52 protein-coding genes (2 of these 52 cut by a window edge) are annotated in these 57,671 nt (G+C 47.2%); 5 read left to right on the top strand and 47 right to left on the bottom strand.

What is annotated here, in order from left to right; all coding sequences use genetic code 11:
* Both AC0YNV_RS20625 and AC0YNV_RS20620 read right to left on the bottom strand, forming a co-directional pair.
* Positions 1-734, bottom strand: the 5' portion of a protein-coding gene (locus AC0YNV_RS20625; protein WP_475769688.1) for an S-layer homology domain-containing protein. Its footprint begins 1,120 nt before the window's first position; 734 of the gene's 1,854 nt are visible here — the first part of the coding sequence; it begins with the start codon at positions 732-734; its stop codon lies beyond the left edge, outside the window.
* Positions 735-978: 244 nt separating this feature from the next.
* Positions 979-1,902, bottom strand: coding sequence for a hypothetical protein (locus tag AC0YNV_RS20620; RefSeq protein WP_210038960.1), 924 nt, complete (start codon positions 1,900-1,902; stop codon positions 979-981).
* 201 nt (positions 1,903-2,103) lie between these two features.
* On the opposite strand from AC0YNV_RS20620, the gene AC0YNV_RS20615 reads away from it, so the two are divergent.
* Together AC0YNV_RS20615 and AC0YNV_RS20610 are read left to right on the top strand one after the other, a co-directional pair.
* Entirely contained in the window at positions 2,104-2,805 is a 702-nt protein-coding gene (locus AC0YNV_RS20615; RefSeq protein ID WP_475769687.1) for a response regulator, read from the top strand.
* Between the two features lie 103 nt (positions 2,806-2,908).
* Positions 2,909-3,052: a hypothetical protein gene (locus tag AC0YNV_RS20610; protein ID WP_210038961.1), complete on the top strand. Its 144-nt coding sequence runs from the start codon at positions 2,909-2,911 to the stop codon at positions 3,050-3,052.
* A gap of 305 nt (positions 3,053-3,357) precedes the next feature.
* On the opposite strand, the gene AC0YNV_RS20605 is transcribed toward AC0YNV_RS20610, so the two are convergent.
* The 3 genes from AC0YNV_RS20605 to uvrB all read right to left on the bottom strand — a co-directional run bounded on the left by AC0YNV_RS20605 (position 3,358) and on the right by uvrB (position 8,915).
* Entirely contained in the window at positions 3,358-3,585 is a 228-nt protein-coding gene (locus AC0YNV_RS20605; RefSeq protein ID WP_210038962.1) for a hypothetical protein, read from the bottom strand.
* 385 nt (positions 3,586-3,970) lie between these two features.
* Positions 3,971-6,856: an excinuclease ABC subunit UvrA gene (gene uvrA, locus AC0YNV_RS20600; RefSeq protein ID WP_475769686.1), complete on the bottom strand. Its 2,886-nt coding sequence runs from the start codon at positions 6,854-6,856 to the stop codon at positions 3,971-3,973.
* 58 nt (positions 6,857-6,914) lie between these two features.
* A complete protein-coding gene (uvrB, locus tag AC0YNV_RS20595; protein WP_210038964.1) occupies positions 6,915-8,915 on the bottom strand; it encodes an excinuclease ABC subunit UvrB in 2,001 nt (666 codons plus the stop codon).
* Positions 8,916-9,198: 283 nt separating this feature from the next.
* Here uvrB and AC0YNV_RS20590 point away from each other — a divergent pair, with 283 nt between their 5' ends.
* Together AC0YNV_RS20590 and AC0YNV_RS20585 are read left to right on the top strand one after the other, a co-directional pair.
* The gene (locus AC0YNV_RS20590) at positions 9,199-9,993 is read left to right on the top strand and encodes a flagellar motor protein (protein ID WP_475769685.1); all 795 of its coding nucleotides are present in this window, start codon (positions 9,199-9,201) and stop codon (positions 9,991-9,993) included.
* A complete protein-coding gene (locus AC0YNV_RS20585; RefSeq protein WP_475769684.1) occupies positions 9,977-10,759 on the top strand; it encodes a flagellar motor protein MotB in 783 nt (260 codons plus the stop codon). Before AC0YNV_RS20590 ends, AC0YNV_RS20585 begins: the two co-directional genes overlap by 17 nt.
* 274 nt (positions 10,760-11,033) lie before the next feature.
* Here the strand turns inward: AC0YNV_RS20585 and AC0YNV_RS20580 are convergent, their stop codons facing one another.
* From AC0YNV_RS20580 to ftsE, 5 genes are all read right to left on the bottom strand, one after another.
* Positions 11,034-12,329, bottom strand: coding sequence for a PDZ domain-containing protein (locus AC0YNV_RS20580; protein ID WP_475769683.1), 1,296 nt, complete (start codon positions 12,327-12,329; stop codon positions 11,034-11,036).
* Between the two features lie 138 nt (positions 12,330-12,467).
* A complete protein-coding gene (locus AC0YNV_RS20575) occupies positions 12,468-13,934 on the bottom strand; it encodes a S41 family peptidase (RefSeq protein ID WP_475769682.1) in 1,467 nt (488 codons plus the stop codon).
* A gap of 161 nt (positions 13,935-14,095) precedes the next feature.
* A complete protein-coding gene (locus tag AC0YNV_RS20570) occupies positions 14,096-15,268 on the bottom strand; it encodes a murein hydrolase activator EnvC family protein (RefSeq protein WP_475769681.1) in 1,173 nt (390 codons plus the stop codon).
* A gap of 12 nt (positions 15,269-15,280) precedes the next feature.
* A complete protein-coding gene (ftsX, locus tag AC0YNV_RS20565) occupies positions 15,281-16,198 on the bottom strand; it encodes a permease-like cell division protein FtsX (RefSeq protein WP_475769680.1) in 918 nt (305 codons plus the stop codon).
* Positions 16,188-16,874, bottom strand: a complete 687-nt coding sequence (gene ftsE / locus AC0YNV_RS20560; protein ID WP_210038971.1) for a cell division ATP-binding protein FtsE — start codon at positions 16,872-16,874, stop codon at positions 16,188-16,190. Before ftsE ends, ftsX begins: the two co-directional genes overlap by 11 nt.
* Before the next feature lie 296 nt (positions 16,875-17,170).
* On the opposite strand from ftsE, the gene AC0YNV_RS20555 reads away from it, so the two are divergent.
* Positions 17,171-18,727, top strand: coding sequence for a VanW family protein (locus tag AC0YNV_RS20555; protein ID WP_475769679.1), 1,557 nt, complete (start codon positions 17,171-17,173; stop codon positions 18,725-18,727).
* A 166-nt stretch (positions 18,728-18,893) separates the two neighbouring features.
* Here the strand turns inward: AC0YNV_RS20555 and argH are convergent, their stop codons facing one another.
* The 37 genes from argH to csrA form a co-directional block, all read right to left on the bottom strand.
* Positions 18,894-20,309 (bottom strand): argininosuccinate lyase, encoded by a 1,416-nt coding sequence (gene argH / locus AC0YNV_RS20550; protein WP_475769678.1) that lies wholly within the window; start codon positions 20,307-20,309, stop codon positions 18,894-18,896.
* A 116-nt stretch (positions 20,310-20,425) separates the two neighbouring features.
* Entirely contained in the window at positions 20,426-21,664 is a 1,239-nt protein-coding gene (locus tag AC0YNV_RS20545; RefSeq protein ID WP_475769677.1) for an argininosuccinate synthase, read from the bottom strand.
* A 126-nt stretch (positions 21,665-21,790) separates the two neighbouring features.
* Positions 21,791-22,747: an ornithine carbamoyltransferase gene (gene argF, locus AC0YNV_RS20540; protein WP_475769676.1), complete on the bottom strand. Its 957-nt coding sequence runs from the start codon at positions 22,745-22,747 to the stop codon at positions 21,791-21,793.
* 30 nt (positions 22,748-22,777) lie between these two features.
* Entirely contained in the window at positions 22,778-24,073 is a 1,296-nt protein-coding gene (locus AC0YNV_RS20535; RefSeq protein WP_475769675.1) for an acetylornithine transaminase, read from the bottom strand.
* A 63-nt stretch (positions 24,074-24,136) separates the two neighbouring features.
* On the bottom strand, positions 24,137-24,925 hold the full coding sequence (gene argB, locus AC0YNV_RS20530) for an acetylglutamate kinase (protein WP_475769674.1): 789 nt from the start codon (positions 24,923-24,925) through the stop codon (positions 24,137-24,139).
* A gap of 20 nt (positions 24,926-24,945) precedes the next feature.
* On the bottom strand, positions 24,946-26,187 hold the full coding sequence (argJ, locus tag AC0YNV_RS20525) for a bifunctional glutamate N-acetyltransferase/amino-acid acetyltransferase ArgJ (RefSeq protein WP_475769673.1): 1,242 nt from the start codon (positions 26,185-26,187) through the stop codon (positions 24,946-24,948).
* Positions 26,188-26,232: 45 nt separating this feature from the next.
* On the bottom strand, positions 26,233-27,282 hold the full coding sequence (gene argC, locus AC0YNV_RS20520; RefSeq protein ID WP_475769672.1) for an N-acetyl-gamma-glutamyl-phosphate reductase: 1,050 nt from the start codon (positions 27,280-27,282) through the stop codon (positions 26,233-26,235).
* A gap of 142 nt (positions 27,283-27,424) precedes the next feature.
* Positions 27,425-28,345, bottom strand: coding sequence for a YitT family protein (locus AC0YNV_RS20515; RefSeq protein ID WP_475769671.1), 921 nt, complete (start codon positions 28,343-28,345; stop codon positions 27,425-27,427).
* A gap of 394 nt (positions 28,346-28,739) precedes the next feature.
* Positions 28,740-29,853 (bottom strand): peptide chain release factor 2 gene (prfB, locus tag AC0YNV_RS20510; RefSeq protein WP_475769670.1). Its coding sequence is split into 2 segments (ribosomal slippage): positions 28,740-29,780 and positions 29,782-29,853, totalling 1,113 coding nucleotides; the frame shifts between segments, so codons are not numbered across the junction.
* 49 nt (positions 29,854-29,902) lie between these two features.
* A complete protein-coding gene (gene secA, locus AC0YNV_RS20505) occupies positions 29,903-32,419 on the bottom strand; it encodes a preprotein translocase subunit SecA (RefSeq protein ID WP_475769669.1) in 2,517 nt (838 codons plus the stop codon).
* Between the two features lie 177 nt (positions 32,420-32,596).
* Positions 32,597-33,136 (bottom strand): ribosome hibernation-promoting factor, HPF/YfiA family, encoded by a 540-nt coding sequence (gene hpf / locus AC0YNV_RS20500; RefSeq protein ID WP_210038982.1) that lies wholly within the window; start codon positions 33,134-33,136, stop codon positions 32,597-32,599.
* Positions 33,137-33,221: 85 nt separating this feature from the next.
* Complete coding sequence (locus AC0YNV_RS20495) at positions 33,222-33,902, bottom strand: class I SAM-dependent methyltransferase (RefSeq protein ID WP_475769668.1); 681 nt, start codon at positions 33,900-33,902, stop codon at positions 33,222-33,224.
* Positions 33,903-33,922: 20 nt separating this feature from the next.
* Positions 33,923-35,962 carry a sulfatase-like hydrolase/transferase gene (locus AC0YNV_RS20490; RefSeq protein WP_475769667.1) on the bottom strand — a complete coding sequence of 680 codons (2,040 nt, stop codon included), beginning with the start codon at positions 35,960-35,962 and terminating at the stop codon, positions 33,923-33,925.
* 197 nt (positions 35,963-36,159) lie between these two features.
* Entirely contained in the window at positions 36,160-36,357 is a 198-nt protein-coding gene (locus tag AC0YNV_RS20485; RefSeq protein WP_125666700.1) for a cold shock domain-containing protein, read from the bottom strand.
* Between the two features lie 189 nt (positions 36,358-36,546).
* Positions 36,547-37,371 carry an SDR family oxidoreductase gene (locus AC0YNV_RS20480; RefSeq protein ID WP_475769666.1) on the bottom strand — a complete coding sequence of 275 codons (825 nt, stop codon included), beginning with the start codon at positions 37,369-37,371 and terminating at the stop codon, positions 36,547-36,549.
* A 4-nt stretch (positions 37,372-37,375) separates the two neighbouring features.
* Positions 37,376-38,077, bottom strand: a complete 702-nt coding sequence (locus tag AC0YNV_RS20475; protein WP_475769665.1) for an acylneuraminate cytidylyltransferase family protein — start codon at positions 38,075-38,077, stop codon at positions 37,376-37,378.
* Complete coding sequence (locus tag AC0YNV_RS20470; RefSeq protein WP_475769664.1) at positions 38,049-38,984, bottom strand: Gfo/Idh/MocA family protein; 936 nt, start codon at positions 38,982-38,984, stop codon at positions 38,049-38,051. The genes AC0YNV_RS20475 and AC0YNV_RS20470 overlap by 29 nt, the downstream gene beginning before the upstream one ends.
* On the bottom strand, positions 38,981-40,030 hold the full coding sequence (locus AC0YNV_RS20465) for a nucleotidyltransferase family protein (protein ID WP_210038988.1): 1,050 nt from the start codon (positions 40,028-40,030) through the stop codon (positions 38,981-38,983). The genes AC0YNV_RS20470 and AC0YNV_RS20465 overlap by 4 nt, the downstream gene beginning before the upstream one ends.
* Positions 40,027-40,665, bottom strand: coding sequence for an acetyltransferase (locus tag AC0YNV_RS20460; RefSeq protein WP_475769663.1), 639 nt, complete (start codon positions 40,663-40,665; stop codon positions 40,027-40,029). The genes AC0YNV_RS20465 and AC0YNV_RS20460 overlap by 4 nt, the downstream gene beginning before the upstream one ends.
* Positions 40,662-41,738, bottom strand: coding sequence for an N-acetylneuraminate synthase (gene neuB / locus AC0YNV_RS20455; RefSeq protein WP_475769662.1), 1,077 nt, complete (start codon positions 41,736-41,738; stop codon positions 40,662-40,664). Before neuB ends, AC0YNV_RS20460 begins: the two co-directional genes overlap by 4 nt.
* On the bottom strand, positions 41,738-42,409 hold the full coding sequence (locus tag AC0YNV_RS20450; protein WP_210038990.1) for a PIG-L deacetylase family protein: 672 nt from the start codon (positions 42,407-42,409) through the stop codon (positions 41,738-41,740). Before AC0YNV_RS20450 ends, neuB begins: the two co-directional genes overlap by 1 nt.
* Positions 42,410-42,432: 23 nt before the next feature.
* A complete protein-coding gene (neuC, locus tag AC0YNV_RS20445; protein ID WP_475769661.1) occupies positions 42,433-43,626 on the bottom strand; it encodes a UDP-N-acetylglucosamine 2-epimerase in 1,194 nt (397 codons plus the stop codon).
* Between the two features lie 16 nt (positions 43,627-43,642).
* Positions 43,643-44,323, bottom strand: coding sequence for a WbqC family protein (locus AC0YNV_RS20440; protein ID WP_475769660.1), 681 nt, complete (start codon positions 44,321-44,323; stop codon positions 43,643-43,645).
* A 13-nt stretch (positions 44,324-44,336) separates the two neighbouring features.
* A complete protein-coding gene (locus AC0YNV_RS20435; protein ID WP_475769659.1) occupies positions 44,337-44,993 on the bottom strand; it encodes a class I SAM-dependent methyltransferase in 657 nt (218 codons plus the stop codon).
* A 12-nt stretch (positions 44,994-45,005) separates the two neighbouring features.
* Positions 45,006-45,671, bottom strand: a complete 666-nt coding sequence (locus AC0YNV_RS20430; RefSeq protein ID WP_475769658.1) for a class I SAM-dependent methyltransferase — start codon at positions 45,669-45,671, stop codon at positions 45,006-45,008.
* Positions 45,672-45,689: 18 nt separating this feature from the next.
* On the bottom strand, positions 45,690-47,036 hold the full coding sequence (locus AC0YNV_RS20425) for an NAD(P)-binding protein (RefSeq protein WP_475769657.1): 1,347 nt from the start codon (positions 47,034-47,036) through the stop codon (positions 45,690-45,692).
* Between the two features lie 30 nt (positions 47,037-47,066).
* Positions 47,067-48,236 (bottom strand): LegC family aminotransferase, encoded by a 1,170-nt coding sequence (locus AC0YNV_RS20420; RefSeq protein ID WP_475769656.1) that lies wholly within the window; start codon positions 48,234-48,236, stop codon positions 47,067-47,069.
* 7 nt (positions 48,237-48,243) lie between these two features.
* Complete coding sequence (locus AC0YNV_RS20415) at positions 48,244-49,251, bottom strand: NAD-dependent 4,6-dehydratase LegB (RefSeq protein ID WP_475769655.1); 1,008 nt, start codon at positions 49,249-49,251, stop codon at positions 48,244-48,246.
* 22 nt (positions 49,252-49,273) lie between these two features.
* Positions 49,274-51,541: a motility associated factor glycosyltransferase family protein gene (locus AC0YNV_RS20410; protein ID WP_475769654.1), complete on the bottom strand. Its 2,268-nt coding sequence runs from the start codon at positions 51,539-51,541 to the stop codon at positions 49,274-49,276.
* A gap of 96 nt (positions 51,542-51,637) precedes the next feature.
* Entirely contained in the window at positions 51,638-51,961 is a 324-nt protein-coding gene (locus tag AC0YNV_RS20405) for a hypothetical protein (protein WP_475769653.1), read from the bottom strand.
* A complete protein-coding gene (fliS, locus tag AC0YNV_RS20400) occupies positions 51,954-52,346 on the bottom strand; it encodes a flagellar export chaperone FliS (protein ID WP_475769652.1) in 393 nt (130 codons plus the stop codon). The genes AC0YNV_RS20405 and fliS overlap by 8 nt, the downstream gene beginning before the upstream one ends.
* A gap of 13 nt (positions 52,347-52,359) precedes the next feature.
* Entirely contained in the window at positions 52,360-53,862 is a 1,503-nt protein-coding gene (fliD, locus tag AC0YNV_RS20395; RefSeq protein ID WP_475769651.1) for a flagellar filament capping protein FliD, read from the bottom strand.
* 11 nt (positions 53,863-53,873) lie between these two features.
* Positions 53,874-54,263: a flagellar protein FlaG gene (locus AC0YNV_RS20390; RefSeq protein WP_475769650.1), complete on the bottom strand. Its 390-nt coding sequence runs from the start codon at positions 54,261-54,263 to the stop codon at positions 53,874-53,876.
* 125 nt (positions 54,264-54,388) lie between these two features.
* The gene (locus AC0YNV_RS20385; protein WP_210039003.1) at positions 54,389-55,156 is read right to left on the bottom strand and encodes a flagellin N-terminal helical domain-containing protein; all 768 of its coding nucleotides are present in this window, start codon (positions 55,154-55,156) and stop codon (positions 54,389-54,391) included.
* 470 nt (positions 55,157-55,626) lie between these two features.
* Positions 55,627-56,394 carry a flagellin N-terminal helical domain-containing protein gene (locus tag AC0YNV_RS20380; RefSeq protein ID WP_475769701.1) on the bottom strand — a complete coding sequence of 256 codons (768 nt, stop codon included), beginning with the start codon at positions 56,392-56,394 and terminating at the stop codon, positions 55,627-55,629.
* 286 nt (positions 56,395-56,680) lie between these two features.
* Positions 56,681-57,448, bottom strand: a complete 768-nt coding sequence (locus tag AC0YNV_RS20375) for a flagellin N-terminal helical domain-containing protein (protein WP_210039005.1) — start codon at positions 57,446-57,448, stop codon at positions 56,681-56,683.
* 131 nt (positions 57,449-57,579) lie between these two features.
* Positions 57,580-57,671, bottom strand: the final stretch of a protein-coding gene (gene csrA, locus AC0YNV_RS20370; RefSeq protein WP_475769649.1) for a carbon storage regulator CsrA. It continues 136 nt past the right edge of the window; the window shows 92 of its 228 coding nt (coding positions 137-228); the start codon falls outside the window, past its right edge; it ends in the stop codon at positions 57,580-57,582.

Raw genomic sequence — 57,671 nt, 5'->3', positions numbered from 1 at the left:
GCAAATATTTCACGCGGAAAATATCCGGAGGAGGGCCAGCTTACATAATCATAGCTCACTTCCGCCTTCGGGCGATCATGATTAAACGCATACATGGACGCGTAGGGGTATAAATGCTCGCTGTTTAACGGTACGAATCCAAACATCGTTTTCTTCATGGCCGGATTCAAAATCCAGCGGCGATGTCCGATTCTGTCAATATTGCTCGTATCGCTGTCGGACATATAACCCAGAACATTGCTGTACAATGTCGGATCCCCGGCGTATAAATTACTGGAGCCTGCACCTTTGTAGCCGAGATTGAACATCTCCTCCTCCATATCCGGAGGTCTTGTCGGCGTATGTGTCAGCTTATCGTTGACGGCATTGACCAGCGCCGTTGTCTGCTGCTGCAGCTGCAGGCTCCAGTCCGGTTGAATGTCATCCGGGAGGCCGGCCAAATATCTCACAAAATTAACGGCTTTGATTCCATCCAATATGTAACCGGATTCAAGTTTGCCTGCCGCATAAGGCGATGTCAGTTTAGGCTGCATTTCATAAATTTCGGGTGTGTTCATATAATCGAAACCGATGGCCATTGGCTTGTATTGGTTCCATTTTTGCATAATATCCTGTTTGGTGCGCTGCTGAGAGCTCTCCTGCACATTATTGCCGTTCACGGCTGCTGCTCCAGCAGCACTAATAATAACGGTCATTAACAGTCCAAGGAAAAATATTTTGGATTTCCACGTCATCGCGTACTCAACTCTCCTTAAGTAAACGGCTATTTATAGAGAACGTTCACAAGTGCACACATCCACATTTTCCTATTATATCGTATATGCGATGCTGTCCACCATATTGGGCTTGCCATCTGCCGGAAATATACGCGGTGATGATAAATAGAAAAAACACCTGATGCATGGGGCATCAGGCGTGCGTGATTGTTTATTTTGAGCTGCGATCCGATCCTTCTCTGCTGCGAGCTTGGTTCGAATATTAACTGAACAGTTTGCGGGAAATACCAACGAAAAGATCCGGTATGATCGCGCGGGTTTTTATCGTGAAAAGACCGCCGATGGTTTTGGTTTCCACCACAGGATAGCGCAGCTTCTCGAAGGTCATTGTTACTTTGCTGTTTGTGCTCGTTTCAAGCTGGCTGATCAGCATGCCCATTTCCTTTTGAATTCTGTCGATAATTTGTTTGTTCAGCGAAGGCATCATATTATGAATTCCCTGCTTGAATTGTTTCGCTATTTCATCCTTGCTTACGAAAAGCCCGACGATGAAATCCGGCCCGGGAAGATCAATATCGATATTATCCACCTTTTCGCTGATAAAAGTGTTCAGATCCGGTCCTGTAAATGGACTTAAGTAAAGGTCAGCTTTGAGTGTCGCCCCTTGATCTTTACCCACGATGCCGATAGAACCGTCGTTGATGAATGCCGAAAGGCTATCCAGGCCCATTTTTTGCTGGACTCCCGTGGTCATGGCGCTAATCTGCGCTTGCGTAAAGCTCTGCTGCGTTGTGCCGTCCACCCGCATTACATAAATATCCTGGACTTTGGAATTGATCTGATTGAATTGGAAGGTCTGTGAGCGGTACACGGGAGCGTAGATCGGAATGTTGAATGGCGGGATCTTCATGATCGTATGTGTTGCCAACAGGTAACCCTTAATGGTTTTGGGATAGGCATCGGGTACAGCAATATTGAATGAGCCGGCTGCATCCGTTTTGGTTTGAAAGGAAAAGCCCGGTATGAAACTATTTGCAAATCCTGCGGGAAAGTCGGTTCCCAAAAATATCTGAGCATCCGCCATAGGTTTGTACGATGCCGGGTTCGGGTGCGCAGGATTCGTTGAGTAGCTGGAGATAAACAACGTCACATTTGTAACCTCGTGCAGTTTTCCAATCACATTCATTATTCATTCCTCCCCAAATTGGCTGATCCGATCCTTATCATAATCCAATGGCCCGGGTGGAAATATACTCAGAATAGTGATGATTGACAGATGAAACAAGAATCTTGTAAGGGTGAAAAACTTAAGCTATAGTGAATGGGATACTGGGATAAAACAACAGAATCACTAAGGATTTACGGTGTAATCAGGTTGGATGGGGGGATGATGATGACCCGGATTAGAACGTTCATATGCGAGGATGATGAGTTATTTTGCCAGATGCTGACGGACTACATTAATCGAGAGTCCGATATGGAAGTGATTGGAACCGCATCCCATAAGCAGCAGCTGCTTAATGAGGTTCGCAATGCGAGTATGGACGTGCTTTTACTGGATTTGAATTTGACGGAAAAGAATTTTGACGGCATAGAAGCCGCCATAGAAATTAAAGCGATGCAACCCGGACTGCAGATTATCGTATTATCCTCCTTCGACAGTGAGGAAGTGATGACTCATGCTCTCGCTTATGCCCGCGTCAACAATTACATCACCAAAGAGCATTTTCGGGATATTCCCGATGCAATTCGGGCCGCTTACACGGGCAGACCAAATCTGCATTATTCTTCGGCAGGGAAATTATTGAACAGATTCATTGTCTCCCGGCATGACGAGCTTAAACAAATGCTGACTCCTGTTCAAATCGATATTTTAAGGAAGCTTGACCAGGGATATTCCCGAAATGAGGTAGCGGAAGCTCTATTTTATACACGGCAATCCATCAATAACGAGCTGTACAAGGCGCAGAAGATTATAAAAGGCAAATTTCCTTATCTGGAATGGCTGCGGCTGAAAAAACATAACACCCGGCATCTGATCGAGCTTTCCAAACAGCTGGGCCTCCTGGAACGGGACAAACGAAATTAGCATACTCAAAAACTTGAGTATATCGGCATTGTTCAATTCTGTTGTAAGCTAACTTTCGAAGTGCCGCTCCACGGCAAAACAAAGCCTCATGAAAGGATGACGTATGATGAAACGGAAACTGCTTGTTTTTCTGATCATTCCTCTAGCCGCACTCGCATTCATGTTTACCTTCAACCCGCAGCCGGATCCCCCTGGGCTGACTTATACTTCCTTCAATCCGCAGCCGGACCCGCCAGGATTTATCTGAAGGGAATGGATTACTGACCTGTAGAGACCAACACCGCAATAAGGGGTTGGTCTCTTTTTCTGTAACGAGGCCATTCCCAGAGCCGGGCCGATGCATAGCTTCAAACAGAGCGGCAGGAAGCCGCCCCTACAGCATTATTGCAGGCATCGCATGAAAAAGCGGCTTCGCCGTCCTCTTGCGGAAAAAATTTTGTGGATGTGACATCGTATACAATACTCAGTTAAAAAAGCCGCTGGAGTCTTGTCATGCAAGACTTCAACGGCTTGTTATGTGGGCATGCGGTTCTTATTGTCAGCGTCGATGACCTAAGCTAACCATACTTTGAATATCATGACATAATCAGCAAAAAGGAACACTAGCGTCGAGAGCGCTGTAAATCCGATAGCAAAAATGTTTTTCTTCGAACGGGCTTTCCACAGACGAACCAGCCCAATCAGCAAAACAATCGTGAACACCAGCATCATAATATCGAAGGGATCGAACTTTTTGATGGTGCTTGCAGTTGCGGCAGCCTCGGCAGCAAGATGAAACATGGGTGAACCTCCTTCATTTTCGCACATAGCCTATATTAGTTTATGTTAGCCTGAGCGGGCCTTTGTTGCAAGTCCGAAATGCGAATCGTAACAAGTTTGTCACCATTTGCATAAAAAATCAGAAAGCATACGTTCATAGCTGCCATTTTCCAACCGGTGAAGGAAAAACAATCTTTGCAGTTGTCACTTGTTGAACTGTTATTTCCACTATTGGCCCCGTACCTATAAAATGTCCATCTCTGCCAGCATCTATAACAAGACGCAAGCAAAATATCCATGATCCGGGCATCCAACATGTAACTATAACCGGGCTTTCATTGAAAAGCCCCCAAACGATCAGGCTCGTTTGGAGGTTTTGATTACATGCAGATGGCTGTTCAGGCGGTTAATCTGCCATGCCGGCCGCCACGCTGCCTTCGGAGCTTTGCTGTTCAATCGTACGCTGGCGATCCCTCTCAAGGATGGGTTTCAGGTAGTGGCCGGTGTAAGAGCCTTTCACCTTGACTACAGCCTCCGGCGAACCGGTTGCTACGATCGTCCCGCCGCCGCTGCCACCTTCCGGACCAAGATCAATCAGATAATCCGCCGTCTTAATGACATCCAGATTGTGTTCAATTACAAGCACGGATTCGCCGGAGTCCACTAGCCTGTGCAATACAATGAGCAGCCGGTCAATATCATCCACGTGAAGGCCGGTAGTAGGCTCATCGAGAATATACAGCGTCTTCCCTGTACTGCGGCGGTATAGCTCCGCTGCCAGCTTCACACGCTGCGCTTCGCCTCCGGACAATGTCGTGGCAGGTTGTCCAAGGTCCATATAGCCGAGGCCGACATCCAGCAGCGTCTGGAGCTTGCGGTGGATTTTCGGAATGTTTTTGAAAAACTCGCAGGAATCTTCGATCGTTAATTTCAGCACTTCCGCAATGCTTTTCCCTTTGTATTTCACTTCCAGCGTTTCGCGGTTGTAGCGTTTGCCCTTGCAAATCTCACAAGGAACATAGACATCCGGCAGGAAATGCATCTCGATCTTGATAATGCCGTCTCCGCGGCAGGCTTCGCAGCGCCCGCCCTTAACGTTGAAGCTGAAACGCCCCTTCTTATAGCCGCGCACCTTCGATTCGGTCGTCGAGGCATAAACATCGCGAATGTCATCGAATACGCCGGTATAGGTCGCCGGATTGGATCTTGGCGTACGCCCGATCGGAGATTGGTCGATATCGATAACCTTCTCGATATGCTCGAGACCCCGAATTTCCTTGTGCTGGCCAGGACGTGTCTTGGCTTTGTTCAGATCACGGGCAAGTGTTTTATAGAGAATTTCGTTAATCAGCGTCGATTTGCCCGATCCCGATACCCCGGTTACGGCGGAGAAGACACCCAGAGGAATTTTGACATTGACCCCTCTCAGGTTATTTTCTTTGGCGCCGCGGATTTCCAGCCACTTGTCACTGGTCTCGCGTCTCGACATGGGGACAGGGATAAATTTGCGACCGCTGAGATAGGCGCCGGTAAGTGAATTCTCGTCGTCCATGACCTCCTGAGGCGTGCCCATGGACACAACCTTGCCGCCGTGGATGCCCGCGCCAGGCCCGATATCGATAATATAATCGGAGGCGAGCATAGTATCCTCGTCATGCTCGACCACAATAAGCGTATTGCCAAGATTACGCATATGCTCCAGCGTTTTGATCAGCTTGTCGTTATCCCGCTGATGCAATCCGATACTCGGCTCATCCAGGATGTATAGCACACCCATCAGGCTAGAGCCAATCTGCGTCGCCAGCCGGATTCGCTGGGCTTCTCCGCCTGAGAGGGAGCCTGCCGCCCGGCTGAGCGTCAGGTATTCCAGTCCCACATTAACCAGAAAGCCCAGCCGGCTGTTGATTTCTCTTAATATGAGATGGGCGATCGTCCTGTCCTTCTCATTGAGGTTGAGCGAATCGAAGAAGCGCTGCGCCTCGCCGATGGATAAAGAGGTGACGTGGGCGATGTTCTCACTGTCGATAGTGACAGCCAGACTCTCTTTGCGAAGCCGCTTGCCTTTGCAGCTGCCGCAGGGCTTCGCGCTCATATATTGCTCGATATGCTCCCGGATGCCGTCGGAACCGGTCTCCCGGTACCGGCGCTCCAGATTATTGACAATCCCTTCAAAAGGGACAAAAGCTTCCTTGGCATGGCCGAAGTCATTTTGATAACGGAAGCGGACTTTCTCGCCGCCTGTTCCATATAACAGCTTCTTCATCTGCTCAGCCGTCAGCTCGCTTACCGGAATATCCCGCTTAATTCCATAGTGCTGACAGACCGAATCAAGAAACTGGGGATAATAATTGGAGGTGCTTCCCGCCCATGCCTCGAATGCGCCATCGGCAATCGATTTGTGCGGATGCGGGACAAGCAGATCCGGATCCACGATCATCTTGGCGCCGAGTCCGTCACATTCCGGGCAGGCGCCATAAGGACTGTTGAAGGAAAACATGCGCGGCGCCAATTCATCAATGCTGAACCCGCAAATCGGGCAAGCGAGGTTGGAGCTGAAGAGCAGCTCTTCCTTCTCCATCACATCCACTATCACCTGGCCGTCCGAAAGTTTGAGGGCCGTCTCCAGTGAATCGGCAAGACGGGTATGAACGTCTTCCTTCACCACAATCCGGTCCACGACAACCTCGATGCTGTGCTTCTTGTTCTTCTCGAGTTCGATCTTCTCGCTGAGCTCGCGCAGCTCGCCATTGACCCGAACCCGTACGAAGCCCTGCTTCTGAACATCGGCGAGCAGCTTGGTATGCTCCCCTTTACGGCCGGAAATAAGCGGTGCCAGGATCTGGAGCCTCGTCCGTTCCGGATATTCCATTATTCGGTCCACCATCTGCTCGACAGTCTGCGAAGTAATTTGGATTCCGTGATCCGGGCAATGAGGCTTGCCTACTCGCGCGAACAAAAGCCGCAGGTAGTCATAGATCTCGGTAACGGTACCAACCGTTGAGCGGGGATTGCGGCTCGTCGTCTTCTGGTCGATTGAAATAGCCGGGGATAACCCCTCGATGGAATCGACATCCGGCTTTTCCATTTGACCAAGGAATTGGCGGGCATAAGCGGACAGCGATTCAACATAGCGGCGCTGTCCCTCGGCGTAGATCGTATCAAAGGCGAGCGATGATTTGCCGGAGCCGCTCAATCCGGTAAGAACGACGAATTTATCGCGGGGAATGGTAACATTGATATTTTTGAGATTATGGGCTCTCGCCCCTTTAATGACGATGGAATCGCTGGCCACTTTATTGCTCCTTCCAAATTGTATGAATATATTTCTTTTATCCAGTTTGCTTATATGCTTATCCCGCTTCCGCTTTAAGCTCCAGCAGGGCATCACGAAGCTCGGCGGCACGCTCGAACTGCAAGCTCTTCGCCGCATCCTTCATCTCTGCCTCCAGACGCTGGATAAGCGACTGGCGGTCCTTCTTGGACATTTTGTTCGCACCGATGCCTGTCAAATAATCGCTCTTCTCCTCGGCAACCTTCGTTGCCTCGATGACAGCGCGAATCTTCTTTTGAATGGTCAGTGGAGTCACGCCATGTTTCTCGTTATATGCAATCTGGATGGTGCGTCGGCGCTCAGTCTCGCGTATGGCAAGCTCCATGGAATTGGTGATCTTGTCGCCATACAGGATAACCCGACCGTCGGAATTACGCGCCGCCCGTCCGATTGTCTGGATCAGCGAACGCTCCGACCGCAGGAAGCCTTCTTTGTCCGCATCCAATATCGCAACCAGAGATACTTCCGGCAGATCCAGACCTTCCCGAAGAAGGTTGATTCCCACCAGAACATGGAAGGTCCCCATCCGCAAATCCCGCAGTATGGCCATCCGCTCCAAAGTCTTGATGTCGGAATGAAGATAACGCACCTTTATGCCTACTTCCTTCAGATAATCAGTCAAATCCTCCGACATCTTCTTGGTCAGAGTCGTCACCAGAACACGCTCATCCTTGGCGATCCGGTCCCGTATCTCTGTCAGCAGATCATCGATCTGTCCTTTGGTCGGACGCACTTCTATAACAGGGTCCAGCAGGCCGGTAGGTCTTATAATCTGCTGCACCATCTCCGGACAAAGCTCCAATTCATAAGGTCCCGGCGTCGCCGAGACAAAGATGGTCTGCCTGCTCTTCTCCTCGAATTCCTCAAACCGCAGCGGCCGGTTGTCCATTGCCGACGGCAGACGGAAGCCATGGTTGACCAGCACCTCTTTACGAGCCCTGTCTCCATTATACATCGCCCGGATTTGCGGAATTGTTGCATGCGACTCATCGATGACTATGAGCATATCGTCCGGGAAATAATCCATCAAGGTGTACGGGGTGGCCCCGCGTTCGCGGAATGTCAGCGGACCTGAATAGTTCTCGATGCCTGAGCAGAAGCCCATCTCCTGCATCATTTCCAGATCGTAGCGTGTCCGCTGCTCCAGCCGCTGCGCCTCCAGCAGCTTATCCTGACTGCGAAGCTCGGCCAGCCGCTCTTCCAATTCGGCTTCGATATGAATGAGCGCGATTTTCATTTTCTCCTCGTGGGTAACGAAGTGAGAGGCCGGAAAAATTGCAACATGATCGCGTTCTCCGACAATCTCGCCGGTCAGTACATCGATCTCGGTTATCCGCTCGATCTCGTCTCCGAACAGCTCGACGCGCATTGCCCGCTCATTATTGGCCACCGGGAAAATCTCCACGATATCGCCGCGCACACGGAATGTTCCCCGCACAAAGTTGATATCATTGCGCTGGTATTGAATATCGACAAGCTTATGCAGGATTTGATCCCGCGACTTCTCCATTCCCTTGCGCAGGCTGAGAACCAGACTGCCGTATTCCGTCGGAGAACCCAGACCGTAAATGCACGAAACGCTCGCTACGACAATGACGTCCCGACGCTCAAACAGCGAGCTCGTCGCCGAGTGGCGCAGCTTATCGATCTCATCGTTAATGCTGGAATCCTTCTCGATATACGTATCGGATGACGGGATATACGCTTCCGGCTGGAAATAATCGTAGTAGCTGACGAAATAAGAAACCGCATTATTCGGGAAAAATTCCTGAAACTCGCTGCACAGCTGGGCTGCGAGAGTCTTGTTGTGCGCAATAACAAGCGTCGGCCGGTTAAGCTGCGCAATCGTGTTCGCAATGGTATAGGTTTTCCCGGTGCCCGTTGCTCCCAGCAAGGTCTGGTGCATCTTGCCTTCCTTGATTCCCTCCAAAAGCTGGCGGATTGCCTCCGGCTGATCGCCCTGGGGCGTGTATTCCGACTGCAAATCAAACAGTTTCGGCTCCGTTATTTTCTCAACCATGTCTTTATACACCTCAATTCAATGGTATCTATGAAAAAAGACCTATTAAAATGTATGCCCATATTTCCCGATAAAATAGACAGAACTGGCTAATGTTTCATATTTGCTATTTATGAATGAACGCGTGGCGGCTTCTGACCGCTGCGGGAAAAATCATAAGAATATGTGTTCCCATTTATTATAACGACTTTGGGTGCCGGTTGCAATCGGTGGATCTTGACAAACAACCGCCGGCAAGGAAGTAAATGTTGTCAACCTTGGAGATGGAGTGTGAAGCAATCAAATGGATTTAGCTACGGTCATAGGACTCATCGCGGGATTATGCGCTTTATTTTTCGGTTTTATCTGGGAAGGCGGACATGCGGCCAGCCTTTTTGAGAAAACGGCCATCCTAATTGTGTTCGGCGGAACCTTCGCCGCTACTGCCGTCAGTTTCCCGCTTTCCAAGCTCAAACGTATACCGGGCGCCCTCAGGCACGCGTTCCGTAAAGCGGATATTGACCCGCAATCGATGATTGACCGGATCGTCGACATGGCAACGGTAGCCCGCCGCGAGGGTGTGCTGGCGCTTGAGAATGAGGCAAATGAGCTGGAAGAGCCATTTTTGCGCAACGGCCTTCTCATGGTGGTCGACGGCACGGATCCGGAGCTGACGAATCAAATTCTGGAGCTGGAGATTAATGCGGTGGAGCGCGAACGCGAGCAGCAGGCCAAAATCTTCGAAACGGCGGGAGGCTTCGCCCCGACCATGGGGATCATCGGAACAGTCATGGGCCTTATCCACGTGCTGAGCAATCTGTCCGATCCCAGCTCGCTCGGCCCCTCCATCGCCGTTGCGTTCACGGCCACTCTGTACGGCGTTGCAAGTGCCAACCTGATTTATTTACCTCTGGCTACGAAAATTAAAACGAATACCCATGAGCGAATCCAGCTGATGGAGCTTATGCTCGAAGGCGTACTGGCGCTTCAGGCGGGCGAAAACCCGCAGCTTATCCGAAAGAAGCTGAATTCCTTTATGCTGCTTGAACCGGAAAATCAGCAGGCAAAGAGGGTGGAAGACAATGCGTCGGCGGAGTAGAAGAAAAAAGGGTGAGGCACCGGAGAATCATGAGAGATGGCTTATTACCTACGCTGATTTGATCACGCTGTTGATGATTTTTTTCGTCATCCTGTACTCCATGAGCCGTATAGACATAGCAAAATATGAAGTTCTGTCCCAAGCCCTCCAGCTGGAGTTCCTCAAATCCGATACAATATTGGAAATGGGCTCAGGCATTACAGGCGGCCTGCAGACGGCGCAGCAGCCCAAACCCGCGGAAACCTCAGAAAAGGTGGATACACCCGACAAGGAGACGCTCAAGGAGCAGCAAAAGAAATTAATGGAGCAGGAGCTGCAGGAACTGCTGAAGATCGTCCAATCCTATATCAAGCAAAATCATCTGGAAACCAAGGTCTTCGTTGCGGATACGCCCGAAGGGATTAACATCCGGCTGTCCGACCAGTTTCTGTTCGACCTGGGAAAGGCGGATTTGAAAACCAGCGCTAACCCCGTGCTTGGCAAATTGGCCAGTCTGTTCGAAAAGCTTGATAATATTATCAGCATTGAAGGCCATACCGACGACTTGCCCATTCAGACAGGGGGCACGTTTCAGGATAACTGGGGGCTCTCGGCGGGAAGGTCGCTGTCGGTGCTCCGCTATTTTGTCGACACCGCCAAAATCGATCCAAAAAAATTCAAAATCGCAGGCTACGCGGACACGCGTCCCATCGTGCCGAACAACTCCAATGCGAACAGACAAAAAAACCGTCGCGTAGAAATTACGGTACTGCGGAATTTAGGCTAGCAGTCATAAAAAACGCCAATATAGGCAAGCGAGAAAAAGCGTTTATGCCCCGCTTCAGCGGCTGAGATGGTTTCTTCTTACCCGGAGACATGGGTAGAACCCAGCCATCTACCCCCGATCGGCGTGTGCCCCTTCGGTGAAGCAGGCTTCTTCCTTGTTAAATATAAGCTGTATAAAGGTTTAATATACTTAATTATCCTAATAAATCCCCGCTTTCAGCTCGATTTTGAACTGAACCGGGGATTTTTGTCATTACTGATCACTGGAAGTACACTTACAACGAGGTGGATGAGGATTCCCGCTGCCGGGCGGCCCGCCTATGGCTGATTAATTCAAATAACGATGCGGGTCCAGGCGCTGCAAATTGGTCTGCCTTGTCATCGGGAGCCAGCACGACGCCAAGCTGATGATGCTCTCCGGCATAACGCGCCCGCTGCACGAATTTGACTTGACCCTCGTGATTGAGCACCTCCAGCTTGCAAAATGCCGAGTTGATGTGCAGCGCGGCATAAAGCTCGCTCTTCGTACGGACACGAACGCCGTTGACCTTCTGCAGCACCTCGCCGGCTTCAATGCCAAGCGTGTGCGCCGGTGTTCCAGGAATAACCGCCAGCACGCGCAGTCCCTGCTCGTCATGTACGTAGAACGGGCTATTAGCCGCTTCACGCACCCTCCCGGCGATAATCAGCGCCTCATGAAGCAGCAAGGCGCATATGGCTGCTGCAAGCGTCAGCGGGGACCAGTAGACGGACACAAGCGCCGCGGCTGCGAGAATCAAACCGTACACCAGCAGACCTTGCGAGGTGCTGCGGGCTTTGGCCTCCGGCAGGAGCGTCCGCGTCAGCTCCGAGAACCCGATCATCATTGGAAAACCGATCATCGTGAAGCCTCCGCTCCACATGGAGGTATCGGCAAGCAGCGTTTGCCATGGGAGCAGGATATCACCAGAACCGCCCGAAACTGCCGGAACAAGCATCAGCATCGGAACCGGCCAGTACCCCTGAAGGGCGTATGCGCCGACGATCTTGCCGCGCTTGCCTTCCAGGAACAGGGGACTTGCGAATTTGGCTCCCTGTTTGCGGACAAGCAGCGCCTCCGCCAAATGCATCAGCGCGACAAGCAGCAGCAGGCCAGGGATGTCCAGACCGTCCAGCGAAGCCGCTGCGCGGCCCATCCAGTCACTTCGCTCTGCCATAGCAGTCCAGCCGACCGCCCATTGCAGTATGCCAAGAAGGCCAACGCTGTAGGCAAAGCACAAAAAACGGATACGGATAACCGCCAGCACCACAGCAGCGCCCCACATCCAAAGCACAGCTTCGCCTGTAATGGTGATACCCAGAAACAGACCTATGCATGACAGAAGCACCCCGATAATCAATCCCGCCAGCATCGTGCGGCCCAGCTGCCCCGGCCAGGCATGCAGACGGACATGGAACAGTTTCCGCTCAAGCCGGGTTTGCCGCATATATTGAAGCATGATCAGAATCACAGAAATATAATAAAAAGGAGACAACAACAGCTGAACTGCAGCTGACCCCGCCTGCCGGAGCATTTCCAACAATACATCCACAGCTTCAACTCCCTTATCGAGATAGTGATGCCTTTTAAATGCCATAAGGTCAAAAAAAGAAGGCTAAAGCTGCCGGCAACACTCGCAGCTTCAACCCTCTATAATTTCGACGCCCCCAAGCAAAATCCTGCCTGCTTTTTAAGGGGTTATATCCAGCTTGCTTTTCAAGACCTCTACCGCCTTCAGCAGCTGCGTATCATTGTTGTCTTCCCGAACGCGCTCAATGAGCTTTTCTTCCAGCTTCTCCGCTGTTGTTTTGTCGACTTTTCCTGTGACCGGCAATCCGGTCTGCTGCTGGAAAGTCTTGACGCTCTTCTCCGTCACTTCGCTGAAATAACCATCCTTGCGGTCTGTTTCATAACCGAGCCCGGCAAGCATGATCTGCAGGCTCTTGATATCTTCATCAATGGTATCACGGGCAAGCGTCTTGGTCTTCGATAGCCGGGCAACGGTGTAGTAATCCGGAGGCAGTACTTCCACGTCGGGTTTCAACCCCTTCTCATGCACCCAGTTGCCAAGCGGCGTCAACCATTTGGCGATTGTCATTTTGACCAGACCGCCATCATCCAGCACTTTATCATAGCTCACCTGAACGGTTCCCTTCCCGAAAGAGGTTTGCCCGACAAGCACCGCATTTCCTTCTTCCTTCAAAGCGCCCGCAAGCACCTCGGAGGCGCTTGCGCTGCCTTTATTCATCAGCACCGTGACCGGATAGGATTTGCCTCCGCCCTTGGACAAGGTCTGCTCGCGTTTGCCGCCTCGGTCTTCGACCTGCACGATAGGCTTGCCTTTGGGGACAAACGGCTGGGCAACCGATACGACGACTGGAAGGACACCGCCGGGATTATCGCGAACATCGATGACAAGTCCTTTCATCCCCAGCTTCTCCAGCCGGTCCAGCTCTTCAATGAACCGCTCGCCCGTATTAAGCGAGAACTGGCGAATTTCAATGACGCCGATGCCGTCGCTGCGCAAATTCGCAAATACCGTCTCAAAATCAACATCATCCCGGACGATCGTCAAATGAATCGGATTCGCCACCCCGGGGCGCTGGATCCCCAGCTTCACCTTCGACCCTTTGGGACCGCGGATCTTAGCCACCGCATCGCTGAGAGAAAGTCCCTCGAGCTTATCCTCATTCACGCTCAGCAGCACATCGCCCGCAAGCACACCGGCACGCTGGGCCGGAGAGTCCTTAATCGCCGATTCCACCGTGATCTTGCCGTCCTTCATCGTCACGCTGGCTCCGACGCCAGTGAACGAGCCCTCAATGGATTCGGAAAATTGATCTGCGGTATGCTTCTCCATATATACGGAATAGGGATCGTCAAGCGCCTCCATCATCCCGTTAATGGCACCGTCCAGCACTTTCGTCCGGTCGACCTCACGGAAATATTTGGTCTCGATCAGCTCCATCACCGTGTTCAGCTTGCCCAGCTCCTTCTCGCTGAGGTCATCCTGCCCCGGCGAATTTGAAGCGGAGCCTGCCGCCACTCCCCCGCTGCCAAGCGCAATCCAACGGTCGGCAAGCGTCAACGTAACGAGCACCGACGCCACCATCGTCAGCAATATGAATGCCGCCACTGTACGACCTTTGAAATGCATGTTTCCTCACCTCATTAAATGTTTGCGTTTCACACAACGAGCCGTAAGGCTGGCATATGTATCCGATTGCAACCTTCCTAGTATATGACAAGCCGCACCCAATTATTTGCATAAACGGGTACGGCATCATAAAAAGCACGGGTTCGCTGCGCTGTATGCGGTTATTTCAAGTAAGGCGCCGGGTTCACCGGCACTTCGTTCTTGCGCACTTCAAAATGCAGATGGTTGCCGGTGGAATCGCCGGTACTGCCCACTTCCGCGATTTTTTGCCCGCGCTTGACGGTTTGACCTTTCTCTACCTTGATGCCGCCATTGCGGATATGCCCGTAGACGGTCCAAAGTCCCCCTCCATGATCAATGATGACACAGTTCCCGTAGCCGCTCCACCACTGCGCAACCAGTACGACTCCGGATTCCGCCGCATATATCGGAGTGCCGCTTCCCACCGCCATATCCATTCCGGCATGAAGCTTCTTCACGCCCGTGATGGGATGGATGCGGTAGCCGAACGGGGAAGACAAGCGGTATTCCGCCCGCAGCGGCATCCCAAGCTTACCGCCGGTATAGTAGGTCTTGAGAGACTTTTTCTTTTTCTCGAGATCAGACGCTTTCTTAGCCAGATCAATCAGCAGTTTTTCCTGCTCTGCGCTGATTTCCTCAGATTCCTCGGCCTGGTCTTTATACTTGAGAATCATGACTTCCTTCTGGCTTTCCTTGTCCTTCAACAGTTCATTGTAATCGTCAAGCTTCGCATACATGACCTTGACATCCGCAAGCGATTTCTCAATTCCCTGCTTCTGCTCCGTAATCAGCTCCTTGTCTTTCTTGTGGCCCTCCAGAATTTCCTGGTCCTGGCCCAGAATTGACTTGAGCGAGTCAAAGCGGTCAATGAAGTCACTGAAATCCGTGGAGCTCATCAGCACATCCAGATAAGAAACAACACCATCCGTATACATCAGACGAATGCGGGATTGCAGCAGCTTGTCCCGGGATTTGATCCGGTCTTCCGTAGCCTGAAGCTCCTCCCCCGCCTTCAACAATTTCTCTTCCGCTGTATCGATTTGCGTTTGAACAGAGTTCATCTGGGTTCCAACATCGTTCAGCTGCGCTATGATTTCATTAACTGTTTTGGCGGTCTCTTCCTTCATTGTAAGCGCGTATTGCTTGTTCTCGTCCGCTTTTTTGCGATTATCGGCGGCGGCATTCATTTCCTTGCGAACCTTATCCAGCTCGCTGTTAATCTTGTCTACCTGTGATGCAGCTTCTCCGCCGAAGGGTTGAAAGATGTAAACTGCGAATACGACTGCGGCTAGGAGGGCAAGTCCTTTTTTCACGTCTACCTTCACCTACACTTTCAAGTATCTTCTTACCGATAACGTGCTGCCCCAGATGCCAATCAGTGTTCCAAGCCCGAGAAGCAGACCCGCAACCAGCCAACCGGCGTCCTTCAGGGTAATCAGCTTGATCATCATAAGTCCCAGCTCGACCTCGGACACTTGCACAAGCCTTGAATAACCAAACAACAGGATCGCAATCGTGATGCTCGAACCGATGACTCCGATCAATGTGCCTTCAATAAAAAACGGCCAGCGGATAAAGTTATTGGTTGCTCCGACAAGCTTCATAATTCCGATTTCACGCCTGCGTGCAAGTATAGTCATCTTGATGGTGTTGGAAATCAGGAACATCGCCGTAACAGCAAGACCGATCACGATAACCAGCCCGATGTTGCGGACGGCGTTCGTAATTCTAAACAGCGTTTCTACAGTACCTTTGCCGTAATTCACGCTGGTAAAGGGATTCGATTCATCGGCCATGCCGATCGCTTCGATTTTTTTGGACACGAACGCGATGGTCTGTGGCTCGTATACATCAACCGTAAACTTGTCGGGAAGGGGATTATTGTCCTTGTCATAGCCATCCAGTATCTGGGAAGCGTCCTCGCCGAGGTTCTTGCGCATCAGCTCAAGACCCTTCTCCTTGGATACAAACTCCACCTTGCTCACTTCCGGAATGTCCCCGATCGCTGTCTTGAGCTCATCGATCTTGGCCTGGTCCGTATCCAGCTGCAGGTATACCTGTACCTGCACCTGGCTTTCAAACTGGTCAGCCAGATTATTCACATTCAGCGCCAGCAGCAGGAAGACACCGAGGATAAACAGCGAAATAACGATCGAGCTGATGGAGGCAAACGTCATCCAGCCGTTGCGGATCACGTTCTTCAGACCTTCGCGGATATGCCGGAGAAAAGTGCTAAATTTCATAGCCGTATTCTCCTCTCGCCTGATCGCGGGCAATGGTGCCATGCTCAATGGCGATCACCCGTTTACGAAGCGTGTTGACGATTTCCTTGTTATGCGTAGCCATAACAATCGTCGTTCCGCGGAAATTGATTTCCTCCAGGAGATTCATAATGCCCCATGAAGTTTCGGGATCAAGGTTGCCGGTCGGTTCATCCGCGACAATGACCGCCGGATTGTTCACGATGGCGCGAGCGATGGCCACCCGCTGCTGCTCTCCGCCGGATAGCTGCTGCGGCAGGCTGTTCTGCTTGTTTTTGAGCCCTACGAGCTCCAGCACCTCGGATGTCCTTTTCCTGATGACGCGTCTTGGGGCTTCTATAACTTCCATTGCGAAGGCGATGTTCTCATAAGCCGACAGATTAGGGAGCAGCCGGAAGTCTTGAAAGATGACGCCTATGTTCCGGCGCACGAAAGGAATTTTACGAGGCTTCAGCTTGCCGATGTTAAAGCCATTGACCGAGATCTGCCCTTTAGTCGGTATTTCCTCACGGTAAATCAGCTTCATGAAGGTTGATTTCCCCGCTCCGGACGGCCCGACCAGGTAAACAAATTCATTGCGGTCTATGAGAACAGAAACGCCGCGCAGCGCATGAGTGCCGTCTGCGTACGTCTTCCAAATGTCTTGCAATTCAATCACATTATCACATCCTGTAGATATTCAGCTTATAGGATTTCGACACGTTTGCTTCAAATCCTCTATGATTGTCCTGTTTTTCTGCATTTTTCCTATATTTCATAATTCATTAGCCTGCGGCTTTCGACCAAATAATTACATCTCATTCGACATTAAAAAGGAAAAACCCACCTTCTCCCAGGTGGATATTGGCGTTATACAATTTGTCTGCTCCCTTTGGCTTTCGGAAAACCCGAGGAAAGAAGCGCGGGTTATTCGCATATACATGTATGAATTGCAGACCTGGGGTGATTGTGGATATGAAGAAACTGCATTTGGCCTTGATCCTTGCCTCTGCCCTGTTGCTTGTATGCTCCGCCGGGTGGGGCTACCTATGGATTTATGCTTCCAGAGATACCGTTCCTGGCGGCGTTATTCTGATTGGACATGATCCCGTACCAACGAAGACGGCAGACGGGGCAATCGTTCTGAAGAATACCGAAACCGTTGATCTCGGCGGACTAAACATCAATACGGCCCTTCAGGAGTTGGACAACAGAATGAACAACGTTATGAGCCTTCCTCTGCACATCGAAGCCAATGAATCCGGTCAGCAGCAGCGCATCTGGACTTTGGCCGACATGGGCGTGGTCGTCGATTTGGGGGAAGCCAAACAAGCCCTCATGAAGCTGCACGAGGGCAGCGTCTGGGAGAGGGCGAAGTTCAGGTGGCATTTTCCCAAGGAGCTGACCGGGCAGCTTAGCTGGAATAAAACCGTATTTATGAACAAGATCCGCGGGCAGTGGGGATGGCTGGACGCCAATGAACCGGCCAATGCCAAGCGGACCATTACAAACGATGATAAAGTTGTGTATCAGCCCCATTCCGACGCGTACCGGCTGGATACGGAGAAGCTGTTCGCACAATCGCAGAAGGCAGTAGAGGAACTCCTCGCCAAAGATTGGAAAAATCGTCTGAAGGCTGGTCCCGATTCGGACAAGGGGGGGCCGGAAGGCAGTGGAGGGGCTGATGCCAATGGACCCGCCGGAATTACGCTGCCGCTTGCCGTACGCGTGGTTTCCCCCAATGTGACGCTGGAACGCTTAAAAAATGAGGGAGTGGAACGGAAAATCATTTCCTTTACGACGGACTTCAGCGCAAGCGGAGCCGGCCGAGCATTTAATGTAAGCATGACCGCCAAGACGCTGAACGGCTGGGAGCTGGCTCCCGGCGAAGTATTCGACTACAACAAGGTCATCGCCCTGACGAGGGAGAAATACGGTTACCGGCAGGCGCCGGTCATTCTGAACGGCGAGCTGGTGCCAGGCATCGGCGGAGGGATCTGTCAGGTCTCGAGCACCCTGTACAATGCCGCCCTGCTTGCTGGCCTTGAAATGGTGGAGCGGCGGAACCACTCCCTTCCTGTTTCTTATCTTCCCAAAGGACAGGACGCCACCTTTGCCGAGGGCGCAATCAATTTCCGCTTCAAAAATACGACCGGGAAGCATCTGATTATACGGACCGTAGTCGAGAACGGCCGGCTGACCGTGAAGCTGTTCGGGACCATGCCCGCAAACGTGAAATACAGCATCGATTCCAAAACCGTGAAGGTCATAGATCCGCCCGTTCGGGAGGTTCCCTCCAAAGCCGTTCCATCCGGCGGACGGCTCCTGCTTTCATCCGGCAAGCCGGGTTACATCGTAGAGACCTACCGCACTCTGACGAAGAACGGCAAGACCGTCTCGCGGGAGCGGATATCACGGGATACATACCGGGCGCAGCCTGCCGTCTATGGCGTTTATGCAGATAAGTCGGGAAGCGGAACTGACAATGTGCGCAAGGGCAAGCAGATAATTGAAGATGGTGTTGCTGAGTAAGATGAGGCTATCGCCATCCTTTGGCGGCAAAGTTAGTTTCTTCCGCAAAAATATCAGCAAAGGATAAAACACATGTATTTAAAAAAAAGCTATCCGGGGCTTTTCTGCTTCAAGCAGAAAAATCCCGGACAACTTTTGGTTAAATCTATATGTGTTGAGGCATCACTTAACGGCTGCGTTCGATATATTCGACCGTCCATGCAGCAGTTTGCTCCTGCTCGCTTTCGGCGCGTGTGATCGCCTCTTCTACCTGCGTGCGGGCAGTGCCACCGTAAACGTTGCGCGCATTGACGACATTCTCCGGCTGCAGTACGTCGTAGATCCGCTCATCGAACAGCTGGGAGAACTGCTTGAACTCCTCAAGGGTCAGATCAAGCAAATACTTCTCCTGCTGGATGCAGTACAGCACAGTCTTGCCGATCACCTCATGCGCTTGACGGAACGGCAGTCCTTTGCCTACGAGGAAATCTGCAATATCCGTCGCATTGGAGAAATCCTGGTTCACGGCCTGGCGCATCCGGTCCTTGTTGACCTTCATCGTCGCAATCATCGGTGCGAACAACTGAAGCGCCCCCTGCAGGGTGCGAACCGTATCGAACATCCCTTCCTTGTCCTCCTGCATGTCCTTGTTGTAGGCAAGCGGCAGTGACTTGAGCACAGTCAGCAGGCCGACCAGGTTGCCGTATACACGGCCCGTTTTGCCGCGGACCAGCTCGGGAACGTCAGGGTTTTTCTTCTGCGGCATAATGCTGCTCCCCGTACAGAAAGCATCGTCAAGCTCTATGAAACGAAACTCCGTGCTGGACCACAGGATAAGCTCCTCGCTAAGGCGCGAGAGATGCATCATTATAATCGAAGCCTGAGATAAAAATTCCAGTATAAAGTCGCGGTCGCTGACCGCATCCAGACTGTTCTCATAGACACGGTCGAACTTCAGCTGGCTGGCCACAAAATGGCGGTCAATCGGAAACGTCGTCCCCGCCAGCGCCCCCGCGCCCAGCGGCAGCGTATTGATGCGTTTGTAGCTGTCCTGAAGCCGCTCGATATCCCGGCCGAACATGGAGACATATGCCATCAAATGATGCGCGAACAGGATAGGCTGCGCCCGCTGCAAATGCGTGTAGCCGGGAACAATCGTATCCAGATTGGCCTTGGCCTGTGTGGTCAACGCCGCTTGCAGCTTGCTCAGCAAATCCACGAATTCAACCACGCGCTTGCGCAGGTAAAGATGCATATCGGTAGCAACCTGATCATTCCGGCTGCGCCCGGTGTGCAGCTTGCCGCCCACTGAGCCCACATCGTCGATCAGCGTCTTCTCGATATTCATATGAATATCTTCGTCGGCAATCGAAAACTCGATATCATTGCGGCGGATGCGCTGCATAACGCGATGCAACCCGTCCTTGATCTTCTCCACATCATCCGCAGACAGAATTCCCTGCTTGCCGAGCATCGTCACATGCGCAATACTGCCTTGAATATCCTCTTCAGCCAGCTCTTTATCGAACATGATCGACGCTGTATATTCCTCTACCAATTGGTCGGTTTTCTTGGTAAACCGGCCGCCCCACAATTTACTCACTGCTGGTACACCCCTTTATCATTTCACCTCTTGCATCGCGTTCATTCCGAACACAACGCAGGCCGGACTACCGAAATGCCTAATAGTCCGACCTAAACGTGATGTTTTTTCACTTATTATTGTTTCCTGCTTTGCTCCACACCGGAGGATACTTTCAGGCGCAGCGCGTTCAGACGGATAAAACCTGTTGCATCGCCTTGATCATACGCTTTGGAAGGATCGGCTTCCATGGTGGCGATATCCGGATTATATAAGCTGACCGGACTTTTTACCCCTGCTCCGATAATATTGCCTTTATACAGCTTCAGGCGTACAACGCCACTTACATTTTTCTGGCTCTCCGTCACGAGCGCCTGCATGGCAAGACGTTCGGGAGCGAACCAGAAGCCGTTGTATACCAGCGTCGCGTATTTGGCAATGAGCGAATCACGCAGATGCATAACCTCGCGGTCCATCGTCAGCGATTCCATTTTGCGGTGTGCCGCAAACAGAATGGAGCCGCCCGGAGTCTCGTATACACCGCGGCTCTTCATGCCGACGAAACGGTTCTCCACCATGTCAACGCGCCCGATACCATGTTTACCTCCAAGCTCGTTCAGCTTCTCCATCACGGCAAGCGGACTCAATTGTTCCCCGTTGATCGCGGTGCAGCTGCCTGCATCAAATGACAGCTCAATGTACTCGCTTTGGTCCGGCGCATCCTCAGGGGCAACGCTCAAAACAAACATATCCTTATTGGAGTCGGCGCTCGGATCGAACCACGGATCTTCCAGCAAGCCGCTCTCGAAACTGATATGCAGCAGATTGCGGTCCATCGAGTACGGTTTGGCCGCCGAGGCCTGAACCGGGATGTTATGCTTCTCGGCATAAGCGATCATCTCTGCGCGTCCCGGGAACTGTTGGCGGAATTCTTCGATGCGCCATGGCGCGATCACTTCAATATCCGGCGCAAGCGCCGCAGCCGTCAATTCGAAGCGGACCTGGTCGTTGCCTTTGCCCGTAGCGCCATGTGCGATGGCCGTAGCGCCTTCCGCACGGGCGATATCGACCATTCTTTTGGCGATCAGCGGGCGGGCAATCGATGTGCCCAGCAGGTATTGGCCTTCATACAAAGCTCCAGCCTGGAACATCGGGTAAATAAAATCCTGTGCGAACTCATCGCGCAGGTCATCGATATAAACCTTGGAAGCTCCAGTAGCGAGCGCCTTGGCCTCCAGGCCGTCCAGCTCATCCTTTTGCCCGATATCTGCCGTAAAGGCAATAATTTCAGCATCATAGGTTTCTTTGAGCCATTTTAAGATAACGGACGTATCCAGACCGCCCGAGTATGCCAATACTATTTTGTCTTTTGCCATTGTGTAAGTTAACACTCCTTATAAGTGAAAAAAATGTCTGCATGCACTCCGCTGTTCTAAATGCCCGGCTGGCAAATCCGCGTCCCTCTTGGATTCGAAGCCTTTTGTGTCTTTGTCTGTAGAATGCTACATAATGGCAGCCATGATGGCTTTTTGCGCATGCAGACGGTTCTCAGCCTGATCGAAAATAATAGAATGCTTGCCATCGATAATGCCTTCGCTCACTTCCTCGCCCCGATGCGCAGGCAGGCAGTGCATGAACAAGAAATCCTTCTTCGCATACTTGGCCAGCTCTTCGTTGACCTGATAATTGGCAAAAGCGATTTCGCGGTCCTTCTGCTCCGCTTCAAAGCCCATGCTCGCCCAAACATCCGTGTATACAATGTCTGCATCGGCAACCGCTTCTTTGGGATCATAGCAAATATGAATGCGCGAGCCCGTCTCCGAAGCAATATCCTTCGTCGAGCGGATAATCTCTTCATCCGGCTCGTAGCCTTCGGGAGTCGCTACCGACATGTGCATGCCGAGCTTGGCAGCCCCCATGAGCAGGGAATGCACCATATTGTTGCCATCCCCGATGTAGGCCACTTTCAGGCCTTCCAGGCGGCCTTTATGCTCCAGCACCGTCTGGTAGTCGGCCAGCGCCTGACAAGGATGGGAAGCGTCCGTCAAGCCGTTTATAACCGGGATAGTCGCTCCACGTGCCAGTTCGATAACCGTGCGGTGTGCGAAGGTGCGGATCATAATGCCGTCAAGATAACGCGACAGCACCTGCGCCGTGTCCCAGATGGTCTCTCCCCGTCCGATCTGCAGATCATTGCCGCTCAGGAACAGCGCATGTCCCCCAAGCTGGTACATCCCGACCTCGAAGGATACCCGGGTACGGGTTGAGGATTTCTCAAATATCATTCCCAGTGTTTTGCCTTGAAGCGGATGGTAGATTTCGCCCGCTTTTTGTTTATTCTTAAGCTCTATGGCCAGGTCGATCAGGTAGCGGACTTCCTCTGGCTTGTAGTCGGCCAAAGCGAGGAAATCGCGCCCCTTGAGGTTGACCGCTAATTGTTCATTCAATGCTTGCTGCATAGCTGTTGCTCCCTTCTGTGACTCTCTTGATTAAGCCGTAGCCGTCTGATCCGCAAAGATGGCGGCCAGCAGTGACACCGCTTGATCAATCTCCTCTCGGGATACGAGCAGGTTCGGCAGCAGACGGATCACGTTAGGGCCGGCGCTCACGACGAGCAGACCGCGCTTCTGTCCTTCCGCAATTAACGCCGCGATCGGCTCCTTGCAGACGATCCCGATCATCAGCCCTTTGCCGCGGATAGTCTGAACCAGCGGATGTCCGTCAAGCTTGTCATGAAGCTGGGCGATCAGGTAATCTCCCATCTCCGCAGCACGGGCGGACAGATTATCGCCTACGATGGTTTCGACCGTTGCCTTGACCACTGCCGTTGCGAGCGGAGTGCCGCCAAACGTGGAACCGTGGCTGCCGGCGCTGAATGCTTCGACAAGATGGCCCTTCGCCAGCATAGCGCCCACTGGAAAGCCGCTTCCCAATCCTTTGGCAAGTGTGAAGATATCCGGTTCAATGCCATAATGCTCAAATGAAAACAGTTTGCCCGTACGTCCCATTCCGGTTTGAATCTCATCGATGATCAGGAGCAAGCCGCGCTCCTTGCACAGCTTCGCAACATGCAGTATAAATGCAGGCTCGACAGGTATTACGCCGCCTTCGGCCAATATTGTTTCCAGCATAATAGCTGCTGTTTTGTCTGTAATGGCTGCTTCCAGCGCTTCTATATCATGCAGCGGAATATAGCGGAACCCCTCCGGCAGCGGGCCAAAGCCCTCTTTGACCTTCTCCTGGCCCGTGGCCGTCAGCGTTGCCAACGTGCGCCCGTGAAAGGATTGTTCAAAGGTGATGATTTCATAGCGCCCGGTGCCGGCCACCTTCTGATGGTAGCGGCGGGCCAGCTTGATCGCCGCCTCGTTCGCCTCGGCGCCGGAGTTGCAGAAGAATACGGCATCCGCGCTGCTGTTGTCAGTCAGCAGCTTTGCCGCTGCCTCCTGGTTTGGAATATGGAATAAATTCGACACATGCCACAGCTCATCCAGCTGCTTGATCAACGCTTCCTTGATGCGCTGAGGGGCATGGCCCAGGTTCGTAACGGCCAGACCGCACATGAAATCGAGATATTTGTTCCCTTTATCATCCCACAGCCAGCTTCCTTCGCCTTTGACAAGCGTGATCGGATATCGGGCGTAGGTTGGAAGCAGCGAGCTGTTCACACTTCCTGCGGCTTGAGCGTTCAAGCCGGCCTGAGGGCTAGCCTCGGATTGCTCTTGTAATTTCGTTCCGATTCCGCCCGTCTTCTGACCATCCGCTGCTGTATTTTTGACATCGCTCATGATTGGCACACCTCTTTCATGAATATTATAGCGTCCTGCCGAGCCCGCCTGGTGCCTGATAATCTAGGACTGTACGATGCGCGTTCCGATTCCGCCCTCAAGCACCGCCTTGCTCAGCACGCCATGTTCATCGCCGCTGACAATAACAACCTCGCGCACGCGTCCCTGTATGCATTGAATGGCTGCGCGTACCTTCGGAATCATGCCCCCGTATATTTCGCCGCTGGCAATCATGGCTTCTATCTCTTCGATTGTGACCGAAGAAAGTACCCGTTTCTCGCCGTCCACGGTTTTCAGAATCCCCGGAACGTCGGTAACGACAATCATCCGTTCCACCCCAAGATGGGAAGCTACCGCACCGGCTGCGGTATCTGCATTGATGTTGTAGCGTTGACCGGCCTCGTCAATACCAATGGGAGCAATAACCGGTATGTAGCCCATATCCATGACACCTTCGATAATGGATGCGTTCACCTGCGTCACATCACCTACAAAACCGATTTCAGCCGCATTGGCAACCGGCTGCGCTTGAATCAGCTTGCCGTCCACGCCCGATAGGCCAAGAGACTGGGCGCCGCTTTGCTGTATTTTACGGACAATCTCCTTGTTAATGCGTCCGCTCAGCACCATCTCCACGACATCCAGCACTTCTTCGCTGGTTTTGCGCAGGCCGTTTACAAATTCACTCTCAATGCCAAGCTTCTGCAGCGTCTCGGAAATCGCCGGACCGCCCCCGTGCACGATAACCGCCTTCACGCCTTTCTCCTGAAGCCCGCGCAAATCAGCAAAAAAAGAATCAGGCAGCGCGGCAAGCGTGCTTCCGCCGCATTTCATGACAAACCGCTGTTCCATACTCCGCTCGTTCCTTTCCCTTACGTCCGATATGCCGCATTAATGCGCACATAATCATAGGTTAGATCGCAGCCCCATGCTATTGCGGAGCCTTCAGCCATATGCAGGTCGACATAAATGACAACCGTATCGCCCTTCAAATATTCCAGCGCCGCTTCCTCGTCAAAAGCGACCGGCCGCGACTCTGCAAGCGTCACAATGTCCCCCAGCCGAATATCGACCGTATCCGGATTGACCGGCTGGCCGGCTCTGCCGACTGCGGCAATAATGCGGCCCCAGTTGGCGTCCGCGCCGAAGATCGCAGACTTCACAAGGGACGAGCCGACGACGGTTTTGGCGATGGCCTGCGCCGCAGCATCCGATACCGCACCGCTCACCTGAACCTCCACCAGCTTCGTTGCCCCTTCGCCATCGCGTGCGATCGCTTTGGCCAGAACTTCACAAACATAGCGGAGCGCGGAAGAGAACGCCGCAAGATCCGGATGCGATTCATCCAGCTCCCGGTTGCCCGCCAGGCCGCTTGCCATTGCCAAAAGCATGTCGTTGGTGCTTGTATCGCCGTCCACCGTAATCATATTGAAAGTAAGATCCGTCACTTGACGCAGAAGGGTGTGCAGTGCCGCACTGCCGATCGCCGCATCCGTGGTGACGAACCCCAGCATCGTTGCCATATTGGGGTGAATCATGCCCGAGCCCTTCGACGCTCCGGCAATGTGAACGGGTCTGCCGTCCACCATGACCGAAACGCAGACCTCTTTCTTCACCAGATCCGTTGTCAGAATCGCCTGGCAGAAATCATCCCCGCCCTTGCTGCTCGCAGCCAGCCTCGCCGGAAGCTCCGCGATCCCCTGGCGGACGCGGTCCATCTTGAGCGGCTCGCCAATGACCCCCGTCGAAGCGACGGCGACTTGATCGGACGGCACTCCAACGGTTTCAGCGAAATGGCTGCGCATCTCATAAGCGTCGGCATCGCCCTGTTTGCCCGTACAGGCATTGGCGTTGCCGCTGTTGACGATGACGGCGCGCAGTATGCCGCCTGAGCCGATACTTTCGCGGGTTACCGCAATCGGAGCTGCCTGAAAGGCATTCAACGTATACACGGCAGCTGCAGCAGCCGGCACCTCGCAGACGATTGCTCCCAAGTCATTGCGCTTCGTTTTTTTCAGGCCGCAGTGAAGACCTCCCGCCGTGAAGCCCTTGGGAGTTGTAATCGAGCCCTCCGGCACAACCGTGTAGGCGGCCGCTATGTTCCCCTGTCCCATTATTTGATCGAGTCTCCTTCTTCAGGTGGATAGATGAATGATTACTTACGGATAAACGGGTACAAATTGCAGGCCAAGCGTCTCGTCCCAGCCCATCATGAGATTTAAATTCTGGATGGCTTGCCCTGCTGCGCCCTTGACCAAATTATCAATGACCGATACGATGGTTACCCGCCCCGTCCGCTCGTCAACGGCGAAGCCGATATCACAGTAATTGGATCCCCATACTTCCTTCGTGGAAGGCCAGGTTCCTTCTTGGCGAATGCGGACAAAAGGTCGTCCTTCATAAAAGCTGCGGTAAAATGCAATAAACTCATCGGTGCTTCTTCCATCCTTGACCGAGGCATACATCGTACTCATAATGCCCCTGGTCATCGGCACCAAATGGGTGGAGAATGTGGTAACGACCGGATAACCGGCTTCCGCTGAGAGCACCTGCTCAATCTCCGGAATATGCTGGTGTTTATTCAGTTTATAAGCGCTGAAATTCTCATTAACCTCGGAATAATGCGAGCCCAGATTAACGCCGCGCCCCGCTCCGGATACACCGGATTTGGCATCAATAATAATCGTTGCCGGATCTATGTAGCCCGCCTTAACGGCTGGAATCAAACCCAGCAGCGTGGCTGTCGAATAACAGCCAGGGTTTGAGATGAGCGTCTGATCGCGCACCGCATCGCCGTATATTTCCGCAAGCCCGTATACGGCAAGATCCAGAGCATTCTGGGAGGCTGGCGTTTTTTTGTACCAGGTTTCATAGACTTCGGGTGACTTCAAACGATGATCGCCGGAAAGATCAATCACTTTGAGACCTGCTTCAAGCATTGATGGCGTCAGCTTGCTGGCGATTCCGGAGGGTGTCGCTATAAAAACAACATCCGCTTTGCTTTTGATAAGTGCAGGATCCACATCATCAAGCAAATCGGTGCGAATTTCTGTTAAATGAGGAAAACCTTCGGCTATTGGCGATCCTGCGCTCGACGAGGATATGACTGATGTCACCTCTGCCAGAGGATGGCTGGCGAGCAGCCGGATCAGTTCCACGCCCCCGTAGCCGGTAGAACCAATAATGGCTGTTTTCAGTTTTGAACCCATACATGCCCTCTCCCATCCGCTAACTTCCTAACTATCCATTTTACACGAAGCGAGAGACAGAGGAAATAGCCAGGTTTTTGTATTATTATACATTCATAATTATAATAATTCAATACTAAATTCCTGGTCGCCACAGCTTGTTTCAGGGCAAATTGAAGCCTTCCCCCAGAACCTCAGCCGTATCGCTGATGATGACAAAAGCCTTCGGATCAACCGCCTTCACCAGCTGCTTCAGCTTGGACACCTCACCCCGCCCAACCACTACCATCAGCACGGAGCGCTCATCGCCGGTGAATCCGCCGCGGCCGTCAAGCCTGGTCAGTCCGCGGTCCAAATCATGAAGCACCACCTGGATGATGGCTTCCGGGCAATCGGTAATAATGAAAGCCACCTTGGAGATCGCAATTCCGGTCTGGACAAAATCAATCGTCTTGCTCGTCGCATATAAGCCGATCAGAGCATAAAGCGCATTCTCAGGCGCAATCAATATTCCTGCAGCGGCGATGACAAAACCGTCAAAGCAAGCCACGGCAAGCCCCAGGCGCATGCCCGTATAACGATGCAGCAGCTGTGCCGCCAGATCCAGTCCGCCCGTGGACCCCCGCCCGCGGAAAACAAGGCCCAGACCTGCCCCGACACCAATGCCGCCATAGATCGCCGCAAGCAGCGCGTTGTCCGTGGGAGCCGGCCAGTGTGAGGTCAGGAGGACCAGCAGCGGCAAAACAAAAGAGCCCAGCGCCGTCTTCATCGCGAAACGACCGCCCAGCAGCCACAGACCCAGCAGAAACAGCGGCACATTGATCGCCCACTGCGTATACGCCGGCGGGAAACCCGCCGCCCGCTGTACCAGGATGGAGATACCGGACACCCCGCCTGATGCGATACCCAGCGGAACGAGAAACAGATTGAAACTCGCCGCAATCAGCAGAGAGCCGATCAGCAGGAGCGCGATGTTGATCGTTGCCTCCGAGTAGCGGCCTCTGCTGCCGTTACCTTTGTTTGGCTTTTTGCGTTGCGGGGAGAACGTCTCGCTTCTGCTCCTCGTTTGCTGTTTTTCGATCATGGGGGCTCCTCCTTCTTCAAATTGAGGATACCATCCTCAATTTATAATATGGTTGTATGTTCGCATCTTCCTGTGCGGCAGAGGGTACGAACGATGAAGTGCCGCCATCCCCTGGCGGCAAAGTTAGTTTCTTTTCTCAGTTTATCGTGAACAATACCAAGCTCTCCGTTTGTAGAATCATCATTGATTCGTATGTACACACAGATCTCACTGTTTAAAGAATATGAGGAAGCTCCGCAGGCTTCTTGGGTGCTCAGGGTCTTGCCCCCTCCTGCGATCGGAGCATTATCGGCTTGGACGATGCGTGCCTGGGGCACACAGCACAAAAAAAAGAGTTCCAACACTTTAACAGTGTCGGAACTCTTGCCCTTGCCTATGCATGGATTGTGTAAGTTTATGTTTGTTCGTGGCGAATCTGGCTGCGCAAATAGCCGTCGATGAAAATATCCAGATCGCCGTCCATCACAGCTCCCACATTTCCTGTCTCTACAGAGGTCCGGTGATCCTTGACCATGCTGTAGGGATGGAATACATAAGAGCGGATCTGACTTCCCCAGCCGATCTCCGATTGCTCGCCGCGGATTTCCGCCAGATGCTTCTTCTGCTCTTCGATCTTGCGTTCATAGAGCTTGGAGCGGAGCATCTGCATGGCACGTTCGCGGTTCTGAATCTGGGAGCGCTGTGTTTGACAGGATACAACAATACCGCTCGGAATATGCGTGATGCGGATAGCCGATTCCGTTTTGTTAATATGCTGTCCGCCTGCGCCGCTGGCCCGATACGTATCGACCTTCAGATCTTCCGAGCGAATATCAATTTCGATGGTGTCATCAATTTCCGGCATGATATCGCATGAGGCAAACGAAGTGTGCCGGCGTCCCGAGGCATCGAAAGGCGATATGCGCACGAGACGGTGAACGCCTTTCTCCGCTTTCAAATACCCGTAGGCATTATAGCCCTTGATGGAGATGGTCACACTTTTGATGCCCGCTTCATCGCCTGCCAGATAGTCCAGCACTTCCACCTTGAAGCCATGCTTCTCAGCCCAGCGCGTATACATCCGATAGAGCATCTGACCCCAGTCCTGCGACTCGGTGCCTCCGGCTCCAGGATGGAGCTCAAGGATTACATTCAGCTTGTCGTAAGGTTCGCTGAGAAGGAGCTGCAGCTCGAAGTCGCTTACCTTCTTCACAAGCGCAGTCACACTCTTGGCCAAATCAGCCTCCAGGGACTCATCTCCCTCTTCCTCGGCCAATTCCAGCATAGTAGACAAATCCTCATGCTCATTGTTCATTTGGTTGTAGTCATCGACTACGGACTTAACGGCATTCAGCTCCGCAATGGTGCTTTGCGCCCGGTCATTATCATCCCAGAAATCAGGTGCTGTCATCTTCTCTTCGAAGTTGGCGATCATCTCTTGCTTAAGATCTAAGTCAAAGAGACCCCCTAAGTTCCTGGAGTCGCTTAGCCATTTCACGCATATCTTGTTTCACTGTAATATCTATCATGTTACGCCTTCACCTCATCCTGTCGATTGCCCTGCATCTTGCAGCACGCTTAGGCCTGTTGACCATGGCACTGCTTGTATTTCTTGCCGCTGCCGCACGGACATGGGTCATTACGTCCTACACGTTCGTCCTTCTTAACGGGGCGCTTCTCCTTCGGCTCGCTGCTGCCTCCGGTCTCCGTCTGTCCCTTGGCAACTTCCTGACGCTCCAGATTGCTTTCAACCTGGGCCTTCATAATATATTTGGTGACTTCTTCCTGAATGTTATCAATCATTTCCTTGAACATTTCAAAGCCTTCAAATTGATATTCGCGCAGCGGATCCGTTCCGCCGTATGCACGCAAGTGAATCCCTTGACGCAGTTGATCCATCGCATCAATGTGATCCATCCATTTGCTGTCAACAGCCCTCAGCACGACAACCTTCTCAAATTCGCGCATCGTTTCGACGCCGATTTCTTCCTCGCGCTGGTCGTACAGGGCACTCACTTTTTCGTTCAGAAATTCTACAATTTCTTCCTTCTCTTTGCCCCACAGATCGTCCTTCGTGATCATGCCTTCATACAGGAATGTGCCCTGGGCATAATCGACGATCTCCTGCAGCTCCCAGTTCTCCGGCACCTCATCATCGGGACAATGCGCGCCGACAATCCGGTCGATAACCGGTGTAATCATATCCTGCACGATTTGGCGGATGTTATCCGAGTACAGCACTTCACGGCGCTGCTTGTATATGATCTCACGCTGCTGATTCATAACATCATCATATTGGAGTACGATCTTCCGCGTGTCAAAGTTGCTTCCTTCCACACGCTTCTGTGCGGATTCAATCGCCCGTGAAATAAGACGGCTCTCAATGGGCTGGTCTTCCTCGAAGCCCAGACGCTCCATCATGCTCATAATGTTGTCCGCACCGAAACGGCGCATTAATTCATCTTCAAGCGACAAATAAAACTGGGAGGAACCCGGGTCGCCTTGACGTCCGGCACGACCGCGAAGCTGGTTATCAATCCGCCGGCTCTCGTGTCGCTCCGTGCCCATAATATGCAGTCCGCCAATACCGGCAACCTCATCACCGAGCAAAATATCCGTACCCCGGCCCGCCATGTTCGTTGCGATGGTGACCGATCCGGCTTGCCCGGCGCGTGAGATGATTTCCGCTTCCTCGGCATGGTATTTGGCATTGAGTACCTTATGGGCCACGCCGCGGCGCTTGAGCATCTCCGACAGCTTTTCCGAGTTTTCGATCGAGACGGTACCGACAAGCACCGGCTGATTCTTGCCGTGACGCTGCACGATTTCCTCTACAACCGCCTTGAACTTCCCGTTCTCGGTTTTGTAGACGACATCGGCGATATCTTCACGAATCATGGTCCGGTTCGTTGGAACCTGGACGACATCCAGACCATAGATTTTCTTGAACTCTTCTTCCTCCGTCTTCGCCGTACCGGTCATCCCGGCCAGCTTGCGGTACATCCGGAAGTAGTTCTGGAATGTAATCGTTGCGAGCGTCATGCTCTCGTTCTGAACCTTGATCTGTTCCTTGGCCTCAATTGCTTGATGCAAGCCATCGCTGTAGCGGCGACCTGCCATCAGACGTCCGGTAAACTCATCGACGATGATAACCTCGTCATCCTGCACGATATAATCGACATCGCGCTTCATAATCGCATGCGCTTTGAGCGCTTGCTGTATATGGTGGTACAGCAGCACATTGGCATGGTCAAATAAATTCTCAATGCCAAAAGCCCGTTCGGTCTTCTCCACGCCCGCTTCCGTCAACGTTACCGAGCGGAGCTTGACATCGATCGTGTAATCATCTTCCGCCTGGAGCCGGCTTACGAAACGGTCGGCTGCAAAATAAAGCTCTGTCGATTTGGCGGCCTGTCCGGATATAATAAGCGGCGTTCTCGCTTCATCGACCAGGATGGAATCCACTTCATCTATAACGGCAAAATAAAGCGGACGCTGTACCATTTGTTCCTTGTACAGCACCATATTATCACGCAAATAATCGAAGCCGAATTCATTATTCGTTCCGTATGTGATATCGCAGGCGTACGCCTCTTGTTTCTCGGCATGGGATAAGCCATGCATATTGCAGCCTACCGTGAGTCCGAGGAAGTTATAAAGCTGCCCCATCTGCTGGCTGTCGCGGGAGGCCAAATAATCATTGACCGTTACCACGTGGACGCCTTTTTCGAGGAGTGCATTCAAGTAGACCGGGAGAGTCGCAACAAGCGTCTTCCCTTCCCCTGTCTTCATTTCGGCAATTTTGCCTTCATGAAGAACCATTCCCCCAACCAGTTGAACGTCATAATGACGTTTATCAAACACGCGAACTGAGGCTTCGCGTACAACGGCAAATGCTTCCGGCAGCAGGTCGATCAGCTCATCGCCGCCTTCGGCCAGACGGATCTTGAACTCGGCGGTTTTTCCCCGAAGATCCTCGTCAGATAATTGTGAAATCTTTGGTTCCAATTCATTAATTTGCTCTACAGTGCGCATGAGACGCTTGACTTCCCGTTCGTTCGCATCTCCGAATATTTTCTTTACAAGTCCGAGCATGGTCTTCCCCTTTCGTGGTTACGCCTAATGGATAAATTGTATCAGTTTGCGGCACTTCCCGCAATGCGAGTATAGCGTCAGCGACATTTTCCGCCAATGGTTATTCTTGCATTGTAAAAGGGCAGCGCTTCACGAGGAAGCCTGCCCTTGAATATTCATGAATGATAGAAGTTAAGTTTAGTATTGTTCAAGCAAGCCGTATTTGCCATCGTCTCTTTTGTAAACCACGTTCACTTCCTTGGTATCCACATTGGCGAACATGAAGAACGAATGGCCGACCATATTCATTTGAAGGATCGCTTCCTCCACATCCATCGGCTTCAGCATGAAGCGTTTGGTGCGGACAAGCTCATAATCATCCTCCTCCAGCACCTTGACCGGGGAAGTTTCATCCTTGAACAACATTTTGATTCCGCTCTCCTGGCGGAACTTGCGATTGATTCTGGTTTTATGTTTACGAATTTGCCGCTCCAGTTTGTCCACCACAACGTCAATTGAGGCGTACATGTCATCACTCTTTTCTTCGGCGCGGAGAAAAGCATTGGTCAGAGGGATCGTCACCTCAACGGCGTGTTTCCCTTTTGTGACGGACATCGTCACGGTTGATTCGGAGATTGGCTCTTCAAAATACCTATCCAGGCGACTAAGCTTCTTCACGACATAATCACGCATAGCGTCTGTCACTTGAATGTGCTGACCTCGAACATTGTATTTCATGGGCACTCCTCCTTTACATGTTCTTATTATATCATACCCCTCTGGGCGATCTCAAAAGCATTTTGTTGTTTTTTTCTGAATTTTCTTAATTTTTCTCAACCACAATTCTGCCCAAAAATGGATCCTCATTGTTGAAAATGGATAACCCTGTGCCTTTCTCAAATAAAATCGGGGAAAAGTCATATTTTGTAACCAGCTTGTCCAGCAAATGATCAGCGTCTATAAACCTGCGGTAGTGATTATCGTAAACCTTATTCCGACCCTCATCCTCAATCGTTCTGAATTCTGCAGCGAATTGGTCCCCTTTCTGCAGGTTTGACGAAAGAGTGTCAAGTAATATTTGCTCCGTTCTTTCATTAATAGAATGTAGTAAAAATCGGACATATACAATTACCGATTTGTTTTGTTTTTTCGTTCTTTGGATGACAGCAATTATAATATCATTCAATTTTCTGACATTTCCCAAGTCCACAACATTGAATTCAATATTCAAATTCTTAAATTTCGGATGATTCTTAGTCGTTTTATTCGCGCTAATCGCTTGTTTAGAACGATCAATGCCAACAACCTCATACCCATCCTTTGCGAAAGAAAACGCATCTCTTCCGGAACCGCAGCCAATGTCCAGAATAACGGATTGATCTGTAGACATGGATTTAATTAATAAACAGAAATTCGATTCATGTTGAATCTTTATTTCCCGGTAAAAATTGTCCCAATATTCCACGCTATCCTTTTCATTGACTTCCGCTGTTAGATAGTCCATTTGTCTGCCCCCTAGACATTCTATTTATTCCATCTCAATAAATCCTTACTATTCTCAAAAACCACTCTCTCAAATAAGTCTGACTTTTCCCTATACATTGCGGTCTCATCGACTTTACTGTTCTTGTTCAGAAGCACAGTATTGAACTGTTCTAGACTAACTGTCATATCGTTCAGAACGTTATCCGCTGTTTCAAATTGAAAGATATGCTGATCATCTGATATTGCCACTTGGTATTTTTGTCCCGGATGAATGAGTTGGGTCATCGCATATTTCCGTTCTTCCACACCCCCGAAGCAGTATGGCAACTTACCGTCTATATCAGTCGGAATCTCATTTCCACATAATTTCATTAGAATCGGAAGTATATCAACTGCCTCAATCAGTTCATGCGATATCATTTCAGGAACATCTCTGCCTCTCAGCATTAATGGAATTTTTCTCCGGCTGTCGTGCAGAATGCTGTTATCCCTTTCCAGAAAGGTCTGCCCATGATCGGAATGCATAAGGACCACAATGTCTTCATCAACATATTTCTTCGTAATAAAGTCATACAAAATGCCCAAGAAAATATCGAGTCTCTTAATTTCTTCATAATATTTCACGATTTTGTTTTCGTCATATTTGGTTTGGACGGAGGTTTCCCCTTGGTTCTTGTTTCCCAGCCGGTAGAGGATGTCAGTATTCATCTGGGAGTATAAGTTGTCCTCAATTTCATCGGGAACGCAATGAAGATCCATCAGAGATATGGAAAGGTAATTATTCTTCATGTGGAACGCTTCCAAGTGCTCGATGGCCTCCGTAATAACTTGTTTGCAATCCATTCCACCCAGCATATTTTGGTACACTATTCGATCAAAACCTTTATAGTAACCAAATGTAGGTGTTGTTCTCCAGTTGTTATTAATATTAGCGGTGAAGAGTCCTGATTCCTTGAAATATTCAGCCATTAGCTTGCTGTACTTTTCAATACTTACACAAGAACTGGGATGAAGCATTTTGTGTTTATAGGAGTACTTTCCTGTATTAATGCTCGCTTTGCTTGGTAAAGTCCATTCGCTCGTGGCGTAGCAATTAGCAGCTGTAAATCCTTTTTTGAAAAAGGCATATGTATTAGGCATAATATTTTCCAAACCGTGCTGTTCAAGAAATTTATAGGAGAGACCGTCGATAAACACCTTCAAAACAAGTTTCGGGGCTTTTGACTTGTCTTCCAGAGGAATCGGTGTACCGACAAATATATTTTTGTTTGCAGTTATTTTTAATGTTCCCGTCTCATCCAGCCGGATATAGTGATATTTATTGATGTGTAAAACTTTCTCAGAAAAACTGTATTGTCGATTATTGATCCAAAAATCGACTTTTGTCTGCGCTGCAATCAGTGATAAAGGGATCATTGAGGGCGTTTTTATGTCGATTTCTGCTTCACCTACGACAGTTATGCCTTTAAACATCTCTGTTTTAAAGTACATCCGAGAATCTTGATTAATATTGGCGGCAAGAAATGATTTATACATATTTACCATGTATTCATCACTGGTTCCCTTGTTCATAACATTTCGCACCATGCTCTCACGGTTATGATCAAGCGGAAATTCTCTGGCATCTACACTGCTTAATATTTTCTTAGCCTCGTTGATTATTTCATTATTTTGTGGCGATCTAATAATTTGAGCCGTAAGTTTTTTAATTGATTCGATACATTCTTCTTTTTCCTGTTGATTTCGTGAAATTTTAGCGGCAGAGGCAAGATATTTAAGACCTTCTTCCGCTCTGCCCAATGCTTCATATATAATTCCAAGATTAAAATTGATTTCAAAATTATAGGGAAACTTTTGTAGACCCTCCAGAAGAATATTCAAGGTTTTGTCGTGTTCTCCCTTTTGGTAATGCCAAGTCGCCTGCAAGGAATAAATCTCCGTATCTGTACTATATGTCAAGTACTCGGCGATCTTCTCTTGGGCTTCAGCTAATCGGTTCTGATTTAAATGTATGCTGATTTCATGACTAAGTGATTTTAAATAATTCAGCTGCTCTTTAACATTTTGCGTTGTTTCCATAAGTATGTATCTCCTCACAATGTGGTTTACGATGTAAAACCACATAAATTCTCATGTTTTATATATCGGCAATTAGAGAATTTTATATGAGTATTTGTTACCGAAAACAACAAAAAAGCCCTGGTTTCCCAGGGCACTGTTTGCATTCTTGGTTAAGCGTGAACCATATATGGTGTGGCCGCTTAACAGCCGGATGATTACAGTTTATTAACGTTTGCAGCTTGCGGTCCGCGAGCGCCTTCCACGATATCGAATTCGACCGATTGGCCTTCTTCCAGCGTTTTGAACCCTTCGGATTGGATTGCGGAGAAATGAACAAATACGTCGCCGCCCTGCTCAGTCTCGATAAATCCGTAACCCTTCTCAGCGTTAAACCATTTTACTTTACCTTGCATGCATAACATTCCCTTCATCTTCAAATAGCTGCGAGATCACGGTAAGCGTGGCCCGCAAATCGAATATACCACCGTTGTCACACAATTGTCAACGAATTTGTGTAAGCGAATACATTGCACTTATAACGGCAGTTATCCCTACTATTTTATAAAGCTTTTTTTTCTCTTTGAAACCATAAATTCATTTCTTCACCAAACATGCAGTCCGCCATCGACGATAATGTTGTGTCCCGTGACATAACGAGAAGCATCCGAAGCCAAATAAAGTACGGCTCCTACCATTTCATCAGCTTCTGCCATTCTTCCTAAAGGGACGCGTGCAGAGTATTTTTGTCTGAACTCTTCGTTCTGACCACTTTCTACTCCACCAGGAGTGAGGGTATTAACTCGAATACCATGTTTAGACCAATATGTTGATAAATAATTCGAAAGAGCAATTACGCCTCCTTTCGAAGCAGCATACACTGCGGGAGATGTAATAGGACGATCCATAAAATAAGAGCCTTCATAAATCCGATGATCCGGCGCCATTATCCCATATATCGAAGCAGTCTGGATAATGGATCCGCCTTCTCCCTGTTCTATCATTTGCTTGCCAACCTCTTTAGCAACCAGAAACATACCATCCAGATTGACCGACATAACTTCTCTCCATTGTTCCAGAGAATATTCTTCAAATGGAGCCAAAAACTGATCCAAATCTGAGGATTTACTAGCTGCATTATTATGCAAAATATGAATGCCACCCATGATACTAACGGAACGCTCAACCATACACGCCACTTGTGCCGGATCAGCAACATTGCATCCTATCCCTGCCGCCTTGACACCATATGTGGAGATCAAGTGGTCAGCAAACTCGACAGCCGCCGATTTCTCAAGATCCACTACCATTACGTTGGCCCCAAACTCAGCAAATCCAGCACAAACTTTACTTCCAATGATACCAAGTGCTCCCGTTACAATAGCGGTCTTACCTGTCAGATCGAATGAGCCTTTAAATGATTGATTCATAACATCATTTTCCTTCCCTGCCACCCAAAATCCATTCTACAAATTTCCAATCCAACTCGCTGTCTATATCGATTGAGCGTTCCTCAGGCATTTCGTAAAGCAGGGTATCCCCTTGAAACAAACCATAATCGCCTAACAAAATTTCTCTTTTCCAAACATATATAGAAGCATTCATATCAAAACATAGCGGTGCATCTTGTCTTCTTACTATAGGAACGGTTAGCGGCTTGGATAACTGAACGAATCCTTCATCGTTCAATTCTACAAGATTAAAATATGGAGAGCGCCGAGACGGCATCCCTGTGATAACATTGGATACGCCTCTCGATTCAAATAATTCAACTGCATTTCTAAGATCTTGAACCGTTCTTAACGGGGATGTGGCATCCAGATCAACAAGAGTAGAAAACTTATATTGCATAATTTCCTCTGCTTGCTGTACACAGTGACGTATAGCCGGAAGCTTCGCCGACGTATCCGCGGCCATATCCAACGGGCGATTTACGAGGATATCTGCTCCCCAGTCAGCCGCGACATCTAGAATAAGCTGTGAATCGCTACTAACAGCGATAATATCAAATAAGCCAGATTGCCTCGCTTGCTCAATGCTGTAAGCAATCAGCGGCTTTCCATGCATATCGCGAATGTTTTTATTTTTGACTCCTTTAGAGCCTCCTCTAGCGCAGATGGTGCATAATCTTTTCATTGTGTACCCACTCCCTGGATAGAATAGATCGTTCAACCGCATCGATCATGGATACAATTGCTTGTCCTTCTTCATAACTGCACAAATTCTCCCAATCGTTCTCCATTACAGCCTTGTGCTGAGCCAGATAAGTATCATCTCTATTCACTTTAAAAGATTCTACGCTGCCATCTCGTTCTAACGTTGCTTTGACAAAATCAATTTTGTACGTGTGACAATCTGTAACAACTACCATTTCTCTTCTTCCAGGCCGATCCAGACAATTGAGCTGAAAGTTTACTGATGGACATCTCACGGTTTGCATCATCACACTGCAGAAATCATCCGCAGAAGTCTCAAGAGAACTGTAATGCCCACCAAGCCCGGTGAGTGTCAGCCATGATCCGCAGATCCATGTTAAATAATCCAGTTCATGACTTAAATCCCTCAGCACTCCACCACCCTCATCTTTATGTGAGGAGTAACTTAACCTATAATCCCGGTCGGGCCGCCAATCTGGCAAGTATTGTCCCGCATAGGCTGTAATTGAAAGCAGCCGTTCCTCCTTAAGCAATTCCTTGAGCCGATAAAGAACAGGGTGAAAGCGAAGATTATAGGCCACAAAGATATTCATTCTTCCGCTATTCGCGATAGTTTCCTTTTGATGAAAAAGTGGCTTTTCAATAAGAACATTTCCGCTCCATTGAAGCCCCAAGAGTGTATTTAATGTTACAATATGCTCGGATGTTTGATTAGCAATAATGATATAATTTGGGTTAAACCTCTTTATGGCTTCCGCAATATCTCCAAGTACAACTGGAAATTCAACTATTCGTTTACTCACCACGGCTGTTTCAATATTTAAACCTTGAAGTAGCCTCGCATGACGCGCCCCAATTGAACCATAACCTACAACAAGCGCCTTCATCCAAAAACCTCTGAAAATTCACCGTTAGCCCGATTAAAGTCGTCCACTCTACCGATATCCAGCCAATACTCACGAATTGGAAAAACGGATGTTAATTTTTTTTGATCGATTAATGCCTGAAATAAATCGGGCATGTCCAAAAACCGATCCTGCGGAATATATTCAATCACTTCCGGATTGAGTATATAAATACCCCCATTAATAAAAAAACGTTGAGTCGGTTTTTCTTCAATTTGTGTTAAACGATGATCATCAATATTAACGACCCCATATGGAATTTGATATTCAAACTCCCTGACGCACATCGTTGCTGTTGCATTTATTTCCATATGATAATCTATTAGTTGTTGAAAATTGATCTTTGTTAATAAATCACCGTTCATAACTAAAATTGGCTTGGTTTGTTTTTCTTTAATTAAACTCAACGATCCTGCGGTCCCCATACGATCCAGTTCATCGATATAGGTAATTTCCGCACCCCATTTTGAACCGTCTCCAAAATACTCTTTAATCATATCCGCTTTATAATTAACACTGATCAGAAACTGATAGAAACCATATTCAAGAAAGTTCTCAATTATAATTTCCAGAATGGGCTTTGCTCCTATTTTCAATAGTGGCTTTGGGCAGTTTTCCGTTAATGGACGTAATCGCATCCCTAATCCACCAGCCATCAGAACCACCAAATTATCTCTCTTTTTATTCCCAATGATTTGGTCAATCAATTCGAGCCTCATTACAATGCCCTTATCATCAACGATTGGGATATGTCGAAGCTGCTTGTTTCTCATTAATCTAAGTATACGATGTTTATTATCAAAAGCTCTTGCTGTGACTGGAGTAGAATTCATTATGGTTGTGACACTTGAATCCAAACTCCCCCCTTTCAGAATACCCCGTCTGACGTCACCATCGGTAAGTGTCCCCAACAGCTTGTTATCTTCATTAACGACTAATGCAATTTGAAGGGTACCAGCATCAATAATTTTCAATGCATCGAGAATGGTTGCATTCGGAGATATGAATATATCCTTGATGTTTATCACCTGTGTGCCTCCTTGGCAGGAACTCCATAAACCTTTGCGCCCTCTTTAACCTCTTTTAAAACTAAAGACCCTGCTCCGACAATGCTGTTTTTGGAAATCTGCAAGCCTTGTATAATAGTAGATCCCGCTCCAATATGTACCCCATCCTCCACATTGACTTCTCCACAGATTGTGACTCCCGGAGAAATGTGAACGTGATCTCCAATTTTACTGTGATGATCAATCGAGCTTTTGGTGTTAATGATTGTATTTTTGCCTATATGAACACCAGTCTGAATGATAGAGCCCGCCATCACCTGCACCCCTTCGCCCAGCTGCACATTACTGGCAATGACGGATGATGGATGTAAAAGAGAAAGAAAACTGTAATCCCTATCCTTAAAACGGTTAAAGACTTGCTCCCTCAATACAGGCTGTGTTATAGATCCAATACCATTCACAAGTAATATCTCATCTGGCTGATATTGATTTATTGTTGGGTCATCTCCAATTACCCGAACGCCCATGTAAGTTTCATTCGATGGTTCCGGGGATACAAAACCAATTATATGGACGGAGCATAACATTAATAAATCACAACAAACTTTGGCATGTCCTCCATTGCCTAATATGATGACCGGAAGAACGCTCATCATTTCAATAGTTCATCTATTTCATAATCTCTGCCGGATATCTGGCCAAGCATTTCCCAGTAAAGGTTTGGAGATAGACCATTTCCGGGACGCTTCAAGACAATATTGTCTTCAGTAAATAACTCGCCTTTACGAATAGCTCGAGCCGCTACAATACTTTTCCTGGCAGCATTCTTGTTTTTCAATTCCGATTCTACGGGTCCCTTTACAAACGACCCTAATGATTTTTCTATCTCTCGAATGCTCTTCACCATTTGTTGTAATTCATCCGGTTCTAATGAAGCTTGTTGGTCAGGTCCCGGCAGAGATCTATCCATTGTAAAATGCTTCTCGATTACTACAGCCCCTAGTGCAACTGCTGCGATTGGAACACTAATTCCTATCGTATGATCAGAGTAACCTGCTCTCAACCCGAATGCATGGCCCAACGTTATCATCTTATTAAGGTGTACATCTTCATATTGGGTAGGATAATCGGTAGTGCAATGCAACAGTGTTACTTTTTCTTGCAGCGCAAGTTGACCTTTTTGAGATAAATAGGTTTTATTAAAGTTATCTAATGAGGGTTGTTCATCTTCATTAACGTAACCAAATGCAATAACACCAAGTGCACTTTCGATATCTCCTAATGTAGCAAGACCAGTGGATAATAGAATGGATTTTTGAGAAGTTGCCGCTTTGTATAGTAGAGGCATATTTGTTAAATCGCCAGAAGATATTTTCAATGCCGGCAAATTGAATTTATGTGCGAGCAGTTCAACACTATCCATATCAAACGGAGTGGACAAAAAATCAATATTTTTTTCAAAACAATATTGGATTAATTCGCGATGTGCTTCCTCGTTAAGTTCGAGTTTTTTTATCATTTCATATTGTGATTCGTTAGCATCTGTGAATTTCTTCTGATATTCTGCTTTTGAAGCATGCTTACTTACTAATCCTTCAGCTTTGAAGGTTTGAAATTTAACCGCATCCGCTCTGGCTTCAACAGCAGCATCTATCAGTTGCTTTGCCATTTCCAAAGAGCCATTATGATTGACTCCCGCTTCCGCGATAATATAAGTATGCTTACTCATTACATCCACACCTCTTTTAACAGCATAAAGGCCTCTGCAGCTTTACAACCAGATGCTACACCCCGAACCTTAGCAAGAGATCTTATAGCTTCTTCACTACGGGGAAAAGGAAACTCTGCTACCTCGCTCTTAAACTTAAGCATGATATTGATTTTAGCAGTTAAATACTTGTCAATATTATGGAAAACTTGTGGTCTGAAGCCATTAAGATCAGAATTAATGCCAAATTCAGTTTCCGATAATGTTTCATAGACAAGCACTTTTACTACTGACGGGTAACGGAACCATTTGCAACAAGCGATAGCTGCATCAAAAACAACGGCATGGTCTGTGTGTACGTCACCTCTGTATGGGATGTATACAACATTTGGTTGAATTTCCTTAAACACTTGCCCAATTGACCTGACCAAATCAGATATCATGGAGTGATCAAGACCTGCTGCCGGAAAAGCGAGCTTCCGTACAGAATCAAACTGATAGAGCTGCTCAACCTCGTCTATTTCCCATTCGCGTTCTTGAATTTGCTCAATGGAGTAGTTTAAGAGATCAGAAATTTTTGTGATGATTACCCAGTGAATTTCATGCCCCTGCTCTTTATGCTTTAATAATGTTCCACCACACCCTAGCGTTTCATCATCGGGATGCGGCGCAATGACGATTACTTTTGTCATTTAGCACCTCTTGAAGGATCAATTCAATACGTTATTTTTTTTGCAAGCAATTGCGCCCTATTAGGAAGATTTTTAATGATTACTTTGGCTTTTTCCGCCATGTGTCCATCGCCATAAATAGGATCTCCTACCTTGATATTGCTTCGGTACACATGATCATGTAGAACTCGTTCAAGCCCACTATTGATAGCATTATATTCAGCAGATACAAATTGGACATTCTTTCCTGCAACTCTGCCCCGCTGCCTCTGTCCGACATTTATAACGGGCAAACCCAGGTAAGGAGCTTCATGAATGCCGAGAGATGAATTTCCAATTAAGCATGCCGCATGTCTCAGCAAGGTTACAAATTCGTCTCTTGGTAAATTTTTATACATGTGGACATTTGGGTGCTCTGCATACTCTTGAAAAACTCTAGCAATATCCTGATACCCGGGATCACTGTTAGGAGCGCCTACAAATACTTGAAGTCCGGTTGCCAGGCATGCCTCAAAACATATTCTTACATCGTTAGCGCAAGTGTCCAGTTCTGAACTTAAGGGGTGATAAATAAATACGATATATTTTTCTAAAATTGCCGCATGAAATTGTTTAGCCATCTCTTGTAACGTTAACTCTGTTCCCATTCTTAATCGATCTACTCCGCCGTTACCAACGGTATAAATTCTCCATGGCTCTTCACCAAGTTTTTCAATGCGTCGTGAATGTTCTTCATGCATGGTAAGGTGAACATGGCTTAATTTGGTTGCGGCGTGACGAATCTCCTCATCAACGTCACCGCCTTCAGGGAATGTGTTGTCTCCCCCCGCTATATGGATAACAGGGACACCCATGTAAGTCCCAGCCATAGCGCCCGCTACAACCTCTTCTCTATCACCCAATATCAGCAGTAGATCTGGTTTTTCCCGTTCAAGGACATGTGCTAAACCTTGAATAAGTATACCTACGGATTTCACCTTACCGCTTGCCGTATTGGAATAAATCATGTTTTCAATTTTATCGGCAATTCGAAAGTTATCCCTCTCAATAAGTTTTACCGAGTAATCATGCAGCTCAGTGAGATGAACGCCAGAAACGATGACCCCCAAATCAAACTCCGAATCTTCCTGAAGCTCCTTCAATAATGGATATAATAGGTCATATTCCGATCGAATGCCTGTAAGGGCAAGCACTTTAATAAGACCGTCAGAACTACTTAGGATTGCTTCTGTTGTCATGACAATATCCTCAGTTTCATTGTGTATTCACGTAAGCAACAATTTCTTCAAGCCTTACATTCATTAACATATCAATAATGGATAATCCATCGATAAAGTCTCCATGAAATTGATCATACGACGGAGGTATCGACGGTTGGTAGTCAATTCTGATACCTTCCTGACGGAAAATTTCTTCATTTAGGTAAGCTTTACTACCCGTTCCGCTAATATAAATTTCTGCATTTACATCTTTGCATGCCTGCAGTACCAAATCCGCTTTCTTTGCGTTTATGTTAAGATCTGAAAGATGAATAATTTTAGTGGCAATAGACATTTTCTTGATTAAATAGGTAAAAAAAAGTTGGTTTACTTCCAAAAGCGTAGAACAATTCTGCTCATAGAGTTGAAAAAGTTCATCTCTATACATTCCCCAAAAAGGGGCTTTCGAATAGGAAGCCTGTAACGATTTCCAATGTTTTGTGGCCCAATCTCTTCCCACTATACGTTTTTCCCCAATCGTATCTGCGAGATTGCCTGTGACCGGAACCGTTAACCAGAACTGACCAGCCTTATTGCGAATTCTATTGCGGTTTTGTACACCGTTAGATTGAAATTGAACGTTGTCCATAATAATAAAAATGTCTGCTGAAGCCACCTTCTTAATATAAGGGACCCAGGGGATATATTGACTTTGATGAATAGCTGCCTTAATCATCGTAACCCTCGTTTCATTCCTTCACATAGCTGATTACCCAATGATGTGATTGACGATCATCGTATTCAAATCCAAACTTACCAATGGTAATATTTTTATTCTTAAAACAGCGATACAGCTGGTCCTGTTCGACAATCATGACAATGGCGCCTTCTTGTCCTGGGACCGTGGATTCAAAGATACTATCACCCAGAGGATTGCTGTGCCTATGGGAGAAATCGCCTATAGCCCCCATTGTACCCAGAAATATGCCGCCTGGCCGCAGGATGCGGTCTATTTCCTTGATTGCCATCTCAAGGGATGACCAGTCGTTGTAATAAAGAACTTGCCATGCAACAACGACATCAAAGAACTGATCTTCGTAGGGTATTTTTTTATCCCTTATCGAGTGCAAATGAGCGGGCATGTCCATTTTCGACAACTTATCTTTTAAATTTCTGATAGCAGTTTCACTAATTTCAACACCGTGTAATTCGAACCCTTTTTGGGCCAAATGGATCAAATTGCTGCCGCTGCCAAATCCATAGTCCAAAATTTTTGCATGTGTTTCTTTCTGAAATAGCCGGTGGCTAATTCTTACCAAGTTCTCATCTGGATAAGACAAATTGCTTTCATGGCTATTATAAATATCTTCCCATATGGAAATGTTCTTCTGTCTCGGATCATCCATTACTATCATCCCCTACTTCACGTAACTTACAATCCAGTGTTTACTATGGCGTTCTGCAAAGGAAAAATCATACATTCCTATCGTAATATTCTTGTCAGGAAAGCATTGCTGCAGATTTTCCTTCTCAAATATCATTAAGATCGCACCTTCCTGGCCCGGAACAGTTGATTCAAAAAGATTATTTCCAAGCGAGATACTATTGGAATGTGAAAAATCTCCCACAGCTCCCATTGTTCCTAAAAAAATTCCTCCAGAACGCAAAACTCTATTTATTTCATTCATAGCTTTATGAAATGTCGCCCAATCATTATAAATTAATACCTGCCAAGCGATCACAACATCAAAGGAGTCATCTTCAAATGGAATTATTCCGGATTTATCATGTTTGAGGATCGCTTCAAGTCCGGAGCGCTCCAATTTAGAGGTTACTTGCTCTATTGCACTTTCGCTGACTTCAACCCCGCTTACAGCAAAACTCTTTTTCAAGAAATGAATAAGATTAGTCCCGCTGCCAAATCCATAATCCAGTATTTTATGATGTGCTTCTTTATTTAATAAGCGATGACTAACTCTCACGAGGTATTCATTTGGGTAAAACAAATCTCCCTCTTGCTGAGAATAGAGGTTTTCCCAGATATTGATATTTTTTTCTCTGCTGTATTCTACACTATGCTCCATCACAAACCTCCAATGTTTTTACATTTCAAGCAGCCGGGTCGTTTCTTGATGAACTTGTTCTAATATATCTCTCATAAAAAAACCATTGCCGCTCCCTTTTCCGAGCAGTGCTACATTACTGAATCTTTCATTCACAATATTGTTCATTTCATTAGTTTGAACTATAAACTCGGGTGTAGGAACAGGAAATCCATCTCTCACTACCTGTACATTTTGATATAACAAACGAGAGGTGGAATTCACGATTCCCATATGCTTCAGTTCTTGAAATATCGTATTGTTCAATACATTCAAATCATCCGTCTGATCAGATAATACTTCTACGGTACATGTATACGGCGGCGACAGTTTTTCCGCACTATTTGTAATATTGGGGTATATTGTAACTCGATAACTTAACAAATCACTATCATAACAATATACGTAGTAATTCGAATCAAGAAAAGGTTGATCAATCATATAATGATGGAGCGTCATAGGTCTAAATATTGGCCGGGTGCCATTAAAGGGAATATTCGCTGCTTGCAGCAGAGGAAACGCTGAGATGGTCCAGATCAATTGGTCACAATTAATTATAGCTCCATCATCCAATTCTATAGAACGGACATTATTATTGTAACTGCCAACTGACTTTACAGATCTCCCATTCATTATTTTAACACCTGAGGATATAGCGCGATTTACGAGCATGGATATCCATTGTCCGATTCCTCTTTTATTCTGAGGATAATATTTCTTGATCGCTGAAACCCCTTCATTATAACTGCTATATGAAAGCTTCGAATCAAAGAATGGTGATTTTTTTAACTCGCGGCTCATATGTTCATCTCCAACAATAATTCTGGACAACGTAAATAAGTTCACTGCTGATGGATGAAGTTCTTCCAAAGCACAACCTGTTATCTTTTTCATAATGGGTGCAAATATATGTTTTGAAAATGTGCTGCCAAATTGCTTTTCCGTATAAGCCTTCATGTTATGTGTTTCCACACAGGCGGATTCGGTTGATAGCAACTCAGCTAGCCCTTGATTAAATAAATCTCTCGGCAATGAAGGTGCATACACATAATTATTATCGCTATACATTTTACCAAGATAGTAGTTTCCCGTTTTTAAAACATTAAAAGACTCCCAATCATTTTCTTGCAATGTACCGAAAAGTAAATTATCCAATTCCGGAATGTTGGTTTCACTGATAATATGTGTTCCTTGATCAAAGTAAACATCTTCAGAATTTTTAATAGATCTTAACAATCCTCCACATTCTTCTTCTTTCTCGATAAGATAGGTAACATATTTTTTCGAAAGCAGGATAGATGAGACTAACCCTGCAATGCCCCCCCCAACAACTACCGCTACTTTCATCGTTCTCCCCCCTACTATAGCAGTCATAATTTATAGGCAGTTAGCACTGCTTGGAATATTGATTATGCGCTTTTCCAAATCATCGGCGACAGGAGTGTTCATTTTAGGACAATGCTCATAAATGCTTAGTTTATGCAGCAACTTCCAGACCGGTCTAGTCATGATACCGTTTTTATTTGAGTCATTCAGAATAATATCTCTGGCGGCTGCATATTTCCGGTCTAAAATCAGAGTATTCAACCAATAGTTACTACTTGAAAAATCAGGCTCCCTGAATACCTGAATTCCGTCCATATCGGCAAATACTATATGATAACGAGCAGCTAAGTCTCGTTTCTTATGCAATAATTTTGGTAATTTCTCTAATTGTGCACAACCGAGTGCAGCATTTATGTTAGGCATTCGGTAATTGTATCCAATGTGATCGTGATCATATTCCCAAGGGTGAGCGACTTTAGATGTAGTCGTTAAATGCTTGGCTTTCCTTGCAATGCTTTCATCATTCGTTACGATTGCTCCGCCACCGCCAGTCGTAATGATTTTGTTACCGTTGAAACTTATAGCTGCTGTCCGGCCGAAACTGCCAGTATGGCGTCCTTTATAATAAGAGCCTAGTGACTCCGCAGCATCCTCCACTAATTCCAAGCGGTATTTTTCACATAAAATGACAAGCGGATCTAAATCCACCGAATGGCCAAATGTATGCATCGGGACAACAGCTTTTATTCTCCTGCCCGTTTTTTTGTTATAACAAGCGCCTGAACGTATTTCAGATATAGACTCTAAATAATCGGACAAAACATAAGGATCTAAGCCAAGTGTCTGATGGGAAACATCGACAAAATGTGGTATGGCTCCACAATATGAAATAGCATTAGCTGTAGCAATAAAAGTCAAAGACGGTACGAGCACTTCATCCTGCTGCTGAACATCCGCCAGCTTTAAACAGATATGAAGCGCCGCGGTCCCATTCATTACCGCTACAGCATGATTCATTCCGGTAAAAGCCGAAACTTTTTGCTCGAATAGATCTACATATTTACCAACTGATGATACCCACCCAGAATCCAAACATTCTTTTAAATAGTTCCATTCATTGCCTTCAAACGTTGGCTCGTGAAGTGCGATAAATTCGCGTCCTTCTGGGAGATTGGATTTTAATCTACTCACCACATTAGTAGAGAACTCTTCTATGTTCATATTTACCTCATATATTGTATAGATCGCTCTTATAGCGAATTAAATTTTCTTGATTTAAAAACCACTCTGTTGTTTTTTTTAAACCGTTTTTAAAACCTTCGATCCCAGCATACTCCGGTTCCCATTCAATCAATTGTTTCGCCTTCGAGTTATCGGCCCATAGACGTGTGACTTCACTTTTCTCTGGGCGTATTCGAGCATCATCCGCAATAATCTCTATTGTCCGTCCCATCACTTCAGAAATTAGTTTTACTGCATCGCCAATTGAAATTTCGTAGTTACTGCCGATATTAATTTCTTCCCCAATCGCCTGTGAGTGTGTTGCGGCAGAGATAAAACCTCTAACAGTATCCTCAACGTAATTGAAATCTCTTGTAGGATGCAAAGCACCGAGTTTTATTTCTTTAACACCAGCAGCGATTTGACTAATAACTGTCGGTATAATGGCTCTCGCAGACTGCCTTGGCCCATAAGTATTAAATGGTCGAATTATTGAAACCGGCGTATCGAATGACCTATAGAAAGACAACGCCAGTTGGTCAGCACCGATTTTAGATGCAGAATAAGGAGACTGTCCTTGGAGCGGATGGTTTTCTGTAATGGGCACAAACTGAGCTGTCCCATAGACTTCGCTAGTTGAAGTATGGATTATATGAGATACATTTAACTCCTGTGCAGCCTGCAGGATATTAAGTGTCCCCTTAATATTGGTGTCAATGTAGGTGTCCGGTGAATGATATGAATAAGGAATAGCGATCAGTGCAGCAAGATGAAAAACCATCTCACAACCCTCCATAGCCCGCTTTACTCCATATGGATCACGCACGTCGCCAGCAAACACTTCGAAATTCCCCTTGACATCCTCGGCACAATGATCCAGCCATCCCCATGTATTAAAGGAATTGTATAATACAAAAGCGCGAACATCGTAACCTTCCCGGACTAATGCCTCTGTCAAATGAGAACCAATAAATCCATCAGCACCGGTTATAAGAACTTTCTTGTTCTTTGCCATTCCATATATACCCCTGTCGTATTCAGCTTGTTGCCAGTTTAAATTCATTGCGAACCTTCATTATATTTGCTGCCTCATACACAATTTGACTTAGTTCTGGTAAGCGGGCTTGTATGCTCGAAATAAGCGTACCCAATATGCTATCAAACAAGTCCGCTTTCTTTATTATATTATTTTCCTTTTCCATTTCGGGACGATCACGGTCGAAATTACGAATTTCATACATAAAAACTGTTGTAATTAAAGTTATAAACGGTGCACTGCTTACTACGATCTCCCAGATGTCTTCAATATCCACCATCGTATCTAAACATTTCTTAGGCTTCGTTCTACTTTGAAGCTTCAGTTCCTTCAGTTTGTTTTCCATTCGTTTCAGATTCAATTCCAGCTTATTGAGTTCTTCTGGCATGTTAAATAAGCGCTCATACATTTTTTTTATACGTATCTCATTATAAGGTTGTAAATATTGAGCCATACTTTCTATCATAAAATCCGGAGGAATAATGACGTCTGCTAACTCATCAAGAACCTGCTCTAATGAACGCCATTCCGTATACTTGATGGCAGCTCCCCTTTGGGAAGTATTAATAAATTTTACATTTGGATGCTCAGAAAGTAAATCTTCAATATCCCTTAATGTAATGAACATCGCATTCGAAGATCGATTCATTGTGCCCTGAACGTTTTTCACAGTAAGCTCAGCGTTCCGAATCTCCTTATCGATATTTTCTTGTTTCGCATGAATTGCACCTACGGCATATTTCTTTTCGCCAGAATAAGATAAATCCTGCCCGGTAAATACTATATTGCTACACCCCATGTATATAGCTGCTCGAATAGCAATTCCTGAAACAGAATGATTGACACCAAAAACCGGATCTTCATCAGTAAGTCCTGCCATATATCGAGTTACGAGATCGTTATTCAAGAATAAGTGAAATAACCGATTATTGTTTTCAATAATTTTGTACTGCACCTGTGGAGCAAATAAAAAAGGGATATCCTGAATATCCTGATTCTTAAATGCAGCATAATTGCTATCTGATCCATCCATTGAGACAATTAAATGAGGATCTATACCAAAATGCTTTAAAGACTGAATAGCGGTGCCTGCTGCGATAATGAGTGCATGACTTTTCAATTTACGCAATTGCTCAATATCCTCCTCCAAGGAAGGCCCTGCTCCTACTATTACGGCTGTCACACCTTCCATAGTCCCTTTCAGGCCTTCTATAGAGGGTGTATTTAAAATCTGCGAAAAGTTATTCAAGCGATTTTGAATCCACTGCATCCCAAAAATCCTGTATGTGGCCACAGAGGAAATATAATCCAGAACAGCCGTTTTAGCATCTTCAACAAATACTTTCTTTTTTGCAGGACTCCATTGATCGTAAAAAGGAATGGATAAAACTTCCGTTTCCCCCTTGGCTAGCGTAAAAAAGCGATAAAACACTCCCTCCCTCCGTCTCTTATCATCACCTACAAAAAATTCTTTAATATGAAGCTTGGAGAATACTTCCCCAATATCGATTGCTCTCATCGCAGCAAGCAAAAACTGCTCATCCGGTTCCATTATTACCAGTTGAAGATGGGGATATTGTTGACATAATTGAACTAAATGGGCACCCAGACCAAATCCATATACGATGACATTTGATTTCTCATTCAAGTTCACTCTTATTGACTGTTTCCATCGTTCAATTTCATGATATTGGTCGTAATTACTATAAAAAAAGCTCATATTTCCATTGAATGTATAGGTATAAATATTGGATTGGCCGTTTATCGACCTCGTAACTTGAAATTTTTCACGATCCCATTTCAAATCCTTAACAACGCTATAAACATCCGGATAATGTTGCTGAAGATAAAGCAAATTTTCAGAGAATCTCTGTTTAACAACTGATGTCTCCTCCCCCAGTGCTGAAGACAAGCCCATAAATAAAGGGGACAACTCATAACGGATAGAGTCGGCAGCATGAATATAAGCTTCTTCATCCATATATTGGTTTAAAGCCTTGAACTTTTGCTCCATCTCGGAAATAAATTGTCCCAAAACTATATGAAGATAGGAGTTTCCATCTGTGTTTTCCAGTTCAAAGCGGATGTCTTTCGATAATTTATATAAATCGTTCATCGCTTGTAATAATTGACTAAATTCCTGCCAGGTACCCTCAGTAACGTGAACGTATAGTTGCTCGGCCATATAATCACATGCTTCAATCAGGTTGAGTAGAAAAACTCTCAATTCATCCAGTGTAAGATCCAATTCAATTGTCGCACTAGTCATAAGCCATACCTCCAGGTGTTCAATTCATAATTAACAAAGATAAATCCAGTCTTGCCGATTCATAGAACGACGGCATGACTCAGGATGCTTGCTTCATTATTTTCTCTTGTCAAGCAGAAAACCTTCATATGCTCCTTGTTGATCGTAAGCGACTCTTTGTTTCTTAAAAATATTTAGACGATTTATTCCCTCCGCAGCCTCACTTTTCAGCCGCTGCATTTGCTTCCATATCATTGATTCGTACTTTAAAATCTCTTGCAGGTACTGCTTTTCTGATAGAGTCAGTTCTCTTTGAGCAATTAAATCCATAACGCTTTGACGTAGATCTACCAATTTTTCATAACGTTCATAAGTAATAGATGGATCATATTGGCTTAATGTACAGCTTTCCGCCAAGAGTTGCTCTAGTAATTTATCCATTATAATTATGACTTGTCTGATTAGATGATTTGGCCGCGACTAACCAGGCTTCCTTCAAATCTGTCAAATAAGAAAGCACTTCACTCGCTGCTTCTGACCTTTTACTTATATTTGCTTGAATGAGTTGATGTAACATATACTCATAAATTTGCAGCAGTTGTCTGGATATCGGGTATTGACTGTTTAAAGATGCAATCAACTCATTGATAACGGTTTGAGCTCTAATCAGATAATGATTGGCGTTTTGAATATCTTTCTTGTTTATAGCCTCAATACCTTGCTTGACAAAACGTATTGCTCCATCGTACAGCATAATGATCAGTTGTCCCGGTGATGCCGTCTGAACAGAGGATTGCTGATATTTCTGATATGGTGTCGGGATCATCTTTTCACTCCTCTTATTGCGAAGCACCGAATAGACTTGACGCCTGCGCATTATAACGATTCATTGCTGTTTCCATAGCCGTAAATTGCTTATAATAGTTATTCTCGATATCTGCCAATCGATCGGTCAGATTGCTCATTCTGGTATCTATATCTCTAAGCTGGTTCCCTAACAAACTGGTCGATGAAAATGCGGCGTTGGCATCCGTACTATATTTGGATGTTCCCGCTTTCTGATTCATACCATCAAGTGCTGCCATAATATCATTTGATAAACGATTGAATAAACCATTATCCGGAGTAGTGGCCGACGATTTCTTCGCCGGGTCTGTTTCCTTTGTTTGCTGCGTGAAAAATTTCATGACTTCATCAGGGTTTGCTTCAATGGCTGCCCGAAGCTTGTTCTCGTCCTGGATGACAAGCTTACCGCGGCTGGTGTAGTCACCCGTGGTAATTCCCAACGATGTCAAATTGACTTTCTTGCCATCAATCACTACATCCGTGATGGATGAGAGCCGCATGCTGCTGATCGCTTGGGAAAGAGTGGAGTCGTTGTACAATAATCCGCTTTTTGCTTTGCCTTCCCATAATTTAATTTCGTCATCGCTCATGCCGGTTCGCTGTTCATCAGTCAGCGGAGGGTATTTGAGATAACGTTGTTCATTCAGTTTGCCATTGACCGTATCAAGCAAGGAATTATAATCAGCAATAAATGATTTAATGGTCTCCAGTGTTTTATCCGTATTGCCGGTCACATTCAATGTCGTCGCTGCGCCGCCTGAGACAGCCTTCAATGTAATGGCGACACCGTTCTCTGTGAATGTATTGCTGGAGCGCGTGGTAGCAATCCCATTGATCTTAACTTCAGCATCCGCCCCAGCTGAAGCCGTTGTTAAATTGAATCTTCCAAGCACATCCCCCGAGACAGCAACTGCGCTGGCAGCACCAGACGTCTTTGATGTAATGGACATCTTACCGGTTGTGCTATCCAGAAACGCATTGACATTGGCTCCACTATTTCCGTTAATTTTTTTTACTAAACTCGCCAAAGTATCGGTATTTTCATCGAACGTAATTTTGCTCCCGTTTATAGTGATACTTTGGTCTGAAGAATCATAGTTGACGGCTCCTCCGTCTTTGAGCGCTTTAAGCGTGAGACTTGTATCTACTGGCCCCGTACCGGCTCCGCTTGACAAAGATGCCGCACTGGCAAGCTTCGTGACCTCTATAGTCAAAGAACCATCTGTAGCTCCCGAAATAGTTGTTGCACCCACTGCATTTGTATTACCAGTAATATTGACTTGTTTGGCGCTCATTTGATCACTCATGCCATAATTGAATAACTTATTGTTTCGAAAATCCACCATTTTAATATTAATATCCCGATATTGCTCCTGCTGCCACTCCACCACTGTTCGTTGTTGGGAGAGTTTATCAAGCGGCGCACGCTGGGCTTTCATTAATTCCTTGACCATTGCATCGATATCCAAACCTGAGGCAAAACCTGAAATTCTCATACAAACCCCCCTTAAATTTTCTCGTCGATAAGGATTCCATTAATCTCCATAAACTTCGCAACTAAATCCAACGTTTTCTCTGGTGGAATCTCTCTTATTAACTCACCGGTATCTTTATTCAACACTTTAATCGTGATGGTATTCGTTGCCTTGTGTACCGACATTTCAAATGATGTGTCATGCCCTTGGATGACCTTGAGTGCACGCTCAATATTTTTGACCGTCTGCTCATCTCCGGTAGTCACCTTAACACCTGTCAGTTCTGCTTTCGTTAATGCTCTTACCGAATTAATTTGACTCACGTTTTCTATTGATTTCAATTGCCCTTGTCCGCTATCAGTTAAATTTCTCTCTGGTGTATAACTTGTTGTCGTGTTTGCAGAATGAATGTTCATCGACATATTGGCACCCCGCCTCAAGTTTCGTTCTTATTGTTTATATCGGAATTATTCCGCAGCATTATTAGATTATTTGCACAAAAAAAGAGACTCTGGAACTTCCAGAGCCTCTCAGTTTATTATTGTTATTAACGAAGCAAGGAAAGAACGCCTTGCGGTTGCGAATTGGCTTGAGCCAGCATCGCTTGCGAAGCCTGAAGCAGAATATTGTTTTTCGTGAGGTTCACCATTTCAGAAGCCATGTCTGTATCACGGATACGGGACTCGGATGCTGTAAGGTTCTCAACCGTTGTACCCAGGTTATTGGACGTATACTCCAAACGGTTTTGTTTTGCTCCCAATTTGGCCCGCTCTGTCGAAGTGTTCTTAATTGCCGTTTCGATAGCCGATAAAGTTGATGCACTGGTCAATTGAGTAATCCCTGTTGTTGAAATAGCAGCGATCGTAATCGTTTGAGTAGCATCATCGCTTTGGATTGTTGCTCCAGCAGTAATATTGATGCCATTAAATTTTGTATTGCTGATAATGCTATCGATTTGAGCACCCAATTGAGACAGTTCCTGGTTGATGTTGGCCTTGTCGCCGCTAGAATAGGTTCCATTCTCTTTCTGAACGTTCAACTCTTTCATCCGGGTCAGCATGGAGCTAACTTCATTCATTGCGCCCTCAGCTGTTTGAGCAAACGAGATACCGTCTTGAACGTTGCGCTGTGCCTGTTCTAGACCACGGATTTGACCGCGCATTTTTTCGGATACCGCAAGGCCTGCAGCATCATCTGCCGCGCGATTAATGCGAAGACCCGAAGACAGTTTCTCCATCGATTTGCCTGCTGCCGTATTGTTCAATGTCATGTTGCGGTGTGTGTTTAGAGCCGTAATGTTGTGATTAATACGCATTTTTAATTTCCTCCCTGAAATGGTTTTTTACCACATCCTTGTGGTAAACCGTGATAAGGTCGATCGCCCTTAACCAGTTCTATTACCTATATCGGTAAGAAACCGTTACTCTATTATACCAATTGCATATTTTCTATTTGTTTTTTCTGGCTCAATCTAAAATTAGCGTTTGATCTTTTCAGTTCATTAACCAAAGTCGACTGCATTTTACTAAAATGCCAGCTTTGCAGCCTTCACCATTACATGTGAAGCAGTGCCGACGCTGGTAAGCTTTGATACGATTGTTCTCCTTGATCTATCTTATTCGAATTCGGCAACCGCTAATTTTGGTATTGAGCCTTTTTCTATCTTCCTTTTAAAAATTGAATATTAATGGGATTTGCAGCTGGCACTTAGTGATTTGTTCAATTAATAAACAACATAAAAAAAGAGGTCTTGAAATTCTCAAGACCCCTCGCTTTATTATAATATTAACGAAGCAAGGAAAGCACGCCTTGCGGCTGCGAGTTGGCTTGAGCCAGCATCGCTTGGGAAGCTTGAAGAAGAATATTGTTCTTCGTGAGATTAACCATTTCAGAAGCCATGTCTGTATCACGGATACGGGACTCGGATGCTGTAAGGTTCTCAACCGTTGTACCCAGGTTATTGGATGTGTATTCCAAACGGTTTTGTTTCGCACCCAATTTTGCGCGTTCCGTCGAAGTGTTTTTGATTGCTGTTTCGATACCCGTTAATGACGTTGTACTATCCAAACCCTTAATTCCGGATGTAGTAACAGCAGATATCGTTATCTGTTGAGAAGCATCATCGCTTTGGATCGTTGCACCGGAAGTAATATTGATACCATTGAACTTCGTATCGTCAATAATGCTATCGATTTGTTCTCCCAATTGATTCAGCTCTTGATCGATGTTGTCCTTGTCGCCCGAAGAGTAGGTTCCATTCGCTTTCTGAACATTCAACTCTTTCATTCGGGTCAGCATGGAGCTAACTTCATTCATTGCGCCCTCAGCTGTTTGAACATACGAGATACCGTCTTGAACGTTGCGCTGTGCCTGTTCCAGACCACGGATTTGACCGCGCATTTTCTCGGATACCGCAAGGCCTGCAGCATCATCAGCCGCACGGTTGATGCGAAGACCCGAAGACAGTTTCTCCATCGATTTGCCTGCTGCCGTATTGTTCAATGTCATGTTGCGGTGTGTGTTTAGAGCCGTAATGTTGTGATTAATACGCATTTTAATTTCCTCCCTGAAATGGTTTTTTACCACATCCATGTGGTAAACCGTGATAAGGTTGAGCGTCCTTAACCGATTCTATTAACCTATATCGGTAATAAAACGCTACTCTGTTATAGCAATTAGTATTTTCTTTAGATTTTTAAGCTTGTTTTTTTAAACTTTGATATTCTCATACAGGCGGTTGATTCCATTTGGTCAAAGGGCGACAATTAACCCTATCAATAATTAAAGAGTATAAAAAAAAGAGCTCTGGAAATCCCAGAGCCTTCTACTTGAATATGAATTAACGGAGCAAGGAAAGTACGCCTTGCGGCTGCGAGTTGGCTTGAGCCAGCATCGCTTGCGAAGCTTGAAGCAGAATATTGTTCTTCGTGAGGTTCACCATTTCAGAAGCCATGTCTGTATCACGGATACGGGACTCGGACGCTGTAAGGTTCTCAACCGTTGTGCCCAGGTTGTTGGATGTGTATTCCAAACGGTTTTGTTTCGCACCCAATTTTGCGCGTTCCGTCGAAGTGTTTTTGATTGCTGTTTCGATATTTGTTAATGTGGCCGAACTAGTCAAGCTCTTAATTCCTGATGTAGCAACACCAGAAATCGTTATCTGTTGAGAAGCATCATCGCTTTGGATCGTTGCACCGGAAGTAATATTGATACCATTGAATTTCGTATCGTCAATAATACTATCGATTTGTTCACCCAATTGATCCAGCTCTTGATCGATGTTGTCCTTGTCGCCGGAAGAATAGGTTCCATTCGCCTTCTGAACATTCAACTCTTTCATACGGGTCAGCATGGAGCTAACTTCATTCATTGCGCCCTCAGCCGTTTGAACATACGAGATACCATCTTGAACGTTGCGCTGCGCTTGTTCCAGACCCCGGATTTGACCGCGCATTTTCTCGGATACCGCCAGGCCGGCAGCATCGTCGGCCGCACGGTTGATGCGAAGACCCGAAGACAGTTTCTCCATCGATTTGCCTGCTGCCGTATTGTTCAATGTCATGTTGCGGTGTGTGTTTAGAGCTGTAATGTTGTGATTAATACGCATTTTAATTTCCTCCCTGAAATGGTTTTTTACCACATCCTTGTGGTAAACCGTGATAAGGTCGATCACCCTTAACCGATTCTATTATCTATATCGGCAGGAAAGCGCTGCTCTGTTAGAGCAATCCGTTATTTTTATGTTTTCTTCATCTTGTCTTTCAATACCTGAATATCCATCGTATGGGCAGCTGATTCTCTATTGGTCTGTTCGATCATGGTATAAATTT

The organism is Paenibacillus sp. JT31N11 (genome assembly GCF_056269285.1).
This window is presented reverse-complemented; position numbering and strand designations above follow the sequence as displayed.

What these genes read in the sequence shown, in the direction of transcription:
- AC0YNV_RS20535 (WP_475769675.1), bottom strand. Translation starts at nt 24,073, where the DNA reads ATGAGCGATGTCAAAAATACAGCAGCGGATGGTCAGAAGACGGGCGGA.
- AC0YNV_RS20470 (WP_475769664.1), bottom strand. Translation starts at nt 38,984, where the DNA reads ATGAAGGCGCTTGTTGTAGGTTATGGTTCAATTGGGGCGCGTCATGCG.
- AC0YNV_RS20575 (WP_475769682.1), bottom strand. Translation starts at nt 13,934, where the DNA reads ATGCATTTCAAAGGTCGTACAGTGGCGGCATTCATATTGCTGACGATG.
- fliS (WP_475769652.1), bottom strand. Translation starts at nt 52,346, where the DNA reads ATGATCCCGACACCATATCAGAAATATCAGCAATCCTCTGTTCAGACG.
- AC0YNV_RS20585 (WP_475769684.1), top strand. Translation starts at nt 9,977, where the DNA reads ATGCGTCGGCGGAGTAGAAGAAAAAAGGGTGAGGCACCGGAGAATCAT.
- AC0YNV_RS20410 (WP_475769654.1), bottom strand. Translation starts at nt 51,541, where the DNA reads ATGACTAGTGCGACAATTGAATTGGATCTTACACTGGATGAATTGAGA.
- AC0YNV_RS20605 (WP_210038962.1), bottom strand. Translation starts at nt 3,585, where the DNA reads ATGTTTCATCTTGCTGCCGAGGCTGCCGCAACTGCAAGCACCATCAAA.
- argC (WP_475769672.1), bottom strand. Translation starts at nt 27,282, where the DNA reads ATGGGTTCAAAACTGAAAACAGCCATTATTGGTTCTACCGGCTACGGG.
- AC0YNV_RS20390 (WP_475769650.1), bottom strand. Translation starts at nt 54,263, where the DNA reads ATGTCGATGAACATTCATTCTGCAAACACGACAACAAGTTATACACCA.
- AC0YNV_RS20440 (WP_475769660.1), bottom strand. Translation starts at nt 44,323, where the DNA reads ATGATTAAGGCAGCTATTCATCAAAGTCAATATATCCCCTGGGTCCCT.
- AC0YNV_RS20475 (WP_475769665.1), bottom strand. Translation starts at nt 38,077, where the DNA reads ATGAAAAGATTATGCACCATCTGCGCTAGAGGAGGCTCTAAAGGAGTC.
- hpf (WP_210038982.1), bottom strand. Translation starts at nt 33,136, where the DNA reads ATGAAATACAATGTTCGAGGTCAGCACATTCAAGTGACAGACGCTATG.
- AC0YNV_RS20385 (WP_210039003.1), bottom strand. Translation starts at nt 55,156, where the DNA reads ATGCGTATTAATCACAACATTACGGCTCTAAACACACACCGCAACATG.
- AC0YNV_RS20495 (WP_475769668.1), bottom strand. Translation starts at nt 33,902, where the DNA reads ATGGACTATCTAACAGCGGAAGTCAATGAAAAGGATAGCGTGGAATAT.
- AC0YNV_RS20615 (WP_475769687.1), top strand. Translation starts at nt 2,104, where the DNA reads ATGATGATGACCCGGATTAGAACGTTCATATGCGAGGATGATGAGTTA.
- uvrB (WP_210038964.1), bottom strand. Translation starts at nt 8,915, where the DNA reads ATGGTTGAGAAAATAACGGAGCCGAAACTGTTTGATTTGCAGTCGGAA.
- AC0YNV_RS20610 (WP_210038961.1), top strand. Translation starts at nt 2,909, where the DNA reads ATGATGAAACGGAAACTGCTTGTTTTTCTGATCATTCCTCTAGCCGCA.
- AC0YNV_RS20435 (WP_475769659.1), bottom strand. Translation starts at nt 44,993, where the DNA reads ATGGATGATCCGAGACAGAAGAACATTTCCATATGGGAAGATATTTAT.
- argF (WP_475769676.1), bottom strand. Translation starts at nt 22,747, where the DNA reads ATGCAGCAAGCATTGAATGAACAATTAGCGGTCAACCTCAAGGGGCGC.
- AC0YNV_RS20460 (WP_475769663.1), bottom strand. Translation starts at nt 40,665, where the DNA reads ATGATGAGCGTTCTTCCGGTCATCATATTAGGCAATGGAGGACATGCC.
- AC0YNV_RS20480 (WP_475769666.1), bottom strand. Translation starts at nt 37,371, where the DNA reads ATGAATCAATCATTTAAAGGCTCATTCGATCTGACAGGTAAGACCGCT.
- AC0YNV_RS20425 (WP_475769657.1), bottom strand. Translation starts at nt 47,036, where the DNA reads ATGAAAGTAGCGGTAGTTGTTGGGGGGGGCATTGCAGGGTTAGTCTCA.
- AC0YNV_RS20620 (WP_210038960.1), bottom strand. Translation starts at nt 1,902, where the DNA reads ATGAATGTGATTGGAAAACTGCACGAGGTTACAAATGTGACGTTGTTT.
- ftsX (WP_475769680.1), bottom strand. Translation starts at nt 16,198, where the DNA reads ATGAAATTTAGCACTTTTCTCCGGCATATCCGCGAAGGTCTGAAGAAC.
- AC0YNV_RS20515 (WP_475769671.1), bottom strand. Translation starts at nt 28,345, where the DNA reads ATGATCGAAAAACAGCAAACGAGGAGCAGAAGCGAGACGTTCTCCCCG.
- AC0YNV_RS20450 (WP_210038990.1), bottom strand. Translation starts at nt 42,409, where the DNA reads ATGACAAAAGTAATCGTCATTGCGCCGCATCCCGATGATGAAACGCTA.
- AC0YNV_RS20375 (WP_210039005.1), bottom strand. Translation starts at nt 57,448, where the DNA reads ATGCGTATTAATCACAACATTACAGCTCTAAACACACACCGCAACATG.
- AC0YNV_RS20405 (WP_475769653.1), bottom strand. Translation starts at nt 51,961, where the DNA reads ATGGATAAATTACTAGAGCAACTCTTGGCGGAAAGCTGTACATTAAGC.
- AC0YNV_RS20485 (WP_125666700.1), bottom strand. Translation starts at nt 36,357, where the DNA reads ATGCAAGGTAAAGTAAAATGGTTTAACGCTGAGAAGGGTTACGGATTT.
- neuB (WP_475769662.1), bottom strand. Translation starts at nt 41,738, where the DNA reads ATGAGTAAGCATACTTATATTATCGCGGAAGCGGGAGTCAATCATAAT.
- AC0YNV_RS20415 (WP_475769655.1), bottom strand. Translation starts at nt 49,251, where the DNA reads ATGGCAAAGAACAAGAAAGTTCTTATAACCGGTGCTGATGGATTTATT.
- AC0YNV_RS20555 (WP_475769679.1), top strand. Translation starts at nt 17,171, where the DNA reads ATGAAGAAACTGCATTTGGCCTTGATCCTTGCCTCTGCCCTGTTGCTT.
- fliD (WP_475769651.1), bottom strand. Translation starts at nt 53,862, where the DNA reads ATGAGAATTTCAGGTTTTGCCTCAGGTTTGGATATCGATGCAATGGTC.
- AC0YNV_RS20420 (WP_475769656.1), bottom strand. Translation starts at nt 48,236, where the DNA reads ATGAACATAGAAGAGTTCTCTACTAATGTGGTGAGTAGATTAAAATCC.
- argJ (WP_475769673.1), bottom strand. Translation starts at nt 26,187, where the DNA reads ATGGGACAGGGGAACATAGCGGCCGCCTACACGGTTGTGCCGGAGGGC.
- AC0YNV_RS20430 (WP_475769658.1), bottom strand. Translation starts at nt 45,671, where the DNA reads ATGGAGCATAGTGTAGAATACAGCAGAGAAAAAAATATCAATATCTGG.
- AC0YNV_RS20545 (WP_475769677.1), bottom strand. Translation starts at nt 21,664, where the DNA reads ATGGCAAAAGACAAAATAGTATTGGCATACTCGGGCGGTCTGGATACG.
- argB (WP_475769674.1), bottom strand. Translation starts at nt 24,925, where the DNA reads ATGGAACAGCGGTTTGTCATGAAATGCGGCGGAAGCACGCTTGCCGCG.
- AC0YNV_RS20590 (WP_475769685.1), top strand. Translation starts at nt 9,199, where the DNA reads ATGGATTTAGCTACGGTCATAGGACTCATCGCGGGATTATGCGCTTTA.
- neuC (WP_475769661.1), bottom strand. Translation starts at nt 43,626, where the DNA reads ATGACAACAGAAGCAATCCTAAGTAGTTCTGACGGTCTTATTAAAGTG.
- AC0YNV_RS20490 (WP_475769667.1), bottom strand. Translation starts at nt 35,962, where the DNA reads ATGGAAACAACGCAAAATGTTAAAGAGCAGCTGAATTATTTAAAATCA.
- AC0YNV_RS20380 (WP_475769701.1), bottom strand. Translation starts at nt 56,394, where the DNA reads ATGCGTATTAATCACAACATTACGGCTCTAAACACACACCGCAACATG.
- secA (WP_475769669.1), bottom strand. Translation starts at nt 32,419, where the DNA reads ATGCTCGGACTTGTAAAGAAAATATTCGGAGATGCGAACGAACGGGAA.